Source organism: Rubrivivax sp. A210 (assembly GCF_904426505.1).
Classification (GTDB): domain Bacteria; phylum Pseudomonadota; class Gammaproteobacteria; order Burkholderiales; family Burkholderiaceae_C; genus Rubrivivax.
Map to the genome: position 1 here is coordinate 55,863 of NZ_CAJGBN010000007.1, position 46,430 is coordinate 102,292.

The following is a 46,430-nucleotide window of genomic DNA, read 5'->3' on the forward strand; positions in this document are numbered from 1 at the left end:
CATCAGCAGCAGGAGGGAGGCGCCGAAGGCGCCGAAGACGCCGATGGCCCAGACCCCCATCATCCAGGCCGGCAGCGCCTGGTAGTGGGCAACCTGTTCCGGCGTCATGCCGGCGCTGGCCAGGTAGGCCGGGCCCTGGGCCAGGTTCATCACGTAGTCGAACACGCCCACGGCGTTGAACAACAGGGCCAGGGTGCCCACGCCCCAGATGTGCCAGGGCGTTTTCGCGCCTGCTGCTTGTGCCATGGTTACCTCCGATGATTGGGCGAGCGTGGCGCAAATTAGCACAGGCCAACGGCGATGCGTGATGCGACGGGGCGCCGTTCGTGGGGGTGACGGTCCGCGAAGAGGCCATGGCCTTTGGTGAGGGCGAGGCCTGCCTCTATGCTTGTTGGAGACAGACAACCGGAGAACCGCCATGGCCGCCAGGAACACGATCTGCCTCTGGTACGACGGCACCGCGCTCGATGCCGCGCACTTCTATGCCGCCACCTTCGCGGACAGCGCGGTGGGCGCCGTCCATCGCGCGCCGGCCGACTACCCATCGGGCAAGCAGGGCGATGTGCTGACGGTGGAGTTCAGCGTCCTGGGCATTCCCTGCCTGGGCCTCAACGGCGGCCCGGCCTTCAGGCACAGCGAGGCCTTCTCGTTCCAGGTGGCCACCGACGACCAGGCCGAGACCGACCGCCTGTGGCACGCCATCGTCGACAACGGCGGCCAGGCCAGCGCCTGCGGCTGGTGCAAGGACCGCTGGGGCCTGTCGTGGCAGATCACGCCGCGCGCCCTGATGGCCGCGATTGCCGACCCCGACCGCGCCGCCGCCCAGCGCGCCTTTGAGGCGATGATGGAGATGGGCAAGATCGACATCGCCGCCATAGAAGCGGCGCGCCGAGGCTGAGCCGCGGCGCGTTCAGGCTTGCGCGACGGGCTCAGCCCGGGCCGGCACGGCCGAACACGAACAAGCCGTTGTTGGCCGGCAGGGCCACCCGCTCCCGCAGCACCAGGCTGGCCCGGCCCGCCTCGCGCTCGACATCGACCAGGCGGCGCAGGCCCCAGGCCGGGTTGCGCTCGCGCAGGCTGGCGTCGAAGGCCAGGTTGCCGGGCGCGGTGATCACGCCATCGATGAGCATCGGGCCGTAGAGGATCAGCAGCCCGTTGTTCGCCAGATGGCGCGCGGCGCCCTGCATCAGCGCCGCCGTGCAGGGCCAGGGCGAGATGTGGATCATGTTGGCGCAGTAGACGGCGTCCAGCCGCGCCGGCACGGCAGGCCAGGCCGGGGCGAGCACGTCCAGCTGCAATGGCGGGCGCACGTTGGCCAGCCCGGCGCACCAGGCCGCGATGCCGGGCAGCGACGCGGCGTCGCCATCGCTGGGCCACCAGTCCCAGGCGGGCAGGGCGGCGGCAAAGTGGGCCGCGTGCTGGCCGCTGCCGGCGGCAACTTCCAGCATCGTGCCGCGGGGCGGCAGCAGGCGCAGCAGTTCGGCCAGGATGGGCGCGCGGTTGCGCTCGGCGGCGGCACTGAAGGGGCGGGCATCGGGACTCATGCCAGCCCCATGCGCAGGCGGCGCGCTGCGTCCTCGGCGCTTGCGTCGGCGATCTCGCGCAGCACGCCCTGCACATCGGTGGCGCGCTGGGGCGGCGTGTAGTGGCCGGTGAGTACCGCCGTCTGCAGCGGCACGCCGCGGCTGTAGAGATCCCATATCTCGGGCCCGTAGCGGGTGGCCAGCAGCGCTGGCGCGAAGCGGCCGAAGAAGTCGCGCAGATTGGCCACGTCGCGCAGCAGCATGCGCTGGGCGTGGTTGTTGCCCGCGGCGTCCACGGCCTGCGGCAGGTCGATGATGACCGGCCCGTCGGCGGCCATCAGCACGTTGAACTCCGACAGGTCGCCGTGTACGACGCCGGCGCCCAGCATGCGCAGCACCTCCTGGATCAGCCTGTCGTGGTGGGCGATGGCCTCGGCCTCGTCGAACTGCAGGTCGTTCAGGCGCGGTGCGGCATGGCCCTCGGCGTCCGTCACCAGTTCCATCAGCAGCACGCCGTCGAGAAAATGCCCGGGCCGCGGCACGCGCACGCCGGCGGCGGCCAGGCGGCGCAGCGCGTCGACCTCGGCGCTCTGCCAGGCGGCCTCCTGCATCTCGCGGCCGTAGCGCGTGCCCTTGGCCATGGCGCGTGCGGCGCGGCTGTTCTTGACCTTGCGGTTCTCGGTGTAGTCCACCGCCTGGCGGAAGCTGCGCTGCTCGGCCTCCTTGTAGACCTTGGCGGCGCGCATCTCGTCGCCGCAGCGCACGACATAGACCTTGGCCTCCTTGCCGCTCATCAGCTGACGCAGCACCTCGTCGATCAGGCCTTCGTCGAGCAGGGGCTGCAGGCGGGCAGGGGTTTTCATCGCTGGATTCTGCGCTGCCGCGGCCGGGCGCGCGGGGCGTCACCGATTCGTCGCGCGGCGGTCACGCGCCTGGCATGGCGCGGCAGTGCAATCAGCGGTTTGCACCGCGTGCCCATGCCCCCTGGCTTTCACCTGCTCATCGCCGCGCAGTTCGTTTCGGCCCTGGCCGACAACGCCCTGCTCATCGTCGCCATCGCCCTGCTGCAGCAGCAAGGCCACCCGGCCTGGTGGGCACCGCTGCTGAAGTTCTTCTTCACCATCGCCTATGTGGTGCTGGCGCCCTTCGTGGGGCCGCTGGCCGATGCCTTTGTGAAGGCGCGGTTGATGATGGCCATGAACGCGCTCAAGGTGCTGGGCGTGCTGGCGCTGTTGTGCGGGCTGAACCCGCTGCTGGCCATGGCCATCATCGGTGTCGGCGCCGCCGCCTATGCGCCGGCCAAGTACGGCCTCGTGACTGAACTCGTGCCGGCGCGGCGCCTGGTGGCGGCCAATGGCTGGATCGAGGTCTCCACCGTCTGCGCCGTGCTGCTGGGCGCGGTGCTGGGCGGCGCGCTCATCAGCCCGGCCGCCACGCGCCTGGCCCTGCAGGGGTGGCCGGCGCTGGCGCCGCTGGACGCCGCCACGGCCCTGCTGCTGGCCTTCTACGCCCTGGCCGCGCTGCTCAACCTGGGCATCCCCGACAGCGGCGCGCGCTACCGCCGCGCCCACCGTGCGCCGCTGGCGCTGCTGCGCTCCTTCGGGCGTGCGCAGCGCCGGTTGTGGCGCGACGCCGAGGGCGGGCTGTCGATGGCGGTGACGACGCTGTTCTGGGGCGCTGCCGCGGTGATGCAGTTCGCCGTGCTGCGCTGGGCCGTGGACGTGCTGGGCCTGCCGCTGGACCGCGCCGCCTACCTGCAGGCCATGGTGGCGGTGGGCATCGTCGCCGGCGCGGCGCTGGCCGGCCATCGCGTGAGCCTGGACCAGGCCTGGCGCGTGCTGCCGCTGGGCGTGGCCATGGGCGTGGCCGTGCCGCTGCTGGCGCTGGTGGACCACTGGCTGCCGGCGCTGCCCCTGCTGGCCGCGGCGGGGGCGCTGGGCGGCGCCCTGGTGGTGCCGCTGAACGCACTGCTGCAGCACCGCGGCCACCAGTTGCTGACCGCCGGCCGCTCCATCGCGGTGCAGAACTTCAACGAGAACCTGAGCGTGCTGGTGATGCTGGCGGCCTTTGCCGGCCTGCTGGCGCTGGACTGCGACATCCGCAGCATCATGGTGGCGCTGGGTCTGTTGGTGGCCGGTTGCGTGGCCGTGCTCTACCTGCGCGAACGTGTACGCCGCCGCGGGCCCGCGGCGGCCGGCGTCTTCACGCCGCCGGCATGACACCGGCCCAGGCCACGCGGGGCTGCGGCCAGGGTTGGGCCATGGCCTGGGCATAGGCCGCCTCGACCGCATCGACGATGCGGCCCCAGTCCATGCGCCTGGCGGTCGTGCGGGCCTCCAGGCCCAGGGCGCGTGCCCGCGGCAGGTCGCCCCCCAGTTGCCGCGCCAGGTGGCTGAAGAGGGCGCCGTCGCCGCTGGGCGCCAGCAGGCCGTTGTGGCCATGGCGTATCAGCTCGCCCGCCGCCGCCTGGTCGTAGGCGACGACAGCCAGGCCGCTGGCCATGGCCTCCATCACCACATTGCCGAAGGTCTCGGTCTGGCTGGCGAAGAGAAAGACATCGGCCGAGGCGTAATGGGCCGCCAGATCGTCACCGCGACGCAGGCCGGCGAAGACGACCTCGGGGTGGGTCTGCTCCAGCCGGGCCTTGTCGGGCCCGTCGCCCACCAGCACCAGGCGCATGGCGGGCTCGGCCTCGCGCATGGCCGCGGCGGCGTCCAGCACGGCCTGCAGGTTCTTCTCGGGCGCGATGCGGCCCACGCACATGGCCACCAGCGTGTCGGGCCGCGCACCCCAGGCCGCGCGCAGGGCATCGCTGCGCCGTGCCGGATCGAAGCGCTGCGTGTCCACGCCGCGCGAGACCACCTGCACGCGCTGGAAGCGGCTGGCTTCCAGCTCGCGCCTGAGGGCATCGGTGGGCACCATGGTGCAGGCGCAGCGGTTATGGAACTTGCGCAGATAGGCCATGATGGGCGCGCGCATCCAGCCCACGCCGTAATGCTTGCTGTAGGCGTGGAAGTTGGTGCGGAAGTCGCTCACCACCGGCAGCTTGAGCTGGGCCGCCGCCTGCAGCGCCGACCAGCCCAGCGGGCCTTCGGTGACCAGGTGTACCAGGTCGGGCCGGCGTGCTGTCCACAGCCGCACCAGGGCGCGGCGCGAAGGCAGGCCCATCTTCAGCTGCGGGTAGCGCGGAATGGGCAGGCCGCGCATCAGCACCTCGGCGAAGCGGCCGCCGTCGGTGTCGCTGTCGTTGGGGCTGTCGGTGCGGTCCTGGCGCGGCCGCACCAGTTGCAGTTCGTGGCCGCGCTGCAGCAGGCCATCGACCACGCGCGAGACGGTGGCGGCGACGCCGTTCACTTCAGGCGGGTAGGTCTCGGTGACCACGGCCACGCGCAGCGAGCGCTGCACGGGCAGCAGGTTGTCGACCATGAGCAGATCGCGGGGAGTGGGCGTCATGCGCGCATGCTCGCCGCCGCTCGCAACAGTTCGATGACAGGGCCGCGGGATGTGGCGCCGGCCTGGGACGACATGCTCCTGTCATGCCCGCTACACGCAGGCTTCACGGCGCGCAGTCACGATGCCGTCACCGGACCGTCCGGCATTCGAGCAAAGGAAACCAAGGTGAGCCGATTTCTCAAACTGCTGGCGCTGCAGCGCTGGGACGACCATCGCTACTACCACCAGAGCCGCATCAACCAGTCGCTGCACTTCATCAGCGCGGTGAGTTTCCTGTGCGCCTATGTCGTGCTGTTCTTCGATCCCGCGCTGGCGGCGCTGATCGCCTGGCTGGTGTCCATGACCACGCGCCAGGCCGGGCACTTCTTTTTCGAGCCGCGCGGCTACGACCATGTCAACCAGGCCAGCGACGAGCACAAGGAAGCCATCAAGGTGGGCTACAACCTGCGCCGCAAGATCGTGCTGCTGAGCGTGTGGGCGCTGCTGCCGCTGCTGCTGTGGCTGCTGCCGGACATGGGGGGGCTGATCGTGCCGGCCGTGGGCGTGCAGGCCTGGTTGCACGATGTCGGCATGGCCTGGCTGGCGCTGGGCGTGGGTGGCGTGCTGCTGCGCACCGTGCATCTGTTCTTCATGCAGGGCGTGCTGGCCGGGCTGGCCTGGGCCACCAAGATCCTGACCGACCCGTTCCACGACATCATGCTGTACTGGCGCGCGCCGCTGCACCTGCTGCGCGGCGAACTGCTGGACCCGATGCATCACGTCCGGGGCCACTGAAACGCCGTTTGCGGGGGGCAGCAAGCCCCCGCTTCCGGAGCCGGCTGGCCGGCTCCGGGCCCTGGCTCAGAAGCGTGCGCGCAGCAGTTCGCGCAGCACGCCGCGGCGGATGGCCTTGTTGGTGAGCGCCGGCGCCTGCCACCACCAGCCGTCGGCCTGCATCGCGGCGGCGGCGGCCACGAAGCGGGCGCAGACCTCGTCGAAATCCTGCGCCGTGAAGTCCAGGCTGAAGATCAGCCGCCCCGTGCCCACCCAGCTCAGCGCCAGGCCCTGCTCGCGCAGGTAGAACTGCAGCATCCAGTTGTAGCGCGAGGGCAGGGTGTAGGACACGGTCCAGATGGTCTGCAGGTTGGCCACCTGCACCGGCAGGCCGCGCTCGCGCAGCTGCAGGTTGAGCTGCTGGGCGCGGCGGTTCCAGGTGTCGTCCAGCCCGGCGTACAGCGCCTGCACCGGCGCGCTCTTCAGGCGTTCCAGAAACACCTGCATCGCGCCCATCACCCAGGGATGGGAGTTGAAGGTGCCGCGGGCGAAGCAGATGTCGGCCGGGCGTTCTTCGCGAAAGCGCTTCATCAGCGCGGCCTTGCCGCAGACCGCGCCCACCGGCAGCCCGCCGCCCAGGGTCTTGCCGTAGGTCACCATGTCGGCGCGCACGCCAAAGTACTGCTGCGCCCCGCCCGGAGCCAGGCGGAAGCCCATGAAGACCTCGTCGAAGATGAGCACGATGCCGCGCGCCGTACACACCTCGCGCAGCTGGCGCAGCCAGGCGGTGTAGGCCTCGCGGTCGAAATGGGCGCTGCGGCCACTGTCGAGCAGCGAGCCGTCGCCCGGTGCCGCCTTGTTGGGGTGCAGGGCCTGCAGCGGGTTGACCAGCACGCAGGCGATGTCGTTGCGCTTGCGCAGCACGCGCAGCGTGTCCTCGTCCATCTCCTTGAGCGTGTAGGTGTTGGCCGGCGGCAGCGGGTTGCCGGGGCCGGGCTGCACGTCTTCCCACCAGCCGTGGTAAGCGCCCGAGAAGCGAACCAGGCATTTGCGCCGTGTGTGATAGCGCGCCAGGCGCACGGCCTGCATCACGGCCTCGGTGCCCGACATGTGGAACGACACCTCGTCCAGCCCCGAGATGCGGCGCAACTCGGCCACGTTGAAGGCCAGCGCCGGGTGGTAGCTGCCGAGCACGGCGCCCAGGTCGGCCACGCGTGCGCCGCCCTCCTGGATGCAGGACTTGTAGAACTCGTGGCCGAAGACGTTGACGCCGTAGCAGCCGGTGAGATCGATGAAGCGCTGGCCGTCGAGATCGGTCACCGTCACGCCGTCGGTGCGCTGCACGAAGGCGCCGATGGCGATGTGCTGGCGCAGGTAGTGGCTGTACTGGAAGGGCACGCGGTAGGTGCTGGTGAATTGCAGGTCCGACAGCCCTTCGCGCACCTGCTTCGTCAGCGCCACCGATTGCGGATGGCGCGCCGACAGCGTTGCGGCCAGGCGCTGGAAGCCGGCACGGCGCTGCGCCTGCACCGCGGCCGGTGCGCTGTCGGAGGCGAAGAAGCGCTCCTCGTCATAGGCATAGCCCGGAATCAGGCCGGCCACGCGGCGTGCCATGCGCGAGTGCCCGGTGAGCGAAGGGTGCTTGGCCAGCGAAAGCTCCAGCCTGCGGCGCGCCAGCGGCAGGCCTGCCAGCAGCGCAGCGAGGGCCAGGACGGAGTAGCCGGTGGGTTCGATCATCGTGGGTGCTCCAGTGAGGATGGCGCTTTGTAGGGCCGCGCCTTGACGGCTTGATGAATCACCCGGCTGCCGCACCGTCACGAAAACGCCGCCCGCGGGTCACCGCGGCGTCATGCGACGACCACAGCATCGCGCCATTCAGCCCACGGCCGCATGAGCAAACCCTCTATCCACCCCGCCACCCACCCCGGCACCGACACACGGGCCGAGCCCGCAGCCCGGCACGATAGCAAGTCCGGCGCCTGGCTGCTGCTGCGCGAGGATCTCAACTTCCTCGTCACCAACCGCATTCCGCGCCAGGCGGCGACGCGCTTCATGGGCTGGTACAGCAAGCTGCGCAGCCCCTGGCTGTGCCGCGCCTCCATCGCCGTGTGGCGGCTGTTCACCGAGCTCGACCTCAGCGATGCCCGCAAGCAGCGCTTCGACAGCCTGCACGATTGCTTCACGCGCGAGCTGAAAGACGGCGCGCGCCAGGTCGACCCCGATGCGGCCGTGCTGGCCAGCCCCTGCGACGCCATCGTCGGCGCCTGCGGCACGGTGAAGGCGGGCCAGCTGTGGCAGGCCAAGGGCATGGGCTACCGCATCGAAGACTTGTTCGGCCGCGCCGAGCGCGCCGCGCCCTTCGAGGGCGGCAGCTTCGTCACGCTGCGCCTGACCTCGGCCATGTACCACCGCTTCCACGCGCCGCACGACGGCCGCATCGAGCACGTCACCTACCTCAGCGGCGACACCTGGAACGTCAACCCCATTGCCCTGAAGCGCGTGCAGCGCCTGTTCTGCCGCAACGAGCGCGCGCTCATCCGCATGCGCTTGAGCAGCGGCGAGCCGCTGGCCCTGGTGCCGGTGGCGGCGGTGCTGGTGGCCAGCATCCGGCTGCACTTCCTGGACGTGCTGCTGCACCTGCGCTGGCCCGGGCCAAACGAGATGCCCTGCGACGCGGCCGTCACCAAGGGCCAGGAGCTGGGCTGGTTCGAGCATGGCTCCACCATCATCTGCTTCGCGCCACCGGGCATCAGCCTCGCGCCCGGCATTGCCAGCGGGCAGCGCATCCGCATGGGGCAGGCGCTGATGCGGCGGCATTCACCGGCCTGACTCCCGGCTGTCACGCGGGCGTCGCGCGCCAGCGCCACCATGCGCGGCATGCGCCGTGACGACCTTCAAGTGCCCTCCGAGGCCGCGCCTGTGGACGAGCCCGAGGGCCGGCTCAGGGTGCGCACGGTGTGGATCTCCGATCTCCACCTGGGCACACCGGGCTGCCAGGCCGATGCGCTGCTGGACTTCCTGCGCAACGTGGAATGCGAGACGCTGTTCCTGGTGGGCGACATCATCGACGGCTGGCAGCTGCGCCGCCAGTGGTACTGGCCGCAGGCCCACAACGACGTGGTGCAGAAGCTGCTGCGCAAGGCGCGCAAGGGCACGCGCGTGATCTTCGTGCCGGGCAACCACGACGAGTTCGCGCGCAAGTACTTGGGCCACAACTTCGGCGGTGTCGATGTCGTCAACGACTTCATGCACGTCACGGCCGATGGCCGCCGGCTGTGGGTGACGCACGGCGATCTGTTCGACAGCGTGATCCAGTGCGCGCGCTGGCTGGCCATCGTGGGCGACTGGGCCTACGAGCTCACGATACGCGTCAACCGCCACGTCAACTCCTGGCGGGCGCGCATGAAGCTGCCGTATTTCAGCCTCTCGCGCTATCTCAAGCTCAAGGTCAAGCGCGCCGTCAGCTATGTCAACGACTTCGAGGACGCGGTGGCGCGCGAGGCGCGCGAGCGTGGCGCCGACGGCGTGGTCTGCGGCCACATCCACCACGCCGAGATGCGCACCATAGCCGGCGTGCTGTACTGCAACGACGGCGACTGGGTCGAGAGCCTCACGGCCCTGGTCGAGCACGGCGATGGCCGGCTGGAAATCGTCGACTGGTCGCACCGCGCCGGCCATGCCGCGTCGCACGCGGTGCAGGTGTTGAGCACGCAGCCCGCCTGATCGCTGCCTGAACCGCCCCCGGCCGCGTGGCGCCGGGCCTGCGTCACCGTGCTGTCATTGCGGCTTCGCTGCCGCGTCACGCGCGGCGCCGACGATGGCGGCCATGAACACGCAACTGTCCATCCCGCCCGCGCCGCACCGCATCGAGCTGCCTGCCACGGGCCTGCCGCTGGCGCCGCCGCCCCGGTCAACCGCCCCGTCCGCCAAGACGCCGCCGCTGGAGGCCGTCTGGGCCCGCCATGCCGACGAGGTGGAGGCCGCGCAGCGCCTGCGCTGGCGCGTCTTCACCCAGGAGATGGGCGCGCGCCTGAGCCCGCCGCCGGGCACGCCCGAGGGCGTGGACGCCGATCTCTTCGACGCCCATTGCGAGCATCTCATCGTGCGCACGGTGGAAACCGACGACAGCCCCGCCGAGGTGGTGGGCACCTACCGCGTGCTGACGCCCGCCGCGGCCAAGCGCCTGGGCGGCCTGTACAGCGACACCGAGTTCGACCTCGTGCGCCTGGCCCGCCTGCGCCCGCGCCTGGCCGAGCTGGGCCGCTCGTGTACCGCGCCGGCCTGGCGCCAGGGCGGGGTGATCATGATGCTGTGGTCTTCGCTGGGCAGCTTCATGCACCGCAACGGCATCGAGTACATCACCGGCTGCGCCAGCGTCTCGGTGCGCGATGGCGGCCGGCAGGCGGCCGACCTCTGGCACACGCTGCGCCAGTTCCACCTGGCCCCGCCCGACGACCAGGTGCGCCCGCGCCTGCCGTTGCCGGTGGACGAACTCGCCACCGGCCGCGCGGCCGAGCCGCCGGCCCTCATCAAGGGCTATCTCAAGTGCGGCGGCAAGCTGCTGGGCCCGCCGGCCTGGGATCCGGCCTTCGGCACCGCCGACCTGCCGATGATGCTGCGCCTGGCCGACCTGCCGGGCTCCTACCGCAGGCGCTTTGTCGGCAACTGAGCCGCGGGCCAGCTTCACAGGCGCGTCATCTTGGCGCGCGACAGTGCGAAGTCCCATCCATCCAATTCGACGAGCCCCGACGCATGAACAAACCCGTGGACCTGCCGCAACGCGATTTCAACGACGAGGATTCCAACACCTCGTCCAATCCCAGCTTCGAATCGGTGCTGAACGCGCGCCTGAGCCGACGCAATCTGCTGCGCGGCAGCGTCGGTACGGCCGCCACCGCCCTGCTGGGCGGCCTGAGCCTGGCGGCCTGCGGTGGCGATGACGACACGCCGGCGGCAACCGCCCCTGCCGAGGCCTTGCTCGGCTTCAACGCCGTGGCCAAGTCGCTCGAGGACAAGTTCACCGTGCCGACCGGCTACACCGCCTCGGTGCTGCTGGCCGTCGGCGATCCGCTGGCCGCCGGCGTGGCTGCCTACAAGAACGACGGCACCGATACCGGCTATGACCGCCGCTCGGGCGACAACCACGACGGCATGGAGTACTTCGGCCTCTCGGCCGCCGGCACGCCAGACCCCACCAACAACGACCGTGCGCTGCTGGGCATCAATCACGAATACGTCAACCTGCCCTTCCTGCACGCCAACGGCACCACGGCCAATCCGCGTCCGGCTGCTGAAGCCGACATCGAGGTCGATTGCCACGGCGTGTCCATCGTCGAGATCGCCAAGACCGCCGGCAAGTTCGGCGTGGTGCAGAGCTCGGCCTTCAACCGCCGCATCACCGCCGCCACCGAGATCGAGCTTTCGGGCCCGGTGCGCGGCCACGCGCTGGCCGTCACCAAGTTCTCGACCACCGGCACCCGGACCCGCGGCACCGTCAACAACTGCGGCACCGGCAAGACGCCCTGGGGCACGCTGCTGACCGGCGAGGAGAACTGGGTCGGCTACTACTTCCGCGCCGCCGGCGACCCGGCGCTGCGCGGGGCCAAGGGCAACACCGCCCTCGTGCGCTACGGCAGCAATGCCACCGCCACGGCCGCCGCGGCCAGCCGCTACGGCTGGGAGACCGCCGGCGCGGCCGACAAGTACGCGCGCTGGAACACCAGCGTCACGGGCGTTTCCATCGACGGCAGCGACGACTACCGCCACGAGGTCAACACCCAGGGCTACGTGACCGAGATCGACCCCTACAACGCCAGCTCGGTGGTGAAGAAGCGCACCGCGCTGGGCCGCATGGCGCATGAGAGCGCCGCCTTCTCCAAGCCCGTGGTCGGCAAGCCGCTGGCCGTGTACATGGGCGACGACGCGCGCAACGAGTACATCTACAAGTTCGTCTCCACCCAGACCTGGGTGGCGGCCGATGCCAGCGCCGCCGACCGCGTGGCCACCGGCGACAAGTATCTCGACGCGGGCAAGCTCTACGTGGCCAAGTTCAACGCCGACGGCACGGGCCAGTGGATCGAGTTGAGCCTCACCAACCCCACGGTGGCGGGCTACGCCAACTACGCCTTCGCCGACGCCGGCGACGTGGCCATGCATCCCCGCATCGCCGGTGACGCGGTGGGCGCGACCAAGATGGACCGCCCCGAGTGGTGCGGCGTCCACCCCAACACGGGCGAGGTCTACTTCACGCTCACCAACAACAGCAACCGCCGCCTCGGCACGGTGACCGGCTCGCAGCTCAACCCCGATGCCGCCAACCCGCGCGTCTACACCGACATCCGCGGCGCCGCCACGGCACAGTCGGGCAACCCCAACGGCCACATCATCCGCGTCAAGGAAGCCGCCGGCGAGCCCGGTGCCACCGCCTTCAGCTGGGACATCTTCCTCTTCGGCGCCGAGACCGGCGCGCCCAGCGGCATCATCAACCTGTCGGGCCTGAGCGCCGACCAGGACTTCTCCAGCCCCGACGGCCTGGTCTTCACGCCCAGCACCGGCCTGTGCTGGGTGCAGACCGACGACGGCGCCTACACCGACGTCAGCAACTGCATGATGCTGGCGGCCGTGCCCGGCACGGTGGGCGACGGCGGCGCGCTGACGCTGGACTACGGTGCCAACGGCACTGTCACCACGCGCATGGGCAAGAAGCCGACCGCGGCCACGCTCAAGCGCTTCCTGGTGGGCCCGGCCTTCCAGGAGATCACCGGCCTGTGCGAGTCGCCCGACGGCAAGGTGCTGTTCGTCAACGTCCAGCACCCGGGCGAGGAAGACAGCAACTTCGCCAGCGTGGCCGACCCCAGCAAGTTCCGCAGCCACTGGCCCGGCAATGCCGGCTACGGCGCCGGCGGTGCCACCGCCCGGCCGCGGGCGGCCACGGTGATGGTGGTCAAGGACAACGGCGGGCGCGTCGGTTCCTGATCCCCCTGCGGCGCGGCGCCAGCCGTCGCGCCGCACCGGCCCGGCGTGGCCTCACATCGCCACGTAGCGGCCCGGCTTGTGGTTCACCGCCAGCGTGAGGTTCAACGCCAGCGCGCCGATGATGGAGATGGCGATGCGCCCGGGCTCGACCACCCACAGCGCCGCGAGAAGAATCGCCAGGTCGACCGCCAGCTGCGTCTTGCCGGCGCTCCAGCCGCGCTCGCGCTGCAGCACCAGGGCCACGATGCCCACGCCGCCGAGGCTGGCCTGGTGGCGGAACAGCATCAGGAAGCCCGTGCCTATCAGCAGCCCGCCCATGGCGGCGGCGTACAGCGGCTGCAGCATCTCGAAGCGCAGCAGCAGCGGCAGCACCTCGGTGATGCCCGAGAGCACGGCCACGGCGACGAAGGTCTTGACCGTGAAGCGCCGCCCCATGCGCCGCCAGGCCAGCCAGTAGAAGGGCAGGTTGATGAGGAAGAAGAGCTTGCCGAAGCTCACGCCGCTGGCGTAGTGCAGCAAGAAGGCCAGGCCGGCCGTGCCGCCGGTGAGCAGGCCGGCGTGGTTGAGCATGGTCACGCCCAGCGCGATGCACAGCGTGCCCGACAGCAGCGCCTGCAGATCCTCGAGGTGGGTGTGGCGGTCGATGGGCTTGTTCATGGCAGCGATGGGTGGCAGCGCGCATTGTCCGCGGCGCGGGGCGCGCCTTGAGCGTCGTGATCGCCGGCTGGGCGGCCCGGCTAGGATAGGCCCACAGCCTCGATCCGCACTCTTCTGGCCTCCATGCAAGCACCGCCACCCGCGACCCCCACCCTCACGATGGACGGCCAGCCCGACGCCGCGCCCAGGCCAGGCCTCGTCTACCCCTTCGAAGGCCCGCCGGCGCGCGGCCATGCCATGGAGGTTGCGCCCGGCGTGTACTGGATACGCATGCCTCTGCCCTACGCGCTGGACCACATCAACCTGTGGGCGCTGGACGATGGCGAGGGCTGGGCCGTGGTCGACACCGGCGCGCGCACCGACGACACGGTGGCGGCCTGGCGCGAGCTGTTCGCCCGCGCGCCCGACCCGCGGCCGATGACGCGCGTGTTCGTCACCCACATGCACCCCGACCACATCGGCCTGGCCGGCTGGCTGACGCGCAAGTTCGGCGTGCGCCTGTGGATGACGCGGCTGGAATACCTGAGTTGCCGCGCCATGGTGTCCGACTGCGGTCGCGAGGCGCCCGACGACGCCATCGCCTTCTGCCGCCGTGCGGGCTGGAGTGGGGCCGCCATCGAGGGCTACCGCGCACGCTTCGGCAATTTCGGCAAGCACATCCATGCCCTGCCCGACAGCTTTCGGCGCCTGCGCGATGGCGAAGAACTGCGCATCGGCGCCCACAGCTGGCGCGTCATCGTGGGCAGCGGCCATTCGCCCGAGCACGCCTGCCTTTACTGCCCGGCGCTGAAGGTGCTGATCTCGGGCGACCAGATCCTGCCGCGCATCTCGTCCAACGTCTCGGTCCATCCCACCGAGCCCGATGCCGACCCGATGGCGGAATGGCTCGCATCGCTGGCCCGGATCAGGCGCGAAGTGCCCGACGACGTGCTGGTGCTGCCGGCGCACAACGAATGCTTCCGCGGCCTGCACGCGCGCATCGCGGCGCTGGAGCGCGGCCAGCATGCGGCGCTGCGCCGCCTGCGCCGCACGCTCGCCGAGCCGCGGCGCGTTGTCGATGTCTTCGGCGCGCTGTTCGCCCGCCCCATAGGTGACGGCGACTCCGGCCTGCTCGGCATGGCCACCGGCGAGGCCCAGGCCTGCCTCAACCACCTGATGCACTTGGGCGAGACAACGCGCACACTGGACGGCGAGGGCGTGGCCTGGTATCGGATGGTCGCTGCGGAGCCGGCCCGCGAAGGCTGAGGCGCGCGGGAATCTGGAAGGGTGCGGCTCCTCAGCGCAGCAGCCGCCCGACCGTGTCCACCCCCTCCAGCTGCCAGGCGAAGTCGATGAGCCGGCGCATCTCTTCGCCGCTGGCGCCCGCGGCATAGGCGGCCAGGCTCAGGGCCTTGTCTTCCAGCTCGGTGCGGCTCAGGGTGTTGCCGGGGTCGCCCTTGGGCTCGTCGACGCGGCCTTCGAACTGGCGCCCATCGTGCGTGTACACGACGACGCGGCCCAACCATTGGCGCGGATAGGCGCCGTCGACCTCGGGGTCCAGCTCCATGCTCACCTTGGCGCGGAAGGCCGTGACCTCGGCGTCGCTGAAGTGCTGGTCGAACTCCGCCAGGCTGGCGCGCCCGTGCAGCGCGATCATCGCCAGCACCGTGCCCATCGAGAACTTCGACTGGTGGACGGTGCTGGGGCTCACCACGGGGCCCAGCACGTCAAGCGCGCCCTGATGCACGCGGGCCGTCACGGCGGCGATGTCGGCGGCGCTTAAGGCCTGTTCGCGCATCAGCCGCTGCAGCGCGTCGGCCGCCGGATGGGTGTGGCGGCAGGAGGCGTGGAACTTGAATGAGGTCTCGGCCAGCGCCCAGCGCGTGCCCAGGCCGTCTACGAGCCGGGCCGCATCGGCATCGCTGGACATGCCGGCGGCCATGCCCTGGGGCCCGTCGAGCACGCGGCCGGCGCCGGTGAAGCCTTCGGCGGCCAGGCAGGCCGAGAGCAGGCCCGAGGCCGCGGCGTGGGCCGTGTGCAGCTGCTTGGAATCGGCCGCGTCGCGCAAGAACTCCCACAGCCCCGCGGCCTGGGTGCCGGCCGAGCCCAGGGCATGCAGCATCTGCGCGCTCGTCAAGCCCAGCAGCCGCCCCACGGCCGCCGCGGCGGCCAGCGTGCCTGCCGTGCCGGTGGTGTGGAAGATGCGGTAGTGCGAGCGGCCCAGGAATTCGCCCACGCGGATGCCGACCTCGTAGCCGGCGACGGCGGCGACCAGCAAGTCGCGCCCCGAACGGCCCTTGGCCTGGGCCATGGCCAGCGCCGCCGGAAAGACCACCGCGGCTGGGTGGAAGACCGAGCCGTTGTGCACATCGTCCTGCTCGGCAACGTGCGAGGCCGCGGCGTTGCAGGCCGCGGCGATCATCGGCGAGCTGCCGCGGCGGTGGATCAGGATGTCGCAAGGGCCGTCGTCCGGCCCCATGGCTTCGAGCACGCGGCACAGCGCTTCGACCGGGCGCGCGCCCTTGCCGGCCAGCGTGCTGCCCAGCCAGTCGAGCAGCAGATCTTCGGTGCGCCGCCGCACGGCGACGGGGATGTCTTCGAACTTGAGTTCGGCCGCGAACTGCGCGAGCCGGGCGCCGGGGTTGGCTGGGTTCATGCGGGAAGGCCTTGTTCGGGTGGGGCGGTTGGGGCGGGGAGGGGGCAGGGGCGAACCGCCCCACGGCACCGCGTGGTCGCCCAGCATGCGCGACGCGGTCGGCCTGCGGAAGCTCAATCTGGCAGAAGGGGGCTTCGTACAATTCGAAGCCGCGCCTGGCCCGGTGCGGCCTTGCTTCCAACCCGCGCCGCCCATGCTTCCAGACAATGACTCCCTGGCCTTGTTCGTCCGTGCGGCGGAGCTGCGCAGCCTCACCAAGGCGGCCGAGGCCTCGCACATCGGCCTGGCCGCGGCCAGCCGGCGCATGGCGCTGCTGGAACACCGCTTCAAGACCACGCTGCTCGAGCGCTCGCCGCGCGGCGTCGAGCTGACGCCGGCAGGCGCCTCGCTGCTGGTTCATGCCAAGGCGCTGCTGATGCGCATGAACCAGATGCAGGCCGAGATGAACGACCACGCCACCGGCAAGCGCGGGGCGCTGCGCATCCTGGCCAACACCTCGGCGATGACCGAGTTCCTGCCCGACGACCTCGCGGCCTATTCGCGCACCCACCCCGAGGTGCGCCTGGTGGTGCAGGAGCGCTGGAGCGCCGAGATCGTGAAAGAGGTGCTGTCGTCCGAGGCCGACATCGGCATCGTCGTCGAAGGCCTGGCCACCGAGGGCCTGGAGATCCACCCCTACCGCAGCGATCGCATCGCCGCCGTGATGCCGGCCGAGCACGCGCTGGCGCGCAACGAGGCGCTGCGCTTCGTCGACGTGCTCGACCACGACGTGGTGGCGCTGGAAAGCGGCTCGTCGATGATGCGCCTGCTGGCCGAGCAGGCCGTGATCGCCGAGCGCACGCTGCAGCTGCGCATCCAGGTGCGCAGCTTCGAGGCGGTGTGCCGCATGGTGCAGTCGGGCCTGGGCATAGGCCTGCTGCCGCATCAGGCCGCCGTGGCCCTGGGCCGCGGCATGGGGCTGGTGGTGCGACCCCTGCCCGAGGAATGGGCCGAGCGCAAGATGCTGCTGTGCGTGCGCCGCGACCGCGCCGCCAACAGCTCGGTCGAGGCGCTGCTGCAGCACCTGGGCTCCAGGGTGTCGGCTGCGGGCTGATCGGCCCCTCCCCGCGCCCAAGGCGCCATCGACACGCGCGACCCCGGGCAAACCCGGGCTCGAATTTGGACAAGCCCGGCTTGCCCAGATTCCGATGGACCGCGCTTGCGGCTCTCCCAAGAATGCGGCCCACGCTGAGACGGCCCTGCGTGGCCGCCGGCTCCGTCCAATCCAAGGAGACACCGAATGAAGAAGCTGATCCGTGCCGGCGCCCTGGGCCTCAGCCTGATGGCCGCCGCCGTGCTGGCCCATGGCCAGGCCAAGCCCGCCGAGTTGAAGATCGGCATGACGACCTTTCTCTCGGGGCCCGCCGCGGTGTTCGGCATTCCGGGCAAGGCCGCGGCCGAGATCGTGATCGACGACATCAACGCCGCCGGTGGCGTGGCCGGCGTCAAGCTCAAGCCGGTGATCATCGACGAGGGCATAGGCGGCGACAAGCTGTTGTCGGAGTACCGCCGCGTCGTGCAGGAAGAAGGCGTCAAGGTCACGCTGGCTTCCATCTCCAGCGGCAACTGCAATGCGCTGGCGCCGGTGGCCGAGGACCTGAAGGTGCTCAATGTGATGTGGGACTGCGGCACCGAGAAGGTGCTGGAGAACCGCCGCTTCAAGTATGTGGTGCGCACCCAGGCCAATGCGACCTCGGAGATGGTGGCCACCGTGCTGCACCTGCTGCGCACCAAGCCCAACTTCAAGACCATCGCCGTCGTCAACCAGGACTACGCCTGGGGCCGTGATTCGTGGGAGATCTTCATCAACACGCTGCGTGCGATGAAGCCCGACGTGCAGGTCGTCGCCGAGCTGTTTCCCAAGTTCGGCTCCACCGACTTCAGCTCCGAGATCAGCCGGCTGCAGGCGCTGTCACCCGATGTCATCCTCAGCACCTCCTGGGGCGGTGAGCTGGACACGCTGATCCGCCAATCGGCCCAGCGCGGCCTGATCCGCAGCTCCACCTGGGTGCTGCCGCTGGCCGAAAGTTCGCTGGAGCGCGTGGGCAAGGCGCTGCCCGACGGCGTGATCGTCGGCATGCGCGGCGACCACTACTTCCTGCACCCGGAGCTCAAGGACGAGGCCAGGCACAAGGCCTTCGTCGAGAAGTACCGCGCCAAGACCGGCCAGTACCCCATCTACTCGGCCTACCACGCGGCGGCCGCCATCCAGGCCGTGGCCGATGCCTACGGCGCGGCCATCAAGGGCAACGGCGGCAACTGGCCCAGCACCGAGCAGGTGGCCGACGCCATGCGCAGCCTCAAGTTCCGCGGCCTCACGCGCCCGGTGCAGATGCGCGAGGACGGCCAGGGCCTGGAAGACCAGATGCTGGGCGTGACCAGGATGACCGCCGCCTATCCCTTCCCGGTGATCCAGGGTCTCACCATCTACCCGGGCGAGATGGTGCAGAACCCCGTGGGCACGAAGTCGCCGGAGTGGGTGAAGACGCTCAAGGCCGATCTGCAGAAGGACTCGCGCATCAAGGCCTTCTGATCGGCTAGGCCCACGGCCCCATGAAGCGGCAACGATGAACGCCTCCCTGCTCGTGCTCGCGCTGCTGGACGGCATGACCCAGGCGGCCCTGCTCTTCCTGGTGGCCCTGGGCCTGACGCTGATCTTCGGCGTCATGCGCATCCTCAACGTCGCCCACGGCAGCTTCTACGCCTTTGGCGGCTATGCGGCGGCCAAGGTCGGCGAGGTGATGGCCAATGGCCAGTCGGTGCCGCTGTCGCTGCTGGCGCTGCTGCTGGGTGCGCTGGCCATGGGCGTGCTGCTGGGCGTGATCATCGAGATCGGCCTGGTGCGCCGCATCCTCATCATCGACCCGGTGATGCAGCTGCTGGCCACCTTCGCCGTCTTCATGATCATGGAAGACCTGCAGCGCCTGATCTGGGGCGCCAGCCCGGTCTCGGTGACGCATGCGGTCGACGCGATGGGGACCATCAAGGTCGGCATGGTCACTTACACCGCCTACCAGCTGCTGCTGCTGCCGACGGCGGCCGTGGCCGTGTTCCTGGGGCTGCGCTGGTCGCTGGGCCACACGCGCTTCGGCCGCCAGATCATGGCCGTCACCCACCACCGCGAGGTGGCCAGCGCCATGGGCATCAATGCCAGGCGCATCGGCCTCGTCACCTTCTGCCTGGGTGCGGTGATGGGCACGCTGGGAGGGGCGCTGGCCTCGCCGACGACCTCGCTGGTGCCCGGCATCGGCGGCGACATGATGGTGCTGTCGTTCGCGGTGGTGGCCGTGGCCGGCCTGGGCCAGATCACCGGCACGGCGGTGGCGGCCCTGCTCATCGGCATGGGCAAGGCCTTCGCGGTCTACCTGCTGCCGGAACTGGATGTGCTCGTGCCCTACCTGATCATGCTGGCGGTGCTGCTGTGGCGCCCGCAAGGCCTGTTCGCGGTGGCCGAGGCGCGGAGGGTTTGATGCTGGTTCGCCTCGCCCCCTGGCTCATCGCCGGCCTTGCGCTGGCCCTGGGCCTGCTCTTCCCCTGGCTCAAGACGCCGCTCATCATCGGCCTGTCCTACGGCTTTGCCGCGCTGGGCGTGGGCATGCTCATCCGCGCCGGCCAGGTGTCTTTCGGCCACGCCGGCTTCACCTGTTTGTCGGGCTATGCGCTGGTGGCGATCTCGCGCACCTGGCCGCAGGCCGACGGCGTGCTGCTGCTGGCCGCCGGCGCCGTGGCCGGCCTGCTGGGCGGCGCCATCGTCGGCCCCTTCATGGCGCGCTACCGCGGCATCTTCTTCGGCATGCTGAACCTGGCGCTGTCGATGGTGCTGTTTGCCGTGCTGGGCAAGTTCTACAACTTCACCGGCGGCACCGACGGCCTGCGGCTGGAGCGGCCGCCCTTCTTCGGCCAGGTGCTGGAGCGCGCCGCCTATGAAACCTGGCTGCTGGTGCTGTGCGCCCTGCTGGTGGTGGCGGTGTGTGCGCTGGTGCGCCGCTTCTACGCCTCGCCCACGGGCCAGGCGCTGGGTGCCATCAAGTCCAACGAGGTGCGGCTGGAATACCTGGGCATCTCGGCGCGCTGGATCTTCTACAAGGGCTACATCGCCTCGGCCGTGCTGTGCGGCTTCTCGGGCGGCATGTTCGCCCTCGTCCAGGGCATGGTGACGCCCGAGATGGGCTACTGGGTGCGCTCGGGCGAATACGTCTTCATCGCCGTGCTGGGCGGCACGCTGCAGCCGGTGGGCGCCTTCCTCGGCGCCATTGCCTTCGAGTTCCTGAAGCTCTTTGCCGCCTCGGTGCTGACCGGGGCCTGGCAGCTGGTGATAGGCACGGTGCTGCTGGTGCTGATCTTCCTGGCGCCGGCCGGCCTGGTGGCCTGGCTGGTTCGTCTCGACAACCGCCGCCTCCAACGCCAAGGGAACTGACATGGCATCGCTGCTCCAGACCCGCGGCCTGACGCTGAAATTCGGCGGCGTGGTCGCTGCCGACGCCATCGACTTCGACCTGCAGGCCGGCGAACGCCTGGCCGTCATCGGCGCCAACGGGGCCGGCAAGACCACCTTCATCAACATGGTCACCGGCTACATCAAGCCTTCAAGCGGCGAGATCCGCTTCGACGGCATGGACATCACGCGCAAGCACCCGCGCCAGGTCGTGCAATGCGGCATCGGTCGCTCCTTCCAGCTGCCGCAGCTGTTTCTGGAGCACACGGTGCGCGAGAGCGTGGAACTGGCGATTGCCGCGCGCATCGGGCGCATGAGCCTGTTCCGGCCCCTGGCCCGCTGCGTCGACCGCGCCGAGGTTGACCATGTGCTGGAAGTCGTCGGCATGGCCGCCCGCGCTGGCGATCGCTGCGACAGCCTGCCCGAAGGCCACCGCAAGCTGCTCGACATCGCGATGGCCCTGGTGCTGCGGCCCAAGCTGCTGATCATGGACGAGCCCACCAGCGGCGTGGCCGCCGACGAGAAGCACCCGCTGATGGCCACCATCATGAAGGCGCTCGCCGAGCGCAGCGTGACCGCCATCTTCGTCGAGCACGATGTCGACATCGTCAACCAGTACGCCACGCGCGTGGCGGCCTGGATATCGGGCCGCATCGCCGCTGACGGCCCGCCCGAGGTGGTGATGAACGACCCCGAGGTCCGCACCGTGGTGCTGGGGCATTGAGGCACGGACCATGCTGACGCTGAACAACGTATCCGTGGACATCGCCGGCATTCCGGTGCTGCGCAGCCTGACGGTGGCGCTGAAGTCCGGCGCCACCTACGCGGTGCTGGGCCGCAATGGCGCGGGCAAGACCACGCTGCTGCGCACCCTGATGGGCTTTACCGCGCTGCGCAGCGGCGAGATCGCGCTCGCCGGCCAGGATCTGCGCAGCCAGCCGCCCTATGCCCGCGCCGCGCTGGGTGTCGGCTATGCGCCGGAGGAGCGGGTGCTCTTCCCCACCATGACCGTGCTCGAAAACCTGCGCCTGCCATGCGAGGCCATCGGCATGGCCGACGCCGAGATCGCCACGCGCGTTGCCGAGGTGCTGAAGATCGTGCCGCAGATGGGCGACATGCTGGCGCGCTCGGCCGCGGCCCTGTCGGGCGGCCAGGGCAAGATGGCGGCGCTGGCCCGCGCGCTGATGGTGGGCACCCGCCTGGTCATGGTCGACGAGCCCTTCCAGGGCCTGGCGCCGGCGCTGGCGCGGCAGTACGCCGAGGCGCTGAGCCGCATGGTTGAATTGCGGCCCGAGCTGTGCATGGTGATCACCGAATCCAACCGCGCCCTGCTCGACCGCGTGCGCTGCACCACGCTGACGCTGGAGCGCGGCGAGTTGTCGGTAGCGCCCGCCGCCGCAGACCTTGCGGCCAGCCATTGAATCCACGTCTTCCGACCCAGGAACCCCGCATGCGCAACGACGATCCCGCCCTCTTTCCCGCCGCGGGCGGCCGCCACGACGGGCTGCCGCTGTACCGCCATTTCATCGCCAACGAATGGGTGTCCAGCAGCGCCGCGCCGCTGACGGTGGTGGCGCCCGCCACGGCCACGCCCTTCGCCTTTCTGGCCAGCGGCGGCGCGACGGAGATTGACCGCGCCGTGGCCGCGGCCCGCGCCGCGCTGGACGGCGACTGGGGCCGGCTGACGGCCACCGAGCGCGGGCGCCTGATGCTGCGCTTCTCGGCCCTGGTGCTGGAGCAGCTCGAGCGCCTGGCCTGGATCGAGGCCCACGACACCGGCAAGCCGATCTCGCAGGCGCGCGCCGACATGCGCGCCGTCGCCCGCTACTTCGAGTTCTATGGCGGCGCGGCCGACAAGGTACACGGCGACGTGATTCCCTATCTCAACGGCTACAACGTCAGCGTGGTGCGCGAGCCGCTGGGCGTTACCGCCCACATCACGCCCTGGAATTACCCGGCGCAGATGTTCGGCCGCACCATCGCGCCGGCACTGGCCATGGGCAATGCCGCCGTGCTGAAGCCGGCCGAAGAGGCCTGCGTCATCTGCCTGGAATTCGCTCGCCTGGCGGTAGAGGCCGGCTTCCCGCCCGGCGCGCTGAACATCGTCACCGGGCTGGGCGAGCAGGCCGGCGCGGCGCTGTCCCGCCATGCTGGCATCAACTTCGTCTCCTTCACCGGCTCGCCCGAGGTTGGCCGCCTGGTGCAGGAGGCTGCGGCCCTCCACCATGTGCCGGTGGTGCTGGAACTGGGCGGCAAGTCGCCCCAGGTGGTATTTGCCGATGCCGACCTGCAAGCGGCGGCCACGACCGTGTGCAAGGCCATCACGCAGAACGCCGGCCAGACCTGCTCGGCCGGCAGCCGCGTGGTCGTCGAGCGCGCCATCTTCGAGCCCTTCATGGCGATGGTGGCGCAGCGCTTCAGTGAACTGCGCATAGGCCGGCCCGAGGACGACGCCGATCTCGGGCCGGTGATCAACCAGGTGCAGCAGCAGCGCATCCTGGCCTTCATAGCCAACGCCCGGAAAGACGGCGTGCCGGTGCTGGCCCAGGCGCGCCCGGCCGCTGACCTGGCGCAGGGCTATTTCGTGCCGCCCACGGTCTTCGGGCCGGTGGACATCACCAACCCGGTGGCCTGCCAGGAGATCTTCGGCCCCGTGCTCGCGGCCCAGGTCTTCGACACCGAGGACGAGGCCATCGCCATTGCCAACGGCACGGAGTTCGGCCTTGTGGCCGGGGTCTGGACGCGCGACGGCGCGCGCCAGCAGCGCCTGGCCAAGCGCATCGTCTCGGGCCAGGTCTTCATCAACTGCTACGGCGCTGGTGGCGGCGTCGAGCTGCCCTTCGGCGGCACCAAGCGCAGCGGCCACGGCCGCGAGAAGGGCTTGATGGCGCTCGAGGAAATGAGCACCACCAAGACCGTCGTCAACTTCCACGGTTGAAGCGCTCGCGCCCTTCCAGCCCTCTGCCACATCACAAGGAAATCACCATGAACCAGCTCGAAGGCAAGATCGCCATCGTCACCGGCGGCGCCGCCGGCTTCGGCGAGGGCATCACCCGCGTCTACGTGCGCGAAGGCGCCCGCGTCGTCATCGCCGATCTCGATGGGGCCAAGGGCCAGGCCCTGGCGGCCGAACTGGGCGAGCGCGCGCTGTTCGTCCGCTGCGATGTCTCCAGCCGGCCCGACATCGACGCGCTGGTCGCCGCCTGCGTGGCCGGCTTCGGCGTGCCCGACATCGTGGTCAACAACGCCGGCACGACGCACAACAACCAGCCCATGCTCAACGTCGACGAAGCGACCTTCGACCGCATGTTCGCGGTGAACGTGAAGTCCATCTTCCACATGGCCCATGCGGTGGTGCCGCTGATGCGAAAGCAGAAGAAAGGCGTCATCCTCAACGTCGGCTCGACGGCCGGCATACGGCCGCGGCCCGGCCTCACCTGGTACAACGGCAGCAAGGGCGCGGTGAACCTGCTGTCCAAGTCCATGGCCGTGGAACTCGGGCCCGACGGCATCCGCGTCAACGCCATCTGCCCGGTGATGGGCGAGACGGCGCTGCTCGAAAAGTTCATGGGCGTGCCCGACACGCCGGAGAACCGCGTGCGCTTCCTGGCAACCATCCCGCTGGGCCGCCTGTGCAGGCCATCTGACGTGGCCAACGCGGCGCTTTACCTCGCCAGCGACGCGGCCGAATTCATCAGCGGCGTCGAGTTCCCCGTGGACGGCGCGCGCACGGTCTGAGCCGCCGCCACCCGCACGCCAGGCTCCGTCTCCCATGACCACCAAACCCTTGCAAGGCCTCGTCGTCGTCGCGCTCGAGCAGGCGGTGGCCGCGCCCTATTGTTCGAGCCGCCTGGCCGATGCCGGTGCGCGGGTGATCAAGATCGAAAGGCCCGAGGGCGACTTCGCCCGCGGCTACGACAAGGCCGTGTACGGCGAGTCGTCCTACTTCGTCTGGATCAACCGCGGCAAGGAGTCGGTGGCCCTCGATCTGCGCCAGGACCAGGCCAAGGCCACGCTGGCCGAGCTGATCGCCGGCGCCGATGTCTTCATCCAGAACCTGGCGCCGGGCGCGGCCGAGCGGCTGGGCTTCGGCTCCGCCAGCCTGCGTGCGCAGCACCGGCGGCTGATCACCTGCGACATCTCGGGCTATGGCGAAAGCGGGCCGCTGCAGAACCTGAAGGCCTACGACCTGCTGGTGCAGGCCGAGAGCGGCCTGGTGGCGGTGAGCGGCGCGCCCGGCCCCTGGGGCCGCATAGGGGTGTCGATCTGCGACATCACGGCCGGCATGAATGCGCTCATCGGCATCCAGCAGGCCCTGCTGCAGCGCGCGCACACCGGCAGTGGCAGCGGCATCAAGGTCTCGCTGTTCGACTCGGCTGCCGAGCTGATGGCCGTGCCCTACCTGCAGGCCCGCTACGGTGCCGGTGCGCCCGACCGCGTGGGCCTCAAGCACCCCAGCATCGCGCCCTATGGTGCCTTCACCTGCTCCGACGGGCGCGAAGTCGTGCTTTCGATCCAGAACGAACGCGAGTGGGTCAGCTTCTGCGCCACGGTGCTGCAGCAGCCCGATCTCGCCACCGATCCGCGCTTCGACGGCAACAGCCATCGCACGGCGCATCGCGACGAACTCGAGGCGCGCGTCCAGGCGGTATTTTCCGGCCTGACCTATGCCCAGGCGGTCGACCGCCTGACCGAAGCGCAGACCGCCTACGGCGCCATCAATTCGGTACACGACCTGATCCAGCATCCGCAGCTGCGGACGCGCGAGATGGTGGTCAACGGCCAGGCCGTGCAGGTGCCGGCGCCGCCCTATGTCACCGAGTGGGACGAGGCCGGCTTTGCGCCGCTGCCGGCCATCGACCAGCACGGCGCCTTGCCCAGGGCCGTGGAGCGGGCGCCCACGCCGTAGGGCATGGGGCGGCCTTGCTCAGGCGAGGCCCCACCAGGACGGCAGCAGTGCGACGACATCGCCGCGCCGGTAGCGGTCGTCCAGCAGCCAGAGCCAGCCGCGGTCCTCGGGCGTCCTGAGCACGCGGCCGGCCGCCTGCACCACGCGCTGCAGCGCCGGTACCAGATCGGCATAGCCGTGGTCATCGCCAAAGAGCCTGGTCAGCCGCGCCTGGATGTGGTCCTGCGCCACCGACACCGGCGGCAAGCCCAGGGTGGCGATGAAGGCGCCGATGAGCAGCGAGCCCGGCAGGTCCACGCCCTCGGCGAACACCCCACCCAGCACCGCAAAGCCGATGCCGCGGCCCTGGGGCGCGAAGCGCGCCAGGAAGTCGCTGCGCGCCGCGGCATTCATGCTGCGTTGCTGCCGCCACTGCGCGATGTCGGGGCGCCGCGCCTGGAGCAGGGCGGCGGCCTTGTCCAGGTAGTCGAAGCTGCTGAAGAAGGCGAGGTAGTTGCCCGGGTGGGCGTCGTACTGCTGCGCGATCACGGCCACCAGGCGCGCCAGCGAGCGCTCGCGGTGGGCATAACGCGTCGAGACGCCGGCGGCCACGCGCACCACCAGGTGCTCGGGCGCAAAGGCCGGCGGCACATCGATCCAGGCCGTGTGCTCGGGCAGGCCCAGAAGATTGATGCTGTAGTCGGGCGGCGACAACGTGGCCGAGAACAGCGTGATGCTGTGCAAGGCCTTGAAGCGCGGGCGCAGAAAGGGGGCGGGCGCGACATTGCGCAGGCACAGCACGGCGTCGCTGGCGGCGGCAACCGGCACGCCCGCATCCTCGATGCCGTCTTCGCTGCTGCCCTGCGTGCCCAGCAAGGCCTGCACCTCGAACAGCGTGTGCTCGCCCAGCGCATCCACCAGCTTCAGCCAGCGCTGGAGCTCGAAGTGGAAATCCAGCAGCGGCCCCATGGCGAGCGGCTGGCGGTGGAAGTGCTCGGCCAGGGCGCCGGCCGCTGCCTGCAACGCCTGCACCCAGGCCTCGGGCGCGTCGTCCAGCACCGCATAGGGCGCGGCGGTGTCGGCGGCCACTTCTTCGGTGGCCTGCACCAGGGCGTCGAGGGCGGCGCGCAGGGCGGCCGGTGCGGCATGCGCGGCGGCGCGGATCCGGGCCAGGCCCAGCTCGGCGCTGTACATGCGCCGTGCGCGCTCGACCAGGTTGTGCGCCTCGTCCACCAGCACTGCCAGCTTCCAGTCCAGCGCCTGCATCAGGCCCCAGAGCAGGCCCTGGCCGTCAAACAGATGGTGGACATCGCCCACCAGCACATCGGCCCAGCGCAGCAGTTCCTGGCCCAGGTAGTAGGGGCACAGGCCGTGGCGCAGCGCGATGCGGCGCTGGGCCGCGGCGTCCAGCCAGCCCAGCGCCACGGCCTCGGCACGCGCGGCGGGCAGGCGGTCGTAGAAGCCCCGCGCCAGCGGGCAGGCGTCGCCGTGGCAGGCCTTGTCGGGGTGCTCGCAGGCCTGTTCCTTGGCCACCATGGCCAGCACGCGCAGCGCTTGGCCGGCCGTGCCGCTGCGCAATGCGTCCAATGCCTCCAGCGCCGTGATGCGCCCCGTGCCCTTGCAGGTGAGGTAGGCGATCTTGTCCACGCCCTGGCCCGGCATCGCGCGCAGCAGCGGAAACAGCGTGCCCACGGTCTTGCCGATGCCGGTGGGTGCCTGGGCCAGCAGGCTGCGGCCGCTGGCGGCCGTGCGGTAGACCGCCTCGGCCAGGCTGCGCTGGCCGGCGCGGAAGGCCGGCTGCGGAAAGGCCAGCGCCTGCAGCGCCGCGTCGCGCGCCGCGCGGTGGCCGGCCTCCTGCCGCGCCCAGGCCAGGAAGGCGCCACAGCGCTGTTCGAACACCTCTTCCAGCTCGGCCGCGCCGAAAAGCTGGTGCAGTTCCACCTCGGCCTGGCTGGCGACGTCGAAGTACACCAGGGCCAGGGCCAGCTCGGCCAGGCCGCGCGCGCGGCAGAACAGCGCGCCATAGGTCTGCAGCTGGGCCCAGTGCAGCTGGCGGCGGTTCTCGGGGATATCGTCCGGGTGGCCGCGGATGGTCTTGATCTCTTCCAGGCAGCGCCGCCGCGGGTCGTAGCCGTCGGCACGGCCGCGCACGCGCAGCGGGCCCTGCGTGCCTTCGAGCGCGATCTCGGTCTCGTAGTCTTCGCCGCGGCGCTGCGCCACCAGGCCCTGGCCCATCAGCCCTTCTAGGGCCGTCGCCGAGGGCGTGAAGCGGCGGTCCAGGTCGCCGCGCTTGGCGGTGAACTCGCAGAGCTCGCGCACCGACACCGTCCAGGTCCAGCCCGCGGCATGGGCGGTGGCGGCTTCGGCAAAGGGCGGCACGGCCGCCAGTCCTCACTCGCCCTTGATGCTGGCGCGCTGGATCACGGCCTTCCAGCTCTCGTACTCGTCGCGGTAGGTCTTGGCGAACTGCTCCGGCGTGCCGCCCACGGTGTCGGCGCCCAGCTTTTCCAGGCGCTCGACGAAGTCCGGCGCGCTGGCGATGGCGTTGAGCTCGCGGTTCAGGCGCTGCACCAGCTCGGGCGCCAGGCCCGGTGGCGCGAACAAGCCGAACCAGTTGCTGAAGGCCATGCCCGGCACGCCCAGCTCGGCGAAGCTGGGCACATGGGGCAGCGAACTGGAACGCTTCGCGCCAGTGACGGCCAGCGCGCGCACCTTGCCGTCGCGGATGTGCGACTGCGCCGAGACGATGCTGTCCATCAGAAAGGTGATCTGGCCGGCGATCAGGTCGGTCAGCACCAGGCCCGTGCCGCGGTAGGGGATGTGTACGACGAACAGGCCGCCGGCACGCCACTTGAACATCTCGGCCGACAGGTGCGGGTAGGTGCCAATGCCGCTGCTGCCGAAGTTGTACTTGCCGGGGTTCTTCTTGAGCAGGGCGATCAGGTCCAGCGCCGAGCCGGCCGGGAAGCCCTGGCCCACGACCAGCACGCTGGGCGCGTTGGCGATGTGGCCCAGCGGCGTGAAGTCCTTGAAGGCGTCATAGGGCATCTTGGCGTTGAGTGCCGGGCCGATGCTGTGGGTGCTGCTGGTGCTCATCAGCAGCGTGTAGCCGTCGGGCGCGGCCTTGGCCGCGATGTCGGCGCCTATGCTGCCGCCGGCCCCGGGCTTGTTGTCCACCACCACCTGCTGGCCGAGAGCGGCCGAGAGCTTTTGCGCCACGGCGCGGCCGATGATGTCGGTGGCGCCGCCGGCCGGGAAGGGGATCACCAGCCGTATCGGCCTGGCCGGCCAGGCCTGGGCCGCTGCCGTGAGGGGCAGCAGCAGGGCGGCGGGCAGGAGGGCGGCCAGGGCGCAGGCAAGGCGTCTTTTCATGGGGCTTGAAGGGCTTGCTCCCCGCGGCGCGGGGTTGTGCGCCGAGGATAACAAGCGGCCTGCCAACCAGCGCCCCGCTGCCGCATCGGATCGGTGCCGCAACCATTCGGTCGATCTGCGCGACCCTTGCGGCACGCGCGCCAACCGCTCGTCTCAGCGGACTGTCGCAACGGAGCCGCCGCGACGAAAGTGCAGCCATCGAAGACATCCCGTCGTCGATGCACCCCAAGGAAGCCTTCATGAACACCACCGCCACCGCCAACCCCTGCAACTGCACCAACTGTCCGGGCGCCGCCTGCAACTGCGGCTGCCAGCAGCCCGCAGCGCAACAGGCCTGCGCTTGCAGCCCCCAGTGCCCATGCGGCTCGCAGTGCCAGTGCGGCACGGCCTGCGCCTGCGCCAGGGCCTGAAGCGCCAACGCGCAAGGCCTGCATCGGCGCCGACGGCTCGCAAGCCGCCGACGCCGCATCCGCAGCCTCAGGCGATTGCAGCTCCACCCAACATTCCCGGAGATCACCGATGAACACCTGGCTCCTGGCCTTTCTCGGCGGCATCGTCGGTGCCGCGCTGATGGACCTCGCCGAAACGGCCGCGGCCCGCTTCGGCATCACCAGCGGCGTGAATGTCGCCCTCGTGGGCCGCTGGGCCCTGGGCCTCACGCGCGGCCGGCTGGCCCACGCCGACATCAGCCACTCGCGCCCGCTGCCGGGTGAGGTGCGTGCGGGCTGGGTCTTCCACTTCCTCGTCGGTGGCGGATGCGTGGCGCTGGCCTACCCGGCCCTGCTGCTGGCCACGGGCCTGGGCGCCCATGCCCACCATCTTTCTCACCCAGCGCTCTTCCACCTTCCGGGCGGCCTGTTCTTCGGCGCGGCCACCTCGCTGCTGCCCTGGTTGCTGTTGCTGCCGGCCTTCGGCTGGGGCTGGTTCGGGCGGCGCGGGCCGCAGGGCGCCCATGCCTTGCTGGCGAGCACGCTCTCGCACATCCCCTACGGCCTTGGGGTCGGCGCCGTGATGGCGCTGGGCTCGCTCTAGAGTGGCCACGGCCTGATCGCCCTCCACCCCGCTCGCCATGTCGCTTTCAACACTCCGCAGCGCCGTGCCCGCCACGCCCAGGCGCGCGCTGGCGGCCCTGGCTGCCGCCATGCTCTTCTGGGCGCTGGCGGCGACGCTGCTCTTCCTGCTGGCCCCGGGGCTGGAGACCTGGCCGCGCCTGCTGCTGTTGGCCGAGTGCGTGGGCCTCACGATGGGGGCCTGCGTGCTGTTGCTGGCGCGCGTGCCGCGGCTGGCGCGGCTGGCGCCGGCGAGCCGCTGGCTGGTGCTGGGCCTGATCGCCATCCCGACCGGCTACTTCGTCGGCCACCAGATCGCCTTCCTGCTGCTGGGCGAGCCGATGCGCATCGTCGGGCACGACCACCTCAGCCTCGTCCCCATCGTCTTCACCGTGCTGGTGGGCGGGCTGGCGCTGCACGCCCACGCGACGCGCGAGCAACTGGCGCGCGAGGCGGCGGCGCGCGCCGAGGCCCAGCGCCTGGCCGTCGAGTCGCAGCTGCGCCTGCTGCGGGCCCAGCTCGAGCCCCACATGCTGTTCAACACCCTGGCCAATCTGCGCTCGCTGCTGCGCGAAGACACGGCGCGCGCCGAGGCCATGATCGACCAGTTGATCGTCTACCTGCGCAGCGCGCTGGCGGCCTCGCAGACCGAGGCGGTGACGCTGGGGCGGGAGTTCGCGCAGCTGCGCGCCTACCTCGACATCATGACGCTGCGCATGGGGCCGCGCCTGACATGGCAGCTCGATCTGCCGGCCGCGCTGGAGGCCGCCACCGTGCCGCCCATGCTGCTGCAGCCGCTGGTGGAGAACGCCATCAAGCACGGGCTGGAGCCCAAGATCGGCCCGGGCCGCATCGAGGTGGTGGCGCGCGCCACGGCCGCCGGCATCGAGATCCGCGTCAGCGACAGCGGCCTGGGCTTGCCGCCGGACGAGATCGAGGCCGAGCCCAAGGCCCGCGCCAGCTACGGCCTGCAGCACATCCGCGACCGCCTGCTCGCGGTCTACGGCCCGGCGGCCCGGCTCAGCCTGGAGCGGCGCGAGCCTGCCGGCGTTTGCGCCGTGGTCTTCATTCCGCGCTGAGCCGGCGCACACTGCGCTGCTGCCGGTGCCGTCATCGCCACGTCGAGGAGACCCGCATGAGCCTGCCCGCCCCACCCACCGCCGTCATCGCCGAAGACGAGCCGGTGCTCGCGCGCAGCCTGGCCCGCCTGCTGGCGCAGCTGTGGCCCGAGCTGAGCATCGTCGGCGTCGCCGATGACGGCCTGCAGGCCACCGAGCTGGCGCTGGCCCACGCGCCCGATGTGATGTTCCTCGACATCAGGATGCCCGGGCGCAACGGCATCGAGGTCGCCGAGGCCGTGGCCGATGACTGGCCCGAGGGCCGCGCCGTGCCGCTGTTCGTCTTCGTCACCGCCTACGACAGCTATGCGGTGCCGGCCTTCGAGCGCGCCGCGGTCGACTACCTGCTCAAGCCCGTCACGCCCGAGCGACTGCAGCAGAGCGTGGCCCGGCTGAAGGTGCGGCTGGCCGAACGCGCGGCCTCGCCGCAGGCCGGCGAGATGGCGGCGCTGATGGGCCGCATGCAGGCCATCGCCGCGCCGGAAGCGGTGCCCGAAGCGGAGCTGGCCGAACGCATCAAGGTCCTACGCGCCGGCGTCGGCAACACGGTGCGCATGATTCCGCTGGCCGAGGTGGTGTGCTTCGAGGCGACCGAAAAGTACGTGAACGTCGTGACACCCAGCGGCGAGGCCCTGGTGCGCATGAGCCTGCGCGAGCTGATGGCGCGCATCGACTCGAGCGACTTCATCCAGGTGCACCGCAGCGTGCTGGTCAACGCCAACGCGATCCAGAGCGCGACGCGCGACGAGAACGGCCACTACAGCCTGGCCGTGCGCGGCCTGCAGCGGCCGCTGAAGGTGAGCCGCGCCTTCGGCCATCTGTTCCGGCCTATGTAGTGGCCAGGGCTGTGCGCCGCCGCACGGCCGCCACCAGCGGCGCGACGGCCGAGGGCGGGAAGGGCGAGACGCTGCTGACATTGATCTCGCACAGCACATAGCGCGGCGTGCCGTCGGCGGCCGGCTCGCCGAACATGAAGTCGCAATCCCACAGCAGCGGCAGTTGCTCGTGCGCCAGGCCGACGCGCTCGCGCAACTGCGTGATCCAGCTTGACTCGAGCTGCTGCCTCAGGGTTTGGAAGCCGGCCAGCTCGGGGCCGTGATAAAGCCGCGGCCCTGGCAGCGGCGCATCGGGATGCAAGGCGTTGACGGCCTGGTGGCCGAAGCCGGCGACGCGGTCTTCCACCAGGTAGGCGCGCACCATGCCTTCGGCCAGCCGCGGCTGCCAGGCCTGGTCGATCATGTGGCCGCCGTTCGAAGGTTCGAAATAGGGCGCCAGTGTCGCCATCAGCGCGGCCATGTCCATCGGCAGCGGCGTGCTGCCCCGCTGGGCGTGCTGCACGGTCAGCATGCCGCCCGCGGCCTGCGCCACACGCCAGACGCCGATGCCGCTGTGGCCGCGGTGCTGCTTGAGCACGCGCGCACCCTGGCGCAGGCGCTGTGGCAGCTCGGCGGCCAGCTGGGACAGGCTGTCGACACGGCACACGTCGCAGCCGAAGGGCAGGTCGCGCGTCTCGAACAGCACGTCCTTGGTGCCCAGGCGCAGGATGGCCTCGGGGTGGGCGCTGACGAGGGTGCCCGCGCTTGCCACTTCGCGCAGCAGCGCATCCAGCCGGTCGCGCCGGCGGCCGTCCTCGATGGGGTTGCACCACACCAGCACCGCCTGCACGCCGCGCAGCTGGGCAGCCACCTCGTCGGCGAAATCATCGTGGTAGACGGCGGGCTCGGCATGCACGCCGGCGGCGGCCAGGGCCTCGAAGAGGGCGGCGAAGCGGCTGGCCGCGGGGTCGGCAAGACTGCGGGCGGCGCGGTCGCCGGGGTAGAGCAGGGCAACGTGGTGCCTGGTGTTCATCGAAGACTCCTTCAGCGCAGCAGAGTGCCGGCCCAGCTGGCCAGCAGCCCGACGGCCGCGCAGCCCGCCAGCAGCGGCAGCACGCCGACCTTGAAGCGGAACAGCGCCAGCGTGGCCGCCGCGCACAGTGCCGCCGACAGTGCATCGAAGCGCCCATCCCAGCCCTGGGGCCAGAACACATGCCAGGCGAAGAACAGTGCCAGGTTGAGGATCACCCCGACCACGGCCGCGGTGATGGCCGACAGCGGCGCCGTGAAGCCCAGCTTGCCGTGCGTGGCTTCGACCAGCGGCCCGCCGGCGAGGATGAAGACGAAGGAGGGCAGAAAGGTGAAGAAGGTCACCACGGTGGCTGCGAGCGCGCCGCCCAGGAAGAGCGCGTCGGGCCCCAGGGCCTGCTTGGCCCAGCCACCGACGAAGCCGACGAAGGCCACCACCATGATCAGCGGCCCGGGCGTGGTTTCGCCCAAGGCCAGGCCGTCGATCATCTGCGGGCCGCTCAGCCACTGGTGGGTTTCGACCGCGCCCTGGTAGACATAGGGCAGCACCGCATAGGCGCCGCCGAAGGTGAGCAGCGCCGCCTTGGTGAAGAACCAGCCCATCTGCGTCAAGGTGCCGTGCAGGCCGTGGCTTGCCACCAGCGCTGCCATCGCCAGCAACCACAGGCCCAGGCCGGCGGCCAGCACGCGGGCCAGGTGGCGGCGCGAGAAGCGGGCATGAGGCGGCGTGGGCGTGTGGTCGTCGATCAGCGCCGGCCCGTAGCCGGCCTGGCCGCTGCCATGGCCGCCGCCGAGCGCAAACACCTGCGGCCAGCGGCGGGCGCCGAAGTGGCCGATCAGCGCCGCCGCGGCCACGATGGCGGGGAAGGGCGTGTCCAAGGCGAAGATGGCGATGAAGGAGGCGGCGGCGATGCCCCACATCCAGCGGTTCTTCAGCGCCCGCGTGCCGATGCGGTGGGCCGCGTGCAGCACCAGGGCCGTCACCGCCGGCTTGAGCCCGAAGAAGATGCCGGCCACCAGAGGCAGGTTGCCGAAGCGCAGGTAGATCCATGACAGCGCGACCAGGATGAAGAGCGAGGGCAGCACGAACAGCGCGCCGGCGACGATGCCGCCCCAGCTGCGGTGCATCAGCCAACCTATGTAGGTGGCGAGCTGCTGCGCCTCGGGCCCGGGCAGCAGCATGCAGTAGTTGAGCGCGTGCAGGAAGCGCCGCTCGCTGATCCAGCGCCGCCGCTCCACCAGCTCGGTGTGCATGATGGCGATCTGCCCGGCCGGCCCGCCGAAGCTGATGAAGCCGAGCTTGAGCCAGAAACGCAGCGCCTCGGCAAAGCCCACCGCGGCGGGGGGTGTGCTTGCGGCAAGGGGGGCAAGGGTGGCGGGCGTCTCGGGTGTCATCGCGTGCGGGCTGCGGGCCTGGCCCATGCTATCGAAACCGCTCCCGCTAGGATGGCAACGTGTGTACGCGCTACATCTCGCCCGAAGACGCCGACATCGAACGCCATTGGCACATCGGCGCCGGCCGCCCGCTGGGCTGGGCCCGCGATGTCCGCCCGCGCTCGCTGGCGCCCTTTGTGCGGGTGCGGCCGGGTGGGCCGGCGCGCGAACTGGTGGTCGGGAGCTGGTCGCTGCTGCCGGCCTTCGAGCGCAATCGCAAGCCGGCCTATGCCACCTGCAATGCGCGCTCCGAGGGCCTGCTGGAGGGGCGCGCATTCAAGCAGGCCTGGCTGCAGGGCCAGCGCTGCCTGATTCCGGCGCTCGCCTTCTTCGAGCCCTGCTGGGAGACGGGCCGCCATGTGCCCTGGGAGTTCCGCCGCGCCGACGGCGACCTCTGGGCCCTGGCCGGCCTGTGGAACTCCTGGCAGGACAGGGCGAGCGGCGAGATCGTCGAGACCTACACCATGCTCACCATCAACGCCGACGGGCATGCGCTGATGGGGCGCATGCACAAGCCCGACCCCGCGCGCCCGCCCGACCGGCAGGACAAGCGCAGTGTCATCCCGGTCGAGCGCGCCGGCTTCGACCGCTGGCTCGGCGGCAGCGTCGATGAGGCGCGGGCACTGCTGTGCCTGCCGCCGGTGGAGCTGTTCGAGGCGCGCGGGACGGGCGAACCCGACCCGCAGGCCGCGCTGTTCTGAATGTCCTGGCTCAAACCCGCTCGATCACCATCGCAATGCCCTGGCCCACGCCGATGCACATGGTCGCCAGCGCATAGCGCCCGCCGGTGGCGTGCAGGCGGTTGACGCAGGTCGTGGCCAGGCGGGCACCGCTGGCGCCCAGCGGGTGGCCCAGCGCAATGGCGCCGCCCCAGGCGTTGACGCGCTCGTCGTCGTCGGCCAGGCCCAGTTGGCGCAGCACGGCCAGGCCCTGGGCGGCAAAGGCCTCGTTCAGCTCGATCACGTCGAGCTGCGCCAGGCTCAGGCCGGCCAGGGCCAACACCTTCTGCGTGGCCGGTGCCGGGCCTATGCCCATCACGCGCGGCGCCACGCCGGCGGTGGCCATGGCCACCACGCGGGCGCGGGGCGCGAGGCCGTGGCGCGCGGCGGCGGCCTCGTCGGCCAGCAGCAGGGCGCAGGCGCCGTCGTTGACGCCGCTGGCATTGCCGGCCGTCACCGTGCCGTCGGGTCGCACCACGCCCTTGAGCCTGGCCAGCGCCTCGAGGCTGGTCTCGCGCGGGTGCTCGTCCTGGCTCACGACGAGCGGCTCGCCCTTCTTCTGCGCAATGACGACCGGCGTGATCTCGCGTGCCAGGTGGCCGGCCTTCTGCGCCGCCACCGCCCGCAGCTGGCTGGCCAGCGCCATGCGGTCTTGCGCGGCGCGCTCGATTCGATGGTCGGTGGCCACGTTCTCGGCCGTCTCGGGCATGGAGTCGACGCCGTACTGCGCCTTCATCAGCGCGTTGACGAAGCGCCAGCCTATGGTGGTGTCGTAGACCGCGTTGCCGCGCGAGAAGGCCGATTCGGCCTTGGGCATCACGAAGGGCGCACGGCTCATGCTCTCGACGCCGCCGGCGATCATCAGCATGGCCTCGCCGGCCTTGATGGCGCGCGCCGCCGTGCCCACGGCGTCAAGCCCCGAGCCGCAGAGGCGGTTGATGGTGGCGCCGGGCACCTCCAGCGGCAGCCCGGCGAGCAGGGCCGACATGCGGGCGACGTTGCGGTTGTCCTCGCCGGCCTGGTTGGCGCAGCCATAGAGCACATCGCCCACCGCGGCCCAGTCGACGCCGGGGTTGCGCGCCATCAGGGCCTTGAGGGGAATGGCGCCGAGGTCGTCGGCGCGCACGCTGGACAGTGCGCCGCCGTAGCGGCCGAAGGGGGTGCGTATGGCGTCGCAGATGAAGGCTTGCGGGGTGCTCATGGTGGGTGTGACTTTCATTGCGCCATCAGCGCGTCGAGATTGCCGAGCGCGAAGCCGTGGCCGGCCTCGCGCGCCATCGCCTGCAGTTGCGTCGCGAGTTCGGCGCGGTCCTGGCGGCGGGTCCAGAACACCGGGCCGCCCTCCCAGCGCGGGAAACCATAGCCCTGCACGAGCACGACGTCCACATCGGCCGGCCGGCTGGCCACGCCTTCGGCCAGCAGCAGTGCAGCCTCGTTGGCCATCGCCAGCAGGGCGCGGCGCTGGATCTCTGTGGCCGCCAGCGGCCGGCGCGTGAGGCCGCGCGCCTGGCTGGCCTCGTCCAGCAGGCCGCGCACGGTGGCATCGGTGGCCTTGGCGGGCTTGCCATCGGTGTAGACGTAGTAGCCGGCGCCGGTCTTGCGGCCCAGCCGGCCCTGCTCGCACAGGCGGTCGAGGATGGCGACATAGCGTTCGCGCGGGTCGCGCGTGGCGGCCTGTGCCTTGCGCATGCGCCAGGCGATGTCCAGCCCCGACAGATCGGCCACCGCAAACGGCCCCATCGCGAAGCCCATGGACACCAGCGCGCCGTCCACCTCCTCGGGCAGGGCGCCGTCCTCGAGCATGAACTCGCACTGGCGGCGGTAGGCGTTGTAGATGCGGTTGCCGATGAAGCCGAAGGCGTTGCCGCAGGGCACGGGCGTCTTCTTCAGCTTCACGCCCAGGGCCATGCCGGTGGCCAGCACATCGGGCGCGGTGTGCGTGCCGCGCACCACTTCCAGCAACTTCATCACATGGGCGGGGCTGAAGAAGTGCAGGCCCAGCACGTCCTGCGGTCGCAACGTGGCTGCGGCAATGGCGTCGACGTCCAGGTAGGAGGTGTTGGTGGCCAGCACGGCACCGGGCCGCGCGTGGGCGTCGATCTGGCGGAAGACCTGTTGCTTGACGGCCAGGTCTTCGAACACCGCCTCGATGACGAGGTCGGCGGCGGCAAGCCGGTGCCAGTCCGTCGTGGATGCCAGCCGCGCCACGCTGTCGGCGGCCACCATCGCCTTCAGCTTGCCGGCGCCGACGCGCTCGCGGTAGTGATCGCCTATGCGCTGGCGGCCGCGCTCCAGTGCCGCCTCGTCCTGCTCCAGCAGCAGCACGTTCAGGCCAGCGTCCAGCGCCGCGATGGCGATGCCCGAGCCCATGGTGCCGGCGCCGATGATGGCCACCAGGTCCACGGTGCGCGGCGCGGCGGCCAGGTTGGCCGGCAGCCGGGTGGCCTCGCGCTCGGCCTTGAACTGGTAGCGCAGGGCCTGGGCCGCCGGCGAAGACAGCAGTTGCAGAAAGAGTTCGCGCTCGCGCTGCAGGCCTTGGTCGAAGGGCTGGGCGCAGGCCGCCACCGCATCCAGCGCCGCGCCATGGGCCGGCTGCAGGCGCTGGCGCGGGTGCAGCCTGGCGCGCTGGGCTTCGACCGCGGCCTGCAGCGCCGCGGCATCGGGCTGGCGGTGGCGGGCCAGAGGGAAGGGCGCACCCGCCTCGGCGAGGGCCAGCGCGCGGTTCACGGCGGCTTCGATCAGTTCACCGTCGACCACGGCGTCGAACAGGCCCGAGGCGGCCAGCTCCCGCGCGCCCTTGGGCTGGCCTGTGAGGATCAGGGCCAGTGCCGTCTCGGCAGCGACGAGGCGGGGCAGGCGCTGCGTGCCGCCCGAGCCGGGGATCAGTCCCAGCGTCACCTCGGGCAGGCCGACGCGGGCCGCGGCCAGCGCGACACGGCCTTGGCAGGCCAGGGCCAGTTCCAGCCCGCCGCCCAGCGCCACGCCGGCGATGGCCGCGACCACCGGCTTGGTGCTGGCCTCGATGGCGGCCAGCACATTGGGCAGGATGGGTTCCTGGAACTGCAGCGGCGTGCCGAACTCGCCCACATCGGCGCCGGCCGAGAAGGCGCGCTCGCTGCCGGTGATGACGATGGCGCGCACGGCGGGGTCGGCCTGGGCTGCGGCCAATTGCTGCACGATGTGCTGGCGCAGCGCGTGGCCCAGGCTGTTGACGGGCGGGCGGTCGAGCCGGATGAGGGCGACGCTGTTCTGGATGCTGAGCATGGGGTGTCTCCGTGCGGGGCTTCAGGCTTCGCGCATCAGCTGCTTGCCGATGACGAGTTGCTGGATCTGCGTCGTGCCCTCGTACAGGCGCAGCAGGCGCACATCGCGGTAGAAGCGCTCGACCTTGTACTCGTTGATATAGCCGGCGCCGCCGTGGATCTGCACGCCGCGGTCGGCCACGCGGCCCACCATCTCGGTGGTGAACAGCTTGGCGCAGGAGGCCTGCATGCTGACCTCGGGGTCGCTCACGCCCGGCGGCTTGGCGTCGTAGCGGCGGGCGATGGCCTGCACCATCGACCAGCCAGCCAGCAGCTCGGCCTGGCAGTCGGCGAGCATGGCCTGCACGAGCTGGAAGTCGCCGATGCGCTGGCCGAACTGCTTGCGCTGCTGGGCATAGGCCACGCTCTCCTGCAGGATGCGCCGGGCCATGCCACAGGACAGGGCCGAGACGTGCAGGCGGCCGCGGTCCAGCACCTTCATCGCCGTCTTGAAGCCCTTGCCGGGCTCGCCGCCGATGAGGTTGGCCGCCGGCACGCGCACATGGTCCAGGTTGACATCGCAGGTCTTGGTGCCGCGCTGGCCCATCTTCTTGTCGGCCTTGCCCAGGCTCAGGCCGGCCAGGCCGGCCGGCACGATGAAGGCCGAGATGCCGCCGGCGCCGGGGCCGCCGGTGCGCGCCATCAGCGTGAAGGCGCCGGCGCGCGGCGCGTTGGTGATGAAGCGCTTGCTGCCGCTGATGAGGTAGTCGCTGCCGTCGGCCACCGCACGCGTCTTGAGCGAGGCGGCGTCCGAGCCGGCGTCGGGCTCGGTGAGCGCGAAGGAGACAATGAGATCGCCGCTGGCGATGCGCGGCAGGTACTCGGCCTTCTGCTCGTCCGTGCCGTCCATCAGGATGCCCTGCGAGCCGATGCCGATGTTGGTGCCCACCACCGAACGAAAGGCCAGCGCCGTCTGGCCGAGTTCGTAGGCGACCTCGCACTCCTGCGCCATCGACAGGCCGATGCCGCCGTATTCCTCGGGGATGGAGATGCCGAACAGGCCCAGCTCCTTCATGTCGGCCACGATGTCGGCCGGCACGGCGTCGTGCTCTTCCACGGCATCTTCGGCCGGCACCAGGCGTTCACGCACGAAGCGCTGCACGCTGTCCCTGAGGATCTGGAAAGTCTCTTGATCGAGCGACACCTTGTCTCCTGCGCCGGGGGCTGTTGTTGGGGGCGGATTGTTGAGTCATCGAATATGCTTGACAATCACAATGAATGCGACATGTCTGTCAAGTAATTTTGACGGTACGCCATGGACCCCCAGTCTCTCTCCCTCTTTGTCGACATCGTCGAGGCCGGCAACCTCAGTGCCGCCGCGCGCAGCCTGAAGATGAGCCGCGCCAACATCAGCTACCACCTGGGCCAGCTGGAGAAGTCGGTGGGCCAGCAGCTGCTGCGCCGCACGACGCGGCGCGTCGAGCTCACCGAGGTCGGCGAGCGCCTGTACCGCCACGGCCTCGTGATCCGCGACGAGGTGCTGGCGGCGCGCGAATCGGTGGCCCAGCTGGGCAAGGGCCTGCACGGCTCGGTGCGCCTGAGCCTGCCCACCGGCTTCGGCCATCTCGTGATGTCGGGCTGGCTGATCGACTTCAAGCGCCAGTACCCCGACATTGCCCTCGACCTGCTGTTCGAGAACCGCGTCGACGACCTGCTGCGCGACGAGGTCGACGTGGCCGTGCGCGTGATGTCCGAGCCACCGCAGCAGATGGTGGCCACCGAGCTGGCGCGGGTTCGCTATGTCACCTGCGCTTCGGTGGAATTCGCCCGCTCCCATGCCATGCCGAGCCGCCTGGAGGAACTGGCCCAGCTGCCGCTCATCACCTCGGCGGTGGCCGGGCGCAACCTGCGCGTCTCGGCCTACCAGGGCGAAGAGCGGCGCGAGCTGACGCTGCATCCCACGCTCGCCTCCGAGAACTTCCAGTTCCTGCGCGAGGCCATCCTCGCCGGCCTGGGCGTCGGCCTCGTGCCCGACTACGTGGTGCAGCAGGAAGTGCGCGAAGGGCGGGTCGTGATGTCGCTGGGCGATTGGCGGCTCAGCGTCTTCGGCACCCGCATGTTCCTGCTGCGCATGCCTGATCGCTACCAGACACTGGCCATCCGCACCCTGATCGATTTCGTCGTTGCCAGGGCGCGGGCCTGGGCGGGTTGAGGCGCGGCGACTGCCGTTGTTCGCCCCCTGGATCGGCGGCCCCTGAAGGCCCTGTCTGCGCGTATCTCCCGCCCGGGCGCCGGATTGCGCGGAGTAAGCTCGCGCCCGTTCAGGGGCTGCGGGCCGTCGTTCATGGCGGCTGTTCCCGCCCCCGGATTCGCACCGCAACGACAAGGGCAACCGCCGCACACAGCCAACGGGACAGCGCGATGAAGACCTTCGATCCAAAGGCGACGGGCCGCTTCATAGGCCCGCGCGGAGCCGGCCTGGGGTCGCGCGAGCAGTTTGCGCACATCGAGCGCATCGTCGATGTGGTCAGCCGCGACCGCGACGTGCCGGTGGACTCGGCCCCGGACGACGTGATCCGCAACTCCTGGATGCGCTGTGTCACCAACCACCGGCTGGACCCGGCGCGCCCGCGCGGCGCGCTGGTGGTGCCGGCGCACGAGGTGAGGGAGCACCTGGAGCGCGTCGACGAAGTGCTGCACGTTGCAAGGTCCGGCATGGAGCAGCTCTTCAAGCATGTGGGCTCGCTGGGCTATGTGCTGCTGCTGACCGACCGCGACGGCGTGACCATCGACGTCATCTCCAACCAGCCCGAGCGCACGCTCAAGGACGCCGGCCTGTACATCGGCTCGGTGTGGTCGGAAGACCGCGTCGGCACCAACGGCGTGGGCATCGCCATTGCCGAAAAGGCGCCGGTGATCTGCCACCTGACCGACCACTTCGACGCGGCGCACATTCACCTTTCGTGCAACGCGGCGCCCATCTTCGACCCCACGGGCGAGGTGCAGGCCATCCTCAACCTCACCGCGGTCTCGTCGCCCCAGCACAAGGACAGCCAGCGCCTGGCCCTGCAGCTCACGACCATGCACGCCAAGGCCATCGAGGACGCCAGCTTCATACGCCGCTTCGGCAACCAGTGGATCCTGCGCCTGGGCCGGGCCTGGCCCTTTGCCGAGTTGCGCGGCGACATGATGCTGGCCTTCGACGACGACGGCGTCATCGTCGGCGCCAACCACTCGGCCCGGCGCGATGTCACCAGTGGCAGCCAGGGCGCGGCCGGATCGATCATCGGCAAGAGCCTCACCGAGGTCTTCAAGTGCACGATGCGCGAGATCTGGCAGGCGGCCCAGGGCGCGGGCACGGACATGTCGCTGATGACGGCCGACTCGCAGAACGTCTACTACATGTCGGTGCGCCCGCCGCAGCGCAAGAAGGATCCGCGCATCGTGCTCACCGGCGGCGGCCAGGCGCGGCGCGCCAGTGCCGAAGACTACGACGCGCTCGACGCGCTGGCGGGCGAGGACCCGCTGATGCAGCGCATGCTGGCCAAGGCCAAGCGGCTTGTGGATCGCAAGGTCAACATCCTCATCCAGGGCGAGACCGGCACCGGCAAGGAGATGCTGGGCCGGGCCCTGCACACCTGCGGCGAACGCTCGACCAGGCCCTTCATCGCGCTGAACTGCGCGGCCATCCCCGAAGCACTGATCGAGAGCGAACTGTTCGGCTATGCCGCCGGCGCCTTCACCGGCGGGCGGGCCAAGGGCATGGTGGGCCTGATCCAGCAATCCGACGGCGGCACGCTGTTCCTCGACGAGATCGGCGACATGCCCCTGCAACTGCAGACGCGGCTGCTGCGCGTGCTGTCCGAAAGCGAGGTCATGCCCATAGGCGGCAGCCGCCCGATACGGGTGGACCTGACCGTCATCGCGGCCTCGCACCGGGACCTGCGCACCATGATTGCCGACGGGCGCTTCCGCGAAGACCTCTACTACCGGCTGTGCGGGGCCACGCTGCACCTGCCGGCGCTGCGCGAGCGCGCCGACAAGGAGTTCCTGGTTGAAAGCCTGCTGCGCATCGAGGCCCAGGAGACCGGCGCCGTGGTCGGCATCTCGCCCGACGCGCTGGAGGTGCTGATGGCGCACGGCTGGCCCGGCAACATCCGCGAGTTGCGCAACGTGCTGCGCTATGCCACGGCGATGTCGGAGATGGGTGTCATCCGCGCCCAGGACCTGCCGGCGGAGGTGCTGCCCGGCCCGCAGGACAAGGCCGCGAGCGCCGGCCCCAGGGGCTGGGCGGGCCTGGCTGCGCCCGCAGCCAAGGCCGAGCCGGTGGCCGTGCCCGTGGCTGCGCCCGCGGTTGATGAGGGCGAGGCCCTGCGCGCCTCGCTGCGCAAGCACCGCTGGAACATCACGGCCGTGGCCGCCGACCTGGGCATCTGCCGCGCCACCGTCTACCGCCACATGAAGCGGCTGCACATCGTGCCGCCGACGCACGCGGACTGATCTTGCGGAACCGCTGCCCAGCGCGCCTTGCGGCCGCTCGAGCGCGCTGAGGATGGAGTCGGCGACAAGACAGATCGCCGAGAGCGGCGACATGCTGGTGGACATCTCCAACCGGCTGGGGTTTGAGTCGCCGGGCAACTTCACGCGCTTCTTCAAGCTGCAGCAGGGCTTCTCGCCCAGCCAGTACCGGCGCAATGTCACGGTGCTTGCGCGCGGTCCGGCTGTCACCACGCTGGCGCCGGTGTTCGGCCTCGACTGCTGGGGTGCCGGCCTGAGCCTGGTTGCCTGAAGGCGCCGCACCGGTCTTGGCTGGTCCGGGCGATCCCCTGGGGGCGGCCTGGGCAGACTCGCCTCGTCGGCTTCGGCAATGCGAGGCGCCTTGATTGCAATTCGAGGCACACCCTGACTCCAGGCCAATTCGGGTGATTGACGGCCATGGCCCGCGGCAATGCGCCTCGAAAGAATGCATTCACCGCGCAGGGCCAGTCCACGCGCCGGCTCGGCGCAGCGAGACCTGGCCAGGCGAAAGCGCCTACCAGGAACGAGGAGATCGATGATGGAATTCACCCGGATCGAAGACGCTCTGCGCGCCATGGCGGGCGGGGCCATGGTGGTCGTGGTCGATGACGAGGACCGCGAGAACGAGGGCGATCTCATCCTGGCCGCCGAACACGCGACGACCGAGGCCGTGGCCTTCATGGTGCGTCACACCAGCGGCATGCTGTGCGTGGCCCTGCCGGGCGAGACGCTCGACCGCCTCGAATTGCCGCTGATGGTCGAGCGCAATACCGACTCGATGCGCACGGCCTACACGGTCACCGTGGACTATCGCCATGGCACCAGCACCGGCATCTCTGCGGCCGACCGCGCCACGACGATCCGCGCCCTGGCCGATCCGCAGTCCGACGCGAGCGACTTCAATCGGCCGGGCCACGTCTTTCCACTTCGCGCTGTGCCGGGCGGTGTGCTGCACCGGCCTGGGCATACCGAGGCCGCCGTCGATCTGGCGCGACTGGCGGGCCTGCGGCCGGGCGGGGTGATCGCGGAACTGGTGAACGATGATGGCACCATGGCACGGAGGCCCGACCTGCAGGCGTTTGCCCGGCAGCACGAGCTGGCCATCATCACCATCGCCGACCTGGTGGCCTACCGCCGCCGCCTGGTGGCTGTCCGGCGCGCATCCGAGGCCAGGCTGCCCACCCGCCACGGCGTCTTCAAGGCCTGTGTCTACAAGGCCCCGGATAGCCCGCACGAGCACCTGGCGATGGTGATGGGCGAGGTTGACGGCGTCGAGGATCTGCTCGTGCGGGTCCATTCCGAGTGCCTGACCGGCGACACCTTCGGCTCGTTGCGCTGCGACTGCCAGCAGCAGCTCGAGGCGTCGATGGCCGCGGTGGGCCGGGCAGGCCGGGGCGTGGTGCTGTATCTGCGCGGCCACGAGGGGCGGGGCATAGGCCTGACGCACAAGCTGCGCGCCTACGCGTTGCAGGATGCCGGGCTCGACACGGTCGATGCCAACCTGGAACTGGGCCTGTCCGTCGACTCGCGCGACTACACCGTGGGCGCGATGATCCTGCAGGATCTGGGCGTGACCGGCATGCGGCTGCTTACCAACAACCCCGCCAAGTACCGCGGCATTGCCGATTACGGCCTGCGCATCGTCGAACGGGTGCCGCTGATCGCGACGCCCAACAAGGAGAACGCGGCCTACCTGAAGACCAAGCAGGTTCGCCTGGGCCATGCGCTGGAGACATTCAGCGAGTTCCGGCCGCGCTGAGAAGCCGCCGGCGGCGCGCAAGAGTTGCAATCGTCGGGCCGCACCATGGGCGAAGCCGTGATTGGCGTTGCGTCGGCCGACGAACTCCTGGCCTCGCTGGCAGCGAGTCTGCGCCGCGGACATTGGAGAGTTGCCTGCAGAAGGTACCTGATGCTTCGCGCATCGGGTACGACGATCTCCGAACGCCACGGAGCGGAGTTCGACAGCCTGCTGGACCGTTGCATGGCCCATGAACGGGCGCGCATGCAAAGGGACGCAGCAGCCTGGGCGCAGATGCTGCAGGGCGGCGCGGCGGCGGTGGGTGACCAGGGCGCGTCATCGCCAGGCCACGGGCAGGTGCAGGCATCCCCTGCCTACAAGACCTGCTGGCGTCCCTTGCCTGCCTGCTTTTCCCAAGGCCCCGCGCGGGCTGGACAAAGGGTCCGCGATGGTCGGGCTCCGAGTCGATGAGACGGGGTGTCGCGAACACCCGTCAAGCCGCCGGCTTGTGCCCGCAAAGAGTCCTCCATGCCCCCCGCCTGCCGCGGAGTACCCTGGCCCTGGCCGTCTTCCTGGCCTGTTCTGGCGCACAGGCGCAGACCTCGCAGGAGGTGGTGATCACCGGCACCATCGCCGACGCGCCCTAGGCCATCAGCGTGGTCGGCCGCGATGAACTGCGCAGCGCCAGCCCTCTGGTCAACCTCAGCGAGGCCGCGGCGCTCGTGCCCGGCCTGGTGGTGGTCAAGCGCTGTAACTTCGCGCAAGACCTGCAGATCAGCCCGTGCGGTTTCGGCAAGGCCGAACTGCCGCTGCGCTTGGACAACGCCACCGACCGCCGCTACGCCGGCAGCGTGATCGTCAACGACGCCAACGGCCACTTCTAACAAAGCCGGCGCGCCGCGCAGCGTGCTGTTGGCGCTGCGCTTCGTGATGCCTTGACACAAGGCGCCTCTTGCCGCGGTATGCACAGGCCCTCGTGCGGCGCGGCACTGGCGCAGTTGCAGCGACAACTGTCGCAGGGTGGACGCGATGCGACAGTGGGATGCGACAGTTGTCGCCGGCGCCTGCGCCATGAGGCAGTGCCAAGTCATTGATTTTGCTGGGTGATCGTGCTGGTACGGATGCTGCAATGACTCCAGGCGAACCGGGGCCCCAACACCCGGACGACAACGCCCAGGAGACAAAGACAATGTCCGAAGCACTGCGAATCATCCACGGCGAATTCGGGCGGGTGATGCTCGTTCGCCTCGACGAGCCGGTCGTCGAGCACGCCCACCGCACCGGCGAGCTGCTGTTCAAGATCGGCGGCGGCGACCTCTGCGTCAGCGTCGGCGACACCGTGCACCGCCTGGGCGACGACGAGGTGATGCTGCTCAACCCCTGGGAGAGCCATGCCTACGGCCTGCCGCAAGGCGAGCCCGCGGCGGAGTTGCTGTCGCTGCAGGTTGACCCGGCCTGGCTCAGGCGGTTGGATCGCCGCTACACCGGCGCCATGGGGCGGCAGTTCTTCGCTGTCGCCAAGGGCCGCGTGCCGGCCCTGGCGCGCGCCGCGCTGGCGCAGATCGCCGACACCCTGGCCTATGAACTCGAGCCCTCGGCCGAGGCGCTGGGCGCGCTGGTGCAGGAAATCGTCTTCGCGATGGCCATGGCCTACTCGAAGGCCGTCCAGGCCACGGGCAGCTACGACTTCTCGTCGCTGGGCGGTGTGGCCTGCGATGCGCGCATCCGCAAGGTGCTGTCCATCATGGCGGCCTCGGTGGGCGAGCCGATACAGATCGAGGAACTGGCCCGGGTCATCCGCGTCTCGAGGCCGCACTTCTTCCACCTCTTCAAGCAGGAGACGCGGCTGACGCCGCTGGTCTATTCGAGCGTGCTGAGGATGGAGTCGGCGATAAGACAGATCGCCGAGAGCGGCGACATGCTGGTGGACATCTCCAACCGGCTGGGGTTTGAGTCGCCGGGCAACTTCACGCGCTTCTTCAAGCTGCAGCAGGGCTTCTCGCCCAGCCAGTACCGGCGCAATGTCACGGTGCTTGCG

General features: G+C 70.5%; 42 protein-coding genes (1 of these 42 only partly in view). 28 read left to right on the plus strand and 14 right to left on the minus strand.

Going from position 1 to position 46,430, the window contains the following annotated elements:
- Positions 1-246: the 5' portion of a hypothetical protein gene (locus JMV16_RS06790; RefSeq protein WP_201493430.1), read on the minus strand. Its footprint begins 198 nt before the window's first position; the window shows 246 of its 444 coding nt (coding positions 1-246); the start codon lies at positions 244-246; its stop codon lies beyond the left edge, outside the window.
- A 172-nt stretch (positions 247-418) separates the two neighbouring features.
- Here JMV16_RS06790 and JMV16_RS06795 point away from each other — a divergent pair, with 172 nt between their 5' ends.
- A complete protein-coding gene (locus JMV16_RS06795; protein ID WP_201493431.1) occupies positions 419-898 on the plus strand; it encodes a VOC family protein in 480 nt (159 codons plus the stop codon).
- Positions 899-929: 31 nt separating this feature from the next.
- On the opposite strand, the gene JMV16_RS06800 is transcribed toward JMV16_RS06795, so the two are convergent.
- Together JMV16_RS06800 and JMV16_RS06805 are read right to left on the minus strand one after the other, a co-directional pair.
- Positions 930-1,544 carry a DUF938 domain-containing protein gene (locus JMV16_RS06800; RefSeq protein WP_201493433.1) on the minus strand — a complete coding sequence of 205 codons (615 nt, stop codon included), beginning with the start codon at positions 1,542-1,544 and terminating at the stop codon, positions 930-932.
- A complete protein-coding gene (locus tag JMV16_RS06805) occupies positions 1,541-2,386 on the minus strand; it encodes a PA4780 family RIO1-like protein kinase (RefSeq protein ID WP_201493434.1) in 846 nt (281 codons plus the stop codon). Before JMV16_RS06805 ends, JMV16_RS06800 begins: the two co-directional genes overlap by 4 nt.
- Before the next feature lie 114 nt (positions 2,387-2,500).
- Between JMV16_RS06805 and lplT the strand changes: the two genes are divergently transcribed.
- Entirely contained in the window at positions 2,501-3,742 is a 1,242-nt protein-coding gene (lplT, locus tag JMV16_RS06810; RefSeq protein WP_201493486.1) for a lysophospholipid transporter LplT, read from the plus strand.
- Here the strand turns inward: lplT and JMV16_RS06815 are convergent.
- Positions 3,726-4,976: a glycosyltransferase family 4 protein gene (locus tag JMV16_RS06815; RefSeq protein ID WP_201493435.1), complete on the minus strand. Its 1,251-nt coding sequence runs from the start codon at positions 4,974-4,976 to the stop codon at positions 3,726-3,728. The two genes, lplT and JMV16_RS06815, sit on opposite strands and share 17 nt — an antisense overlap.
- Before the next feature lie 165 nt (positions 4,977-5,141).
- Between JMV16_RS06815 and JMV16_RS06820 the strand changes: the two genes are divergently transcribed.
- Complete coding sequence (locus JMV16_RS06820; protein ID WP_201493436.1) at positions 5,142-5,750, plus strand: Mpo1-like protein; 609 nt, start codon at positions 5,142-5,144, stop codon at positions 5,748-5,750.
- Between the two features lie 66 nt (positions 5,751-5,816).
- On the opposite strand, the gene JMV16_RS06825 is transcribed toward JMV16_RS06820, so the two are convergent.
- Complete coding sequence (locus tag JMV16_RS06825; protein WP_201493437.1) at positions 5,817-7,466, minus strand: aminotransferase class III-fold pyridoxal phosphate-dependent enzyme; 1,650 nt, start codon at positions 7,464-7,466, stop codon at positions 5,817-5,819.
- 153 nt (positions 7,467-7,619) lie between these two features.
- Between JMV16_RS06825 and asd the strand changes: the two genes are divergently transcribed.
- The 4 genes from asd to JMV16_RS06845 all read left to right on the plus strand — a co-directional run bounded on the left by asd (position 7,620) and on the right by JMV16_RS06845 (position 12,704).
- Entirely contained in the window at positions 7,620-8,558 is a 939-nt protein-coding gene (asd, locus tag JMV16_RS06830; RefSeq protein WP_201493438.1) for an archaetidylserine decarboxylase, read from the plus strand.
- A gap of 48 nt (positions 8,559-8,606) precedes the next feature.
- On the plus strand, positions 8,607-9,452 hold the full coding sequence (locus tag JMV16_RS06835) for a UDP-2,3-diacylglucosamine diphosphatase (RefSeq protein WP_201493487.1): 846 nt from the start codon (positions 8,607-8,609) through the stop codon (positions 9,450-9,452).
- Between the two features lie 103 nt (positions 9,453-9,555).
- Entirely contained in the window at positions 9,556-10,398 is an 843-nt protein-coding gene (locus JMV16_RS06840; protein WP_201493439.1) for a GNAT family N-acetyltransferase, read from the plus strand.
- Positions 10,399-10,481: 83 nt separating this feature from the next.
- Entirely contained in the window at positions 10,482-12,704 is a 2,223-nt protein-coding gene (locus JMV16_RS06845) for a PhoX family protein (protein WP_201493440.1), read from the plus strand.
- Positions 12,705-12,755: 51 nt separating this feature from the next.
- On the opposite strand, the gene JMV16_RS06850 is transcribed toward JMV16_RS06845, so the two are convergent.
- The gene (locus JMV16_RS06850; RefSeq protein WP_201493441.1) at positions 12,756-13,361 is read right to left on the minus strand and encodes a YitT family protein; all 606 of its coding nucleotides are present in this window, start codon (positions 13,359-13,361) and stop codon (positions 12,756-12,758) included.
- A 123-nt stretch (positions 13,362-13,484) separates the two neighbouring features.
- Here JMV16_RS06850 and JMV16_RS06855 point away from each other — a divergent pair, with 123 nt between their 5' ends.
- A complete protein-coding gene (locus JMV16_RS06855) occupies positions 13,485-14,606 on the plus strand; it encodes an MBL fold metallo-hydrolase (RefSeq protein WP_236580397.1) in 1,122 nt (373 codons plus the stop codon).
- A 31-nt stretch (positions 14,607-14,637) separates the two neighbouring features.
- Here JMV16_RS06855 and JMV16_RS06860 read toward each other — a convergent pair whose 3' ends face one another.
- Positions 14,638-15,996, minus strand: a complete 1,359-nt coding sequence (locus tag JMV16_RS06860; RefSeq protein WP_201493443.1) for an MmgE/PrpD family protein — start codon at positions 15,994-15,996, stop codon at positions 14,638-14,640.
- Between the two features lie 193 nt (positions 15,997-16,189).
- Here JMV16_RS06860 and JMV16_RS06865 point away from each other — a divergent pair, with 193 nt between their 5' ends.
- The 9 genes from JMV16_RS06865 (at position 16,190) to JMV16_RS06905 (ending at position 25,379) form a co-directional block, all read left to right on the plus strand.
- Positions 16,190-17,089 (plus strand): LysR family transcriptional regulator, encoded by a 900-nt coding sequence (locus tag JMV16_RS06865; RefSeq protein ID WP_201493445.1) that lies wholly within the window; start codon positions 16,190-16,192, stop codon positions 17,087-17,089.
- A 186-nt stretch (positions 17,090-17,275) separates the two neighbouring features.
- A complete protein-coding gene (locus JMV16_RS06870) occupies positions 17,276-18,568 on the plus strand; it encodes an ABC transporter substrate-binding protein (protein ID WP_201493447.1) in 1,293 nt (430 codons plus the stop codon).
- Between the two features lie 34 nt (positions 18,569-18,602).
- Positions 18,603-19,505: a branched-chain amino acid ABC transporter permease gene (locus JMV16_RS06875; RefSeq protein ID WP_201493449.1), complete on the plus strand. Its 903-nt coding sequence runs from the start codon at positions 18,603-18,605 to the stop codon at positions 19,503-19,505.
- Complete coding sequence (locus JMV16_RS06880; RefSeq protein WP_201493450.1) at positions 19,505-20,452, plus strand: branched-chain amino acid ABC transporter permease; 948 nt, start codon at positions 19,505-19,507, stop codon at positions 20,450-20,452. Before JMV16_RS06875 ends, JMV16_RS06880 begins: the two co-directional genes overlap by 1 nt.
- A gap of 1 nt (position 20,453) precedes the next feature.
- Entirely contained in the window at positions 20,454-21,194 is a 741-nt protein-coding gene (locus tag JMV16_RS06885) for an ABC transporter ATP-binding protein (RefSeq protein WP_201493451.1), read from the plus strand.
- 10 nt (positions 21,195-21,204) lie between these two features.
- Positions 21,205-21,891: an ATP-binding cassette domain-containing protein gene (locus JMV16_RS06890; RefSeq protein ID WP_201493452.1), complete on the plus strand. Its 687-nt coding sequence runs from the start codon at positions 21,205-21,207 to the stop codon at positions 21,889-21,891.
- A gap of 29 nt (positions 21,892-21,920) precedes the next feature.
- Positions 21,921-23,408 (plus strand): aldehyde dehydrogenase family protein, encoded by a 1,488-nt coding sequence (locus JMV16_RS06895; protein WP_411565014.1) that lies wholly within the window; start codon positions 21,921-21,923, stop codon positions 23,406-23,408.
- A gap of 47 nt (positions 23,409-23,455) precedes the next feature.
- Positions 23,456-24,208, plus strand: a complete 753-nt coding sequence (locus JMV16_RS06900; RefSeq protein WP_201493453.1) for a glucose 1-dehydrogenase — start codon at positions 23,456-23,458, stop codon at positions 24,206-24,208.
- Positions 24,209-24,242: 34 nt separating this feature from the next.
- Complete coding sequence (locus tag JMV16_RS06905) at positions 24,243-25,379, plus strand: CaiB/BaiF CoA transferase family protein (RefSeq protein WP_201493454.1); 1,137 nt, start codon at positions 24,243-24,245, stop codon at positions 25,377-25,379.
- Between the two features lie 18 nt (positions 25,380-25,397).
- Here the strand turns inward: JMV16_RS06905 and JMV16_RS06910 are convergent, their stop codons facing one another.
- Both JMV16_RS06910 and JMV16_RS06915 read right to left on the minus strand, forming a co-directional pair.
- On the minus strand, positions 25,398-27,737 hold the full coding sequence (locus JMV16_RS06910) for an ATP-dependent DNA helicase (RefSeq protein WP_201493455.1): 2,340 nt from the start codon (positions 27,735-27,737) through the stop codon (positions 25,398-25,400).
- Between the two features lie 12 nt (positions 27,738-27,749).
- Complete coding sequence (locus tag JMV16_RS06915) at positions 27,750-28,730, minus strand: Bug family tripartite tricarboxylate transporter substrate binding protein (protein WP_201493456.1); 981 nt, start codon at positions 28,728-28,730, stop codon at positions 27,750-27,752.
- 519 nt (positions 28,731-29,249) lie between these two features.
- Here JMV16_RS06915 and JMV16_RS06920 point away from each other — a divergent pair.
- From JMV16_RS06920 to JMV16_RS06930, 3 genes are read left to right on the plus strand one after another with little or no spacing between them, the layout of a single operon-like run.
- A complete protein-coding gene (locus tag JMV16_RS06920; RefSeq protein WP_201493457.1) occupies positions 29,250-29,762 on the plus strand; it encodes a DUF2938 family protein in 513 nt (170 codons plus the stop codon).
- A 37-nt stretch (positions 29,763-29,799) separates the two neighbouring features.
- A complete protein-coding gene (locus tag JMV16_RS06925) occupies positions 29,800-30,858 on the plus strand; it encodes a sensor histidine kinase (RefSeq protein ID WP_201493458.1) in 1,059 nt (352 codons plus the stop codon).
- Positions 30,859-30,914: 56 nt separating this feature from the next.
- Positions 30,915-31,733 (plus strand): LytR/AlgR family response regulator transcription factor, encoded by an 819-nt coding sequence (locus JMV16_RS06930; protein ID WP_201493460.1) that lies wholly within the window; start codon positions 30,915-30,917, stop codon positions 31,731-31,733.
- On the opposite strand, the gene JMV16_RS06935 is transcribed toward JMV16_RS06930, so the two are convergent.
- Together JMV16_RS06935 and chrA are read right to left on the minus strand one after the other, a co-directional pair.
- Positions 31,726-32,745, minus strand: coding sequence for a Cj0069 family protein (locus JMV16_RS06935; protein ID WP_201493461.1), 1,020 nt, complete (start codon positions 32,743-32,745; stop codon positions 31,726-31,728). The two genes, JMV16_RS06930 and JMV16_RS06935, sit on opposite strands and share 8 nt — an antisense overlap.
- An 11-nt stretch (positions 32,746-32,756) precedes the next feature.
- The gene (gene chrA, locus JMV16_RS06940) at positions 32,757-34,136 is read right to left on the minus strand and encodes a chromate efflux transporter (protein ID WP_201493462.1); all 1,380 of its coding nucleotides are present in this window, start codon (positions 34,134-34,136) and stop codon (positions 32,757-32,759) included.
- A gap of 59 nt (positions 34,137-34,195) precedes the next feature.
- On the opposite strand from chrA, the gene JMV16_RS06945 reads away from it, so the two are divergent.
- Complete coding sequence (locus tag JMV16_RS06945; RefSeq protein ID WP_201493463.1) at positions 34,196-34,876, plus strand: SOS response-associated peptidase; 681 nt, start codon at positions 34,196-34,198, stop codon at positions 34,874-34,876.
- Positions 34,877-34,886: 10 nt separating this feature from the next.
- Here the strand turns inward: JMV16_RS06945 and pcaF are convergent, their stop codons facing one another.
- The 3 genes from pcaF to JMV16_RS06960 are packed head-to-tail and all read right to left on the minus strand — an operon-like array spanning position 34,887 to position 39,340.
- Positions 34,887-36,095 (minus strand): 3-oxoadipyl-CoA thiolase, encoded by a 1,209-nt coding sequence (gene pcaF / locus JMV16_RS06950; protein WP_201493464.1) that lies wholly within the window; start codon positions 36,093-36,095, stop codon positions 34,887-34,889.
- Between the two features lie 14 nt (positions 36,096-36,109).
- The gene (locus JMV16_RS06955; protein ID WP_201493465.1) at positions 36,110-38,158 is read right to left on the minus strand and encodes a 3-hydroxyacyl-CoA dehydrogenase NAD-binding domain-containing protein; all 2,049 of its coding nucleotides are present in this window, start codon (positions 38,156-38,158) and stop codon (positions 36,110-36,112) included.
- 21 nt (positions 38,159-38,179) lie between these two features.
- Positions 38,180-39,340: an acyl-CoA dehydrogenase family protein gene (locus JMV16_RS06960; RefSeq protein WP_201493466.1), complete on the minus strand. Its 1,161-nt coding sequence runs from the start codon at positions 39,338-39,340 to the stop codon at positions 38,180-38,182.
- A gap of 111 nt (positions 39,341-39,451) precedes the next feature.
- Here JMV16_RS06960 and JMV16_RS06965 point away from each other — a divergent pair, with 111 nt between their 5' ends.
- The 7 genes from JMV16_RS06965 to JMV16_RS06995 form a co-directional block, all read left to right on the plus strand.
- On the plus strand, positions 39,452-40,348 hold the full coding sequence (locus JMV16_RS06965; protein ID WP_201493467.1) for a LysR family transcriptional regulator: 897 nt from the start codon (positions 39,452-39,454) through the stop codon (positions 40,346-40,348).
- Positions 40,349-40,557: 209 nt separating this feature from the next.
- Positions 40,558-42,636: a sigma-54-dependent Fis family transcriptional regulator gene (locus tag JMV16_RS06970; protein ID WP_201493468.1), complete on the plus strand. Its 2,079-nt coding sequence runs from the start codon at positions 40,558-40,560 to the stop codon at positions 42,634-42,636.
- Between the two features lie 52 nt (positions 42,637-42,688).
- Positions 42,689-42,925 carry a helix-turn-helix domain-containing protein gene (locus JMV16_RS06975; RefSeq protein WP_201493470.1) on the plus strand — a complete coding sequence of 79 codons (237 nt, stop codon included), beginning with the start codon at positions 42,689-42,691 and terminating at the stop codon, positions 42,923-42,925.
- 267 nt (positions 42,926-43,192) lie between these two features.
- The gene (locus JMV16_RS06980) at positions 43,193-44,413 is read left to right on the plus strand and encodes a bifunctional 3,4-dihydroxy-2-butanone-4-phosphate synthase/GTP cyclohydrolase II (protein WP_201493471.1); all 1,221 of its coding nucleotides are present in this window, start codon (positions 43,193-43,195) and stop codon (positions 44,411-44,413) included.
- A gap of 485 nt (positions 44,414-44,898) precedes the next feature.
- On the plus strand, positions 44,899-45,039 hold the full coding sequence (locus JMV16_RS06985) for a hypothetical protein (RefSeq protein ID WP_201493472.1): 141 nt from the start codon (positions 44,899-44,901) through the stop codon (positions 45,037-45,039).
- 9 nt (positions 45,040-45,048) lie between these two features.
- Positions 45,049-45,276: a hypothetical protein gene (locus tag JMV16_RS06990; protein WP_201493473.1), complete on the plus strand. Its 228-nt coding sequence runs from the start codon at positions 45,049-45,051 to the stop codon at positions 45,274-45,276.
- Positions 45,277-45,581: 305 nt separating this feature from the next.
- Positions 45,582-46,430: AraC family transcriptional regulator (locus JMV16_RS06995; protein WP_201493474.1), on the plus strand; the 849-nt coding region annotated here is incomplete at its 3' end.

Excerpts from the sequence above, each read along its gene's own strand:
- lplT (WP_201493486.1), top strand. The coding sequence starts at position 2,501 with ATGCCCCCTGGCTTTCACCTGCTCATCGCCGCGCAGTTCGTTTCGGCC.
- JMV16_RS06955 (WP_201493465.1), bottom strand. The coding sequence starts at position 38,158 with ATGCTCAGCATCCAGAACAGCGTCGCCCTCATCCGGCTCGACCGCCCG.
- pcaF (WP_201493464.1), bottom strand. The coding sequence starts at position 36,095 with ATGAGCACCCCGCAAGCCTTCATCTGCGACGCCATACGCACCCCCTTC.
- JMV16_RS06930 (WP_201493460.1), top strand. The coding sequence starts at position 30,915 with ATGAGCCTGCCCGCCCCACCCACCGCCGTCATCGCCGAAGACGAGCCG.
- JMV16_RS06915 (WP_201493456.1), bottom strand. The coding sequence starts at position 28,730 with ATGAAAAGACGCCTTGCCTGCGCCCTGGCCGCCCTCCTGCCCGCCGCC.
- JMV16_RS06900 (WP_201493453.1), top strand. The coding sequence starts at position 23,456 with ATGAACCAGCTCGAAGGCAAGATCGCCATCGTCACCGGCGGCGCCGCC.
- JMV16_RS06845 (WP_201493440.1), top strand. The coding sequence starts at position 10,482 with ATGAACAAACCCGTGGACCTGCCGCAACGCGATTTCAACGACGAGGAT.
- JMV16_RS06920 (WP_201493457.1), top strand. The coding sequence starts at position 29,250 with ATGAACACCTGGCTCCTGGCCTTTCTCGGCGGCATCGTCGGTGCCGCG.
- JMV16_RS06850 (WP_201493441.1), bottom strand. The coding sequence starts at position 13,361 with ATGAACAAGCCCATCGACCGCCACACCCACCTCGAGGATCTGCAGGCG.
- JMV16_RS06865 (WP_201493445.1), top strand. The coding sequence starts at position 16,190 with ATGCTTCCAGACAATGACTCCCTGGCCTTGTTCGTCCGTGCGGCGGAG.
- JMV16_RS06875 (WP_201493449.1), top strand. The coding sequence starts at position 18,603 with ATGAACGCCTCCCTGCTCGTGCTCGCGCTGCTGGACGGCATGACCCAG.
- JMV16_RS06800 (WP_201493433.1), bottom strand. The coding sequence starts at position 1,544 with ATGAGTCCCGATGCCCGCCCCTTCAGTGCCGCCGCCGAGCGCAACCGC.
- JMV16_RS06825 (WP_201493437.1), bottom strand. The coding sequence starts at position 7,466 with ATGATCGAACCCACCGGCTACTCCGTCCTGGCCCTCGCTGCGCTGCTG.
- JMV16_RS06795 (WP_201493431.1), top strand. The coding sequence starts at position 419 with ATGGCCGCCAGGAACACGATCTGCCTCTGGTACGACGGCACCGCGCTC.
- JMV16_RS06815 (WP_201493435.1), bottom strand. The coding sequence starts at position 4,976 with ATGACGCCCACTCCCCGCGATCTGCTCATGGTCGACAACCTGCTGCCC.
- JMV16_RS06880 (WP_201493450.1), top strand. The coding sequence starts at position 19,505 with ATGCTGGTTCGCCTCGCCCCCTGGCTCATCGCCGGCCTTGCGCTGGCC.
- JMV16_RS06935 (WP_201493461.1), bottom strand. The coding sequence starts at position 32,745 with ATGAACACCAGGCACCACGTTGCCCTGCTCTACCCCGGCGACCGCGCC.
- JMV16_RS06885 (WP_201493451.1), top strand. The coding sequence starts at position 20,454 with ATGGCATCGCTGCTCCAGACCCGCGGCCTGACGCTGAAATTCGGCGGC.
- JMV16_RS06905 (WP_201493454.1), top strand. The coding sequence starts at position 24,243 with ATGACCACCAAACCCTTGCAAGGCCTCGTCGTCGTCGCGCTCGAGCAG.
- chrA (WP_201493462.1), bottom strand. The coding sequence starts at position 34,136 with ATGACACCCGAGACGCCCGCCACCCTTGCCCCCCTTGCCGCAAGCACA.
- JMV16_RS06860 (WP_201493443.1), bottom strand. The coding sequence starts at position 15,996 with ATGAACCCAGCCAACCCCGGCGCCCGGCTCGCGCAGTTCGCGGCCGAA.
- JMV16_RS06970 (WP_201493468.1), top strand. The coding sequence starts at position 40,558 with ATGAAGACCTTCGATCCAAAGGCGACGGGCCGCTTCATAGGCCCGCGC.
- JMV16_RS06925 (WP_201493458.1), top strand. The coding sequence starts at position 29,800 with ATGTCGCTTTCAACACTCCGCAGCGCCGTGCCCGCCACGCCCAGGCGC.
- JMV16_RS06840 (WP_201493439.1), top strand. The coding sequence starts at position 9,556 with ATGAACACGCAACTGTCCATCCCGCCCGCGCCGCACCGCATCGAGCTG.
- JMV16_RS06835 (WP_201493487.1), top strand. The coding sequence starts at position 8,607 with ATGCGCCGTGACGACCTTCAAGTGCCCTCCGAGGCCGCGCCTGTGGAC.
- JMV16_RS06975 (WP_201493470.1), top strand. The coding sequence starts at position 42,689 with ATGGAGTCGGCGACAAGACAGATCGCCGAGAGCGGCGACATGCTGGTG.
- JMV16_RS06980 (WP_201493471.1), top strand. The coding sequence starts at position 43,193 with ATGGAATTCACCCGGATCGAAGACGCTCTGCGCGCCATGGCGGGCGGG.
- JMV16_RS06870 (WP_201493447.1), top strand. The coding sequence starts at position 17,276 with ATGAAGAAGCTGATCCGTGCCGGCGCCCTGGGCCTCAGCCTGATGGCC.
- JMV16_RS06965 (WP_201493467.1), top strand. The coding sequence starts at position 39,452 with ATGGACCCCCAGTCTCTCTCCCTCTTTGTCGACATCGTCGAGGCCGGC.
- JMV16_RS06805 (WP_201493434.1), bottom strand. The coding sequence starts at position 2,386 with ATGAAAACCCCTGCCCGCCTGCAGCCCCTGCTCGACGAAGGCCTGATC.
- JMV16_RS06855 (WP_236580397.1), top strand. The coding sequence starts at position 13,485 with ATGCAAGCACCGCCACCCGCGACCCCCACCCTCACGATGGACGGCCAG.
- asd (WP_201493438.1), top strand. The coding sequence starts at position 7,620 with ATGAGCAAACCCTCTATCCACCCCGCCACCCACCCCGGCACCGACACA.
- JMV16_RS06890 (WP_201493452.1), top strand. The coding sequence starts at position 21,205 with ATGCTGACGCTGAACAACGTATCCGTGGACATCGCCGGCATTCCGGTG.
- JMV16_RS06895 (WP_411565014.1), top strand. The coding sequence starts at position 21,921 with ATGCGCAACGACGATCCCGCCCTCTTTCCCGCCGCGGGCGGCCGCCAC.